Origin of the sequence: Marivita cryptomonadis (assembly GCF_002115725.1) — a bacterium.
Taxonomy (GTDB): domain Bacteria; phylum Pseudomonadota; class Alphaproteobacteria; order Rhodobacterales; family Rhodobacteraceae; genus Marivita; species Marivita cryptomonadis.
This window is the reverse complement of sequence record NZ_JFKD01000010.1, coordinates 57,672-112,442: the sequence shown is the minus strand read 5'-3', so window position 1 is coordinate 112,442 and position 54,771 is coordinate 57,672. Positions and strand designations below refer to the sequence as shown.

Genomic DNA, 54,771 nt, shown 5'->3' with positions numbered 1-54,771 from the left:
GTATCCCCGGTGACAAGACGCTTAAGGATGGAGACATCCTCAACATCGATGTGACGGTGATTGTCGATGGATGGTTCGGAGACACCAGCCGGATGTATGTGGCCGGCAAGCTGAGCCGTAAGGCGGAGCGTCTGATTCAGGTCACCCATGACGCACTGTTCATGGGGATCGAAGCTGCAAAGCCCGGCAACACGTTCGGCGACATCGGCCACGCTATCCAGACCTTTGTCGAGGCGAACCGTATGTCCGTCGTGCGCGACTTCTGCGGCCACGGCTTGGGCCGCGTGTTCCACGCTCCGCCCAACGTGCTGCACTATGGCCGCCCAGGCACCGGACCGCGACTTGAGGAAGGCATGTTCTTCACGATCGAGCCGATGGTAAATCTTGGTCGTCCGGAAACCAAAGTTTTGGCCGACGATTGGACAGCCGTGACGCGGGACAAGTCGTTGTCCGCGCAGTTCGAACACTCCATCGGGATCACATATGATGGGTGCGAGGTTTTCACACCATCTCCATCCGGGCAGTTCCACCCGACGTATTCTGCCTGAGTGATGCTGCCCTTATGGACGCTGACACAACCCGTGTGCTGACCATCGGGTGCAGTTGCATCAATCGGTTTCAATTCGATTTCTTCCAAGACAGGCATCCCGAAACGGCCCCCCACTTCGTGAGGTCCTTGTTCGACTGGAACATCGTTTCGTTGGTCGGCACGGAGTCCATATTGCGTCACGCGGTCGATGGCAGTTTGCAAGACATGCTTGGGGATGCGACCGCGTTTTTCGTAGAATGGGACGTGTTGCTGTTTCACAAACTGCTTCCCGGCGTTTGTTTCTTCCACGAACAAGAGATTGCAAAGACGTTTGACGATCCGGCACAGAAAGACAACCTGATCAGCAAACTTGCGCACCAAGCCGCACCGTTCCTGGCACCGGACTATGGAGGGCGCACACATTTGGTCTGGTCGAATATTCAGCCCAATCTGCCGGACACCGTGAACAACGTCACGCCCTGGGATACATTCCAACTGACGGCTCAACGACATGCCAACGTCACAGCGCTTGGACGCGACCTTTTCGGACCTGAGACCAGCTTTAGTTTCCTTACCGTTGCAAACGATGTCGCGCCAGAGTTGATCGGCGCACCAGACGTGCATGTGATCGACCTGCCGCGTAGCCCGGAATACGAGGGGCCGCCCAAACTCTACGACTCTCTCCTTACGGGTATCGTTGCACGGACACACATCTGAGACAGCCTTGGACTGGGGTGGTTTGTCGCTTTCCCTTGCCCGTTCGCACCGCTAAACCGTTTGGCATAGCGGAGGCTCAGATGACGAAGATCACCCCACAACCCGGGATCATGGATATTGCGCTTTATGTCGGCGGCAAATCGCATGTCGACGGCGTGTCCAACGTGGTGAAACTCAGCTCGAACGAAAACCCGTTCGGGCCAAGCCCCGCCGCGCAGGAAGCGGTGCGGCGTTCGGTGCTCGAGTTGCATCGCTATCCCTCGACCAATCACGCCGCTTTGCGCGCCGCCATCGCCGAAGTTCACAACCTGAACGCAGATCAGATCATCTGTGGTGTCGGCTCTGACGAGATCATCACCTTTTTGTGCCAAGCCTATGCCGGGCCAGGGGATGAGGTGATCCACACGGAACACGGTTTTGCGCTCTACAAGATTTGCGCCCTTGCAGCGGGTGCGACTCCGGTCGAGGTCGCCGAACATGAACGCGTCACCGATGTCGACGCGATCCTTGCGGCCTGCACGGACAAGACGAAATTGGTGTTCATCGCCAACCCGAACAATCCGACCGGCACAATGATCGGTCTGGCCGAGGTTGAACGTCTTGCCGAAAACCTACCCCCCCAGACGTTGCTGGTGTTGGACGGAGCCTATGCCGAATTCGTCGACGGCTACGATGGCGGTGCCGGGCTGGTTCGTGCACGCAACAACGTTGTGATGACGCGCACTTTCTCAAAGATTTACGGCCTGGGCGGGCTGCGGATCGGCTGGGGCTACGGACCGCAGGAAGTGATTGACGTTCTCAATCGCATTCGCGGCCCCTTCAACCTGTCCGGCACTGCACTCGCTGCGGCAGAAGTCGCCGTACGCGACACCGCGTATGTCGAGAAGTGCCGCCTTGAGAACACCCGCCTGCGTGCATGGTTGGCCGAAGCGCTGGCCGAACATGGTGTTCCATCTGACACGTCGATGGCGAATTTCGTTCTTGCCCGGTTCACCGATGAAGCAGAGGCCGAAGCATGTAATGAATACCTGCAGAAACAAGGCCTGATTGTCCGACAGGTTGGGTCCTACAACTTGCCCTTCGCGCTGCGCATCACGGTCGGGGACGAGGCAAGCTGCCGCCGAGTGGCGCATGCGATAGGCCAGTTCAAGGCAGGCGCACGATGACCCCGATCTATGATCGCGTCGCCTTGATCGGACTTGGCCTGATCGCGTCGTCGATGTTCTGGGCGATGAAACGCGGCGGCTTGGCCGGCCACGTCACAGGATACGCCCGCAGCGCGGAAACCCGTGACACTGCGCGCCGGATCGGTTTGTGCGACAAGGTCTGCGATACGCTGGCAGAGGCCGTTGCGGATGCAGACCTTGTGGTTCTGGCCGTACCCGTCGGCGTAATGGGGCAACTGGCACAAGATATCGCGCCCTATCTCAAGCCCAGAGCGACCGTTACCGACGTTGGATCGGTCAAGGGCCATGTGATCAGCGATGTTGCTCCGCACATTCCTGAAGGCGTGCACTTCGTTCCCGCGCACCCGTTGGCGGGAACAGAACACTCCGGACCGGAGTCCGGTTTCGCAACGCTCTTCGACAATCGGTGGTGCCTGATCGTTCCGTCCGAAGGCAGCGACTCCGAGGCCGTCGAAACCCTTTCGCGCTACTGGCGTGGTCTTGGTTCGAACGTCGATGTGATGGAGCCGGACCACCACGACCTCGTTCTGGCGGTCACGTCGCATTGCCCGCACCTGATTGCGTACACGATGGTAGGTGTGGCGGATGACCTGCGGCGCGTCACCGACAGCGAAGTGATCAAGTATTCGGCGGCCGGATTTCGGGATTTCACCCGTATCGCAGCCTCGGATCCGACAATGTGGCGCGATGTTTTCCTTACCAACAAGGACGCGACACTGGAAATCCTTGGGCGTTTCACAGAAGAGTTGTTTGCGCTGCAACGGGCGATCCGGCAGGGTGATGGCCCATTGCTTCATGACTACTTCACGCGAACGCGGGCGATCCGTCGCGGGATCATTGAAGCGGGTCAGGATACAGCAGCCCCAAACTTTGGGCGTTCTGGATAGGGCATCGGATGCGGTTAACGAGTGTTTTTGTTTGTGTGTGGATCGGGATGACTGGGGCGGCACTGGCGGCGCCAGACACATCACTGAGACCAGTCGCCCGAACGGGCCCTACCCTTGAGTTGACCAAACCTTCACTGAAAGACTCACGACCCAACGCGCGACCTATCTTGTTTGAAGCCAGCTTGGTGCGCCAGTTGACACGGGAAATCGAAGGCGAGGCCGATCCCGGCTTCCAACATGCGCTTGCCAGACAGATTGGCCTGACGACACGCGCCTTTGCCGCCCTGTCCCCCCAAGCCACTGGATTGTCAATCCGCCCGAACCTGCGCCCCGACAGCATGGTGCAAAAGGCAATGGCGCAACGGCAAGCCCGCGCGCGAGGTGCTGTCTGCAATGATCCGGACATTCAGGGCGAAACGGTTGGCTTCGTCCCGGGTCGCCTGTCAGCTTGCGGAATTGAGAACGCAGTCAAAGTTCGATCAGTGTCCGGCATTCCCCTAAGCCAAGAGGCCGTGATCGACTGCACAACCGCCAAGGCGCTGAAAACGTGGGTGAACAATGGCGTAAAACCTGCAATCGGCACCACAGGTGGCGGTGTGTCACAAATCAGGGTCGCCGCGCATTATGCCTGCCGAACCCGCAACAATCAGCCCGGCGCGAAGATCAGTGAGCATGGCAAGGGGCGTGCGATCGACATCTCAGGGTTCCGCCTCCGCGATGGGTCTGAGATCACGCTTTTGCAGGATTGGAACCGTCGTGACACCGGCGCCATGCTGCGCAAAATGCATGCGCGGGCCTGCGGTATTTTCGGCACTGTCCTCGGGCCGGACTCCGATCGGTTTCACAAGGATCACTTCCACTTCGATACAGCCCGACATCGCGGTGGATCGTTCTGTCGCTGAACCCAAAGGCTTCATCGGATTACTGGTAGGATCTGACTAGGCTTTCCGCCACCAGCGCCCAGCCATTCGCTACGACGAAAAACGCAAGTTTGAACGGCAGTGACACGATGGCCGGCGGGACCATCATCATACCCATCGACATCAGCACTGCTGCCACAACAAGGTCAATGATCAGGAAAGGCAGGAAGATCAGGAACCCTACCTGAAACGCCCTGGACATCTCGGATAGCAGAAAAGTGGAAACCAACACCGAGAGCGGAGTGTCCGGACTGACCTCCGTCAAGTCAAGATCACTACGGATGCGCGCCATTGTGGCAAAGGTGTCCGGGTCGACCTGCGCCGCCATGAACACACGAAACGGTTCAAAACCACGGTCAAAACCCTCTTCGACCTCGATCTGCTCATCCAGAAGCGGCTTGATTCCCTGCTGCCATGACTCAAGCAGGACAGGCTCCATTACGAAGAACGTGAGAAACAGCGCAATGCTGACGATCAGCATGTTGGGAGGGGATTGCTGTAATCCGATTGCCTGCCGCAAAATGGCAAGTACCGTGATGATAAATGGAAAACAGGTGATCATGATCACAAGGCCCGGCGCGATGCTGAGCACGGTGATCAACGCGATCAGTTGCAGGGTTGTGGCGGTAATGGAACCGCCGTCGCCAAAATCGAACGAAAGGCTTTGCGCTGAAACGTGCGACGCCGTCAGGATGCCTGCCAGAAGAACGATATATCCGACGCGGCCCACCCTTTAACTGCCCGATGGCCCAAGATCGTTGACATCGACCAAGCGCACGCACAGCTGGCCTTGCTGTTCGCCCGTCTCTGCGATTTCGAGAACACCCAAACCGATCAAGCGATCCCCGACATACAGTTCGACCGCGTCTTCGACACGTTTGTCCAGCAGTAAGACAGACCCTTCTTCAAGCTGCAGCAAGTCTCTAACCAAGGGTCGTGCGCGGCCGACGGACACCATGATTTCAATTGGAACATGGGTAAAAGCCGCATCAACCTTACGCGTGTCCGATTGTGTCTTTGTACTATCCATGGGCGCGCATCTCAGTTTGGCCCTGAAGGGCAGCGCGCACAGCTTCAGAAATTTGTACGATCACATCCGAAAGGTCGATAGACACTTCTTTTGCGCCGAGGCGCATATCTGCGCGGCCTTCGGGCACATCTGCGTCTTCGACCACCGCAATCGGAAGTCGGGCTCCCGCTCCGTTGACCAACTGGGATACCTGTTCTGCCGTTCCCGGGGCAACCGCAATCTCGATCTGAACGGTTCCCATGTCACGCGCCATGCTGGCTAATTGGTCCGCGACATGCGCGCCCAAAGTTTCTCGTGCCAAGAGAGGCAACAATTTTTGCAATATTTCTTCGAACAACGGCCCAAGATTGGATAGGATCTGCGCATGTACCTCGTGGTAGGTGAACGACAGGTCCTGAAGGCTCTGCGCAACCCCATCTGCAAATTGCGCCCCTTCGTCCGACTTGGCTTTTATCGCATCGTCCCAACCAGCCCGATAGCCTTTGTCGAAAGACTCCAATCGCTCTGTTTCAAGCATTTCGACAGAAATCACAGCTGCAGTTTGCCCTGAGATTGGCGTCCCGAAGTCTTCCAGATAAAGGGCCAGAGACGTCATCTCGCATCCTCCGGTCGGGGATCATCAAGCCAACTGCGCAAGACTTCGACCGTTTCGCTTCTGCGTTCTTCGATCAGCGTTTTCAGACGGGCAACGGCATCTTCTGCGTTTTGGGGATCTGCGCTCACCACTTGGTCGGTCAAAATGGGAATTCGGTCATCGGTATCGGGCTCGATTGTTCCATTGAGGACCGGGATGTCACTATCCAGTTCCGACGTGCTTGTGGTCGCAGGCAAGGCGAGCACTTGTGTACGCCGCCCCGGCAATAAGAGAGGGCGTAGAACAAAAATGCCTAATATCAGAGCAACAGCGGCAAAGACCGCAAGCTGCAAAAGTTTCATCGTATCGATTTGGCCTGCAAAAAAACCTGTTTCAATAGGCACGGAACCCAACGGTTCATTCGGTTCGAAAGACAATGACTTGAGGGTGATCACATCGCCTCGGGCCTCGTCGAAGCCCACAGCCGAAGCAACCAGATCACGCAAAGCGGACAACTCTTCCTCTGCCACAGGAATGAATGTGTCCTCTCCCTGCGCATTTGTCTGGATTGCCCCATTCACCATGACCGCGACGGTCAACCGTTTGATCGCTCCGGGTACCTTCAGAATTTCGCGGGTCGTTTGAGACACCTCATAATTCAGACGTTCACGCGTTTCGGCAGTTTGCCGCGTTTCGCCTTCAGACGCGGCACCATCGCCATCAGGCAGATTGGACGCGACTGTAACTGCGCCGGAGCCTCCGTTCTCGGACTGATCGGATCGCTCCTCACTGTCGGAACTGATGACAAATCGGCTTTCAGGATCAAAGTGTCGTTCCATGATCGACTCAGTCTCAGTGATGGAATCGATGCTCACCTCAACGACAGCATTTCCCCGTCCGACCCGCGCCTCAACCAACCGCAGGACACGCTCCCTGAGAAGATCTCCCCGTTCCACATCACGCGATGTTCCTAAAACACCCGTATCCTCGTTCAACAGACCCAGCTGCGCGTCAATAAGGGATACGGCCTCCGGGGAAAGCCCTGCCACGGCAGACGCCACGAGATAGCGAATGGCTTGAGCTTGTTGGCGATCGACCGAGCCGGCACGTGCAGTGACATGGACAGATGCACTTGGGGCAAGATCACGTCGGAATGGGTTATCGCTGCCAGTTGCGATATGCACGCGGGCCGACGAGATGTCAGACGATGAGACAATTGTCCGTGCAAGCTCTCCTTCTTTTGCGCGCAGGTATGTTGCATCGAACATCTGAGCAGTTGTTCCAAATCCGGACAGCGTATCCAAAAGTTCGTAACCCTGCCCCGACGTGGCAGGAAGCCCTTCAGTTGCAAGGGTCAGGCGCAGCTGATCCCGGTTTGCTGCAGCAACCAGAATGGATGTACCCTGTACTTCGAATGGCACCGATTTCTGTTGCAACGACTGGATCACTTCACCCGCAGCTGCCGGATCGAGTCCGGAATAAAGCAGTGTCATTCGCGGCTGAGTGACAAGTCGCGACATCCCCAGAACCGCAAGGAAAATTGCGATCGTCGAGCCGATCACAATCACCCTGCGCGTGTTGGAAAGATTTTGCCAAATTGGTAATATTTGCTTCACCTTCGCCTCCGAACCGCGATCATTCCCTGTCTTAACTCAGACCGTTATTGCGCTTTCGCGTTAACAATCGGTTAGTGCCTGATTGGTAAAACACAGCCATGGACGAAGACCTGAGAGATCATAACAATGGCTGAAACACTCGCGACGGAATCTGGTGACACAAAGAAGGCCGCGTCAAAACTGGGGCTGCTGATGTCAGTTGTCTTTTGTCTTGCAGGTGCGGCGATCGGGTATTTTGCAATCTCCAAAAATCTTGTGCCCGCGCGATTAAACGAAGCAGCATCACCAGCGACTGGGGATCTTCCGGATATTTTGCCAGACGTTGCTTTTGTTGAAATCCCCCCCTTGATCGTGACGTTGCCCACGGGAGCACGCAGTGAACACCTCCGCTTTGCCGGACAGATCGAGGTACCGTCTCAATACCGAGGAGATGTGGAATTTCTGATGCCGCGGATACAAGATGCTCTCAACGGCTACCTTCGTGCTTTGACGGTTGAAGACATTGAGGGTCAAGGCGCGTTGTTCAAAATACGCCTGCAAGTCTTTCGTCGGATCGTTATGGTTGTCGGCTTGGGCAAGGCCAACAGTGTACTCGTGACAGAATTCATTCTGAATTAGAGGAATCTGATGGAAATTATAGCTGATATTCTACTGGTCGCCGGGGCACTTGGCGCGGGGCTCTACTGCTTTGTTCTGTCGCGACGACTAACGCGTTTCACAGACCTTGAAAATGGTGTCGGGGCTGCTGTCGCGGTACTCTCTGCGCAGGTTACGGATTTGCAATCCACACTGGACTCTGCCCAACGAACAGCCACCCATTCCAACGACAGCCTCAAAGACCTGACCAGCCGCGCCGAAGATGCCGCCAAGCGGCTGGAATTGATGGTCGCGTCGATGCATGATCTGCCACCAGCCACACCCAAAGCACCGCCGCCTCAGACAGGGCCGATCTTTTCGCGGCACTCCGGTGGGACGGGATGATAAGGCGCATGTCTCGCAACTACGGCACCACCAAGCGCAGCAAGCAGGGAACATTGGCCATCATCGGCACCTTGCTGCTCTTGTCGTCAGGTGTACGCCTTGCAACTGAAGCGGGGCAAGTCATCGCCAGCGAAGAGGCATCCCCTGACAGGATAGAGGCCGAGGTGCTAGACCTGTCGCGGCCAGATGAGCTGACAGTTGCGCTGGAGGCGATTAAGGGTCGCGAAGCACGACTGATCGAACGCGAGGTTGAAATCGAAGCACGCGAAGCGACGCTCATCGCTGCGGAAGCTGCCATTGACGCCGAATTGACAAAGCTAGAACAGGCAGAACAAAGCTTGCGTGACACCATTTCGATTGCGGCCGCCGCCGCTGAGGACGATCTCTCACAGCTTACCGAAGTCTATGCCAACATGAAGCCGAAACAGGCTGCAGCATTGTTCGAACAGATGGAATCGTCATTTGCCGCAGGCTTCCTTGGGCGCATGGCCTCTGACAGAGCAGCCCGAATTATGGCAGGCATGACACCTGAGAAAGCATATCAGATCAGCGTGGAGCTTGCCGGACGAAACGCTGATATCCCAATCGATTGATCAGATGATTTTGATCGCACTAGAAATTGCGGCAAAAAGCGATGGCAGGATGACGCTTCAGTGCGCGCAATTGCGGTCAGGATAATCGCTCGATCGTCGTCTGGAAGAGCAACGGCTGGAACGCTTCGGCTCGGAAAGCGGGAACTTATATCTGGCTACCAATGCTTCGTAGTCAGTGTCTTAGACTTGAAAAAATTGGTGCCGACCGTCGAGCACAGGGATCACGACGAAGGAATAACCACCGCGGGCACATTCGGGCGTTCAATCAGCATTAAAGGCACATTCAGGTGTTTTTGGCGACCCCGGCAGGATTCGAACCTGCAACCTGCCCCTTAGGAGGGGGCTGCTCTATCCAGTTGAGCCACGGGACCACGCGACACAGCCATACTGATCCAATCGAAGATTGTCATCTCTTCAGTCATTTTTTCACAAAGGTCGCAATTGCTTGCTGCAATGTGAAAGATTGCGATAACATCTTAATGACAGAATAGGATGACCCTCTTGGCCAGTGACGATACCCGCCCTCTAACGCTGCGTGATGTTTCAGAAGCATCCGGCGTTTCCGAAATGACTGTCAGCCGCGTCTTGCGCAATCGAGGTGATGTTTCGACAGCAACACGCGAACGCGTTTTGTCGGCGGCGAAATCGCTGGGCTACGTGCCGAACAAGATTGCTGGAGCATTGGCGAGCCAACGGGTCAATCTCGTCTCGGTGATCATTCCCAGCCTGCGCAACATGGTCTTCCCAGAGGTCATGTCGGGCATCAGTGCGGTTTTGGAAGAAACCGAACTGCAACCCGTGGTCGGCGTCACAGACTACCTGCCTGAAAAGGAAGAGCGGGTTCTCTACGAAATGCTGTCTTGGCGACCATCCGGCGTGATCATCGCTGGACTGGAACACACCGACGCCTCGCGGGCCATGCTCAAGGCAAGTGGCATTCCAGTGGTCGAGATCATGGATGTCGATGGCACACCAATCGACGCGATGGTTGGGATCTCGCACCGCCGCGCAGGCCGCAAGATGGCTGAGGCGATTCTGAAGGCAGGGTATCAGCGGATCGGGTTTCTTGGCACGAAGATGCCGCTGGATCACCGCGCACGCAAACGGTTCGAAGGCTTCACCGGAGCGTTGGCCAAAGGTGGGGTCGAAGTGGCGGATCAACAATTCTATTCCGGCGGCTCCGCTCTCGCGAAAGGTCGTGAGATGACCGAAACGATGCTGGCTCGAGAGCCCGATCTCGACTTTCTCTACTACTCCAACGACATGATTGCTGCGGGTGGTTTGCTGTCGCTGTTGGAAAAGGGTGTCGATATTCCAAACCAGATTGGTCTGGCGGGGTTTAACGGCGTGGAGTTGCTCGAAGGCTTGCCACGTCAACTCGCGACAATGGATGCCTGCCGCACAGAAATCGGTCGCAAAGCGGCTGAAATCATCTCGGAGCGAGTGAATTCACCTGAAGCAGATACGCCGAAAGTCGTCGAATTGACCCCAAAGATCAGCTACGGCGATACGTTGCGCAGATAAAAGGAAAGGGCCGTTTCCGGCCCTTTCACTGTGCAAACCTTTTGAAGGCTGTGATCAGTTCAACACGCTCGAAATCGCATGTGTCCATGCCGCATCACCGGGATCGGCGGTGATCACCGGGTCAGAACCACCGGCAAGCAGCGTTGCAACCGTGCGCTGGAAATCCGCCGGGTCCAGAGATCCGTTCGAACCTGCGGTCAGCTTGGCCACTTCACCCATCATCCGCTTTTGATGCGTTTCGGTCTGCGCGCCCGTCTCGTCATAGTCGAGCACGATCATCGCTGCCTCATCCGGGTTTTCCTCAGCCCACTTCCAACCCTTCATAGACGCGTCGACAAAACGTTGCATCTTATCGACAAAGGCCGGGTCGGACAGACGATCTTCCAGCACATAAAGTCCATCTTCAAGCGTCGCCACACCCTGATCTTCATACTTGAAGGTCACGAGGTCATCCGGGCTGACGCCTGCGTCGATCACTTGCCAATATTCGTTGTACGTCATGGTCGAAATGCAATCGGCCTGACGCTGCAGCAGTGGATCGACGTTGAAGCCCTGCTTGAGCACTTCGACACCGTTCTCGCTCTTGCCATCGGTGGAAATGCCCATTGAGCTCATCCACGACATGAACGGAAATTCATTGCCGAAGAACCAAACACCCAGCGTGCGGTTCTTGAGATCATCCGGAGTTGCGATCCCGGCATCTTTCCAGCATGTCAACATCATGCCGGAGCTTTTGAACGGCTGCGCGATATTGACCAGCGGCAGGCCCTTTTCACGGGCCGCCAAGGCGGCGGGCATCCATTCGACGGTCACGTCCGCACCACCACCAGCGATGACCTGAGTGGGCGCGATGTCCGGGCCACCCGGCTTGATGGTGACATTCAGGTCGGCCTCTTCGTAGTAGCCGTTTTCGAGTGCCACATAGTAGCCTGCGAACTGCGCCTGAGTGACCCACTTCAACTGCAACGTGACATCGTCCGCAGCCCAGGCTGGTGCAGCCAGGCCAATTGCTGCCAACGCACCAAGTAACTTCGTTTTCATGTTATTACCTCCATGTTGTCGTTTTTCATTTTAGTGTCCGCGATGTGACGGGTGCCAAAACGTCACTCGCTTTTCGAACCAGGCCACGAGCCCGTAGAACGCTGTGCCGGCCATCGCAGAGACTGCGATCTCGGCCCAGACAAGATCAATCGACAGGCTGCCGACCCCGGTTGAAATACGAAACCCCATCCCGCGCGTGGGGGATCCAAAATACTCAGCAACGATCGCCCCGATCAATGCAAGGGTCGTCGCAATCTTGAGCCCATTGAACACAAATGGCAGCGCTGCAGGCAGGCGCAATTTAAGCAAAGTGTCGAAATAACTCGCAGCATAGGTGCGCATGAGGTCGCGCTGCATCGCATCTGTCTCGCGCAAGCCTTGTACGGTGTTCACGAGGATCGGGAAGAACACCATAACCACGACGACCGCCGCTTTGGAATGCCAGTCGAAGCCGAACCAACTGACCAGAATGGGCGCAATGCCGACAATAGGCAGGGCGGCGACGAAATTGCCGATGGGCAGCAACCCGCGTGTCAGAAAAGCCGAACGGTCAATCAGGATCGCCGCGGCAAACGCGGCCAGTCCACCGATCACGAAGCCGGACAATGCGCCTTTCAGAACCGTCTGCTGAAAATCCTCCCAAAGGATATCGGTCGAGGCCACAAAGGTCTGCGCCACGGTCGAGGGCGCGGGCAGGATCACCGGCGAAACGCCAAACCCTCGCACAATTCCTTCCCAAAGCACGATCAGCGTTACACCAAAAAGCACAGGGATCAGCACCCGCACTGCCAAAGATGTACGCCAAGCCGAATTGGCAAGAAACGCGTTCAGCGCCCAAGCACCAATCCAGAACACAAGCGCAAAGATCAGCCAGCTCATGCCTGCACCCCCATCCGCCTGAGCGTCGCCCGCTGCATCAGGTCCAGCAAGGTAACCAGAATCCCCGCAAGGATCGCCGCCGCGAACAGCGCCGCCCATATCGCAAGTGGCGTGCCGAACTGGTCCCCGATCAGGATGCGCGCACCCAGACCCGAAATCGCCCCAGTGGGCAATTCGCCCACGATGGTCCCAACAAGTGCCGCCGCAATCCCGATCTTGAGCGAGGTGAACAGATACGGCATTGACGCAGGTAGCCGCAGTTTCAAGAAGGCCTGCAAACCAGACGCCGAATAGGTCCGCAGCAGATCAAGCTGCGCCGCGCCCGGCGATCTCAACCCTTTGACCATCCCGACAAGTACCGGGAAATAACACAGATAGGCTGAGATGATTGCCTTTGGCACCGTGCGCCCTTCGATCCCCACCTGACTGGACAACACGATAATCATCGGCGCCAGCGCCACAATCGGCACCGTCTGACTGATGATCGCCCAAGGCATCAGGCTCATATTCACCACCCGGCTGTAGACGATGGCAATTGCCCCCGCCATCCCCAGTACGGTGCCAAGAGCAAATCCCCAAAGCGTCGACTGCAGCGTGATCCAGCCATGATAGATAAGCGACCGCTTAGAAAGCGCCCGACCACGAAGCGCCATCTCACCCGTGGTCTTCCAAAGCTCAGCCCCAACCTGAACCGGGGTCGGCAGGCGTGGCCGGTCAAGACTGTAGCCCAGCGCAATATGCTCCGAATTGTCGGCCATCAAACGCCAGATCGACTGCTCGAACCGCGCGCGGGATTCAGCGGGAACCACGTCTGATCCAGCGCGTTCTGCCACATCCAGAGCACCACGAATGTTCATCGGCGCGACCGCAGCGTACCAAAGCGCAACTATCGCTGCGAGTACAGTCAGGATGGGCACGAGGTTTCTCATGATGCCTCAATCGTCATAGGCATGGCCCGCCCGCAACCCCTCGCGCACCCGATGCGCAATGGCAAGGAATTCAGGCGTGTCGCGAATATCAAGCGGACGCTCCTTGGGCAGAGGGCTGTCGATCACGTCAGTAATCCGTCCCGGACGCGGGCTCATGACAACGATCTTGGTCGACAGATACACCGCTTCCGGGATCGAGTGCGTCACGAATCCGATGGTCTTTTCCGTCCGCGCCCACAGCTCCAATAGCTGTTCATTCAGGTGGTCGCGAACAATCTCGTCCAGTGCACCGAACGGCTCATCCATCAGCAGAATGTCCGCATCAAACGCCAGCGCCCGTGCAATCGACGCCCGCTGCTGCATCCCTCCAGAAAGCTGCCATGGGTATTTCTTGCCGAAATTCGACAGCTCTACGAGGTCGAGCACCCGCGCAATCCGCTCATCCTGTTCAGACTTGGAATAGCCCATGATTTCGAGTGGCAAAGCGATGTTCTTCTCGATCGTCCGCCACGGATAAAGCCCCGCCGCCTGAAACACATAGCCATAGGCCCGCGCCCGTCGCGCCTCATCCGGGGTCATTCCATTGACCGTCAGCGTCCCGCCCGTCGGCGCTTCAAGCGCCGCGATACAGCGCAGAAACGTGGTCTTGCCGCAGCCCGACGGCCCAATGAAACTGACAAATTCTCCTTTACCGATGTCGAGATCAACACCGGACAGCGCATGCACTGGCCCGTCATTGGTCTGAAAGGTGAGGTCCAGCGATTTCGCTGAAATCACGTGTTTTTCTCTATTTAGACCCGACTGAGGACCCTCGTCTAAGTGGTTTGAGTTTAGCATGCAGTTTCTAAGCCTGAGAAGTGGATGGAAACAACAAGGGTGCTTCCTGCTGTGGCATGAAGTCAGGCCAACCGTTCCCAGCATGGAACAACTTGAAGTATATCTCTTGCATGCGCTCTCGAGCTTCTTGAATAGGAGTCCGAGCATCGCGAACTTCCGCTAGAAGTAGTCTTATTGCAGTTTTGCGATTAAGCAGTTGCCGTCCGCCTTCCTTCACTGGCAATGAGTGTTTCGCAAACATGAGTTCAAGACCTTGGTACGTTGAGCGAGCCTCATACAGTCTTCCGTGAACAACCAATTGGCGGCAAGCAAGCGGAGCTTCCAAGTCGACACTTGCGCTTTCGCAGAAGCTAATAATTTCTTTAGGTAGTAAGTCGCCAAACACTTCTGCCAAGACAGGCAATTTCTTCAGCTTTCCGCCAAGATAGGTTGGGTATTGTTTAATTTTTCTCGCCAAACATTTTCTTTGCGAAACACCCATTACAAACACGTCGTCAAGTAAGACCTCTAGATCTGCGAACGCCTGCACCAGCTTGTAGCACTCCGATAATATATCTGCTTGGTGGCTAGAGTTCATTCAAACCCCCGTCGCAGGGATGCCCGTCCGCTGCACGGGACGCGGAGCAGTCAGTTCTTTCCACGTCGACAGCGCGCGGTTCACGGTCCCGTTGCCCGGGCGTTCCACGAACTTGCCATGCCCTTCCTGCGTGCGCATCTCTCCGTCATGCACCGCCACATGCCCGCGCGTCAGCGTGAAGCGCGGCAGGCCTTTAACATGCTGTCCCTCGAACACGTTGTAATCGATTGCCGATTGCTGCGTTTTCGCGGCAATGGTCTTTTCTTTCTCTGGATCCCACACCACCAGATCGGCATCAGCCCCGACCAGAACCGCACCCTTCTTGGGATAGCAATTCAGGATTTTCGCGATATTGGTCGATGTCACCGCAACAAATTCGTTCGGCGTCAGCCGCCCGGTTGCCACGCCATGTGTCCAGAGCATCGGCATGCGATCCTCTAGTCCACCTGTGCCATTGGGGATCTTCGAGAAATCGCCAACACCATACCGTTTCTGCTCGGTGGTGAAGGCGCAATGATCCGTTGCCACCACGGAAAGCGTACCAGATTGCAGCCCCGCCCAAAGACTGTCTTGGTGCTTTTTGTTGCGGAACGGGGGCGACATGACACGCCGTGCAGCGTGATCCCAATCGGTGTTGAAGTATTCGCTTTCATCCAGCGTCAAATGCTGGATCAAAGGCTCCCCCCAAACGCGTTTACCCTGCATCTTGGCACGGCGGATCGCCTCATGTGCTTCCTCACATGACGTGTGCACAACGTACAAAGGCACACCCGCCATATCAGCGATCATAATGGCGCGGTTGGTCGCTTCGCCTTCAACCTGAGAAGGCCGGGAATAGGCATGCCCCTCCGGGCCGGTATTGCCCTCGGCCAGTAGTTTCGCGGTCAGTTCCGCCACCACATCGCCGTTTTCAGCATGGACCATCGCGATACCGCCCAGTTCAGAAAGACGGTTGAACGATGCGAACAGCTCATCGTCATTGACCATGAGCGCGCCTTTATAGGCCATGAAATGCTTGAACGTGTTGATGCCGTGGTCGTTGATCACTGTGGGCATCTCATCGAACACTTTTTCGCCCCACCAGGTCACCGCCATGTGGAACGAGTAATCGCAATTCGCCATCGTCGACTTGTTGTGCCACCCCTTCATCGCATCAACGAGGCCTTGCCCCTGCCCGGGAAGCACGAAATCCACCACCATCGTGGTTCCGCCCGACAAAGCGGCGCGCGTGCCGCTTTCGAAATTGTCTGTGGAATACGTGCCCATGAACGGCATCTCGAGATGCGTATGCGGGTCGATCCCACCCGGCATGACATAGCAACCGGTCGCATCCAGTTCTTCGTCGCCTTTCAGGTTAGGCCCGATCTCCGAAATAACTCCGTTCTCGATCAGGACATCCGCCTCATAGGTCAGGTCCGCTGTGACAACCGTTCCGTTCTTGATGACTGTGGTCATGGTTTACTCCGTGGTCCTGATCTTCTCTATTTCAAAAATAACTCGGGGGAGCCGCGCATCGCGCGACGGCGGCAGCGCCCCCAACCTAGCTGACGATCCCCGCCGTCTCGACAACCGCATGGAAAAGCACATCGGTGCCCGCAGCCGCCCATTCCTTGGAGATCTCCTCCGCCTCATTGTGCGACAGCCCGTCAACGCAAGGACACATCACCATCGCGGTGGGGGCCACATCGTTGATCCAGCAGGCATCATGTCCGGCACCCGATACGATATCCATGTGGCTGTAACCTAGCCGGTCTGCGGCATCTCGGATTGCGCCCACACAGGCCTCGTCGAACGCGGGCGGATCAAACTGCCCGACGATGTGCGATTCGAAACTGACGCCAACGTCTTCGCAAAGCTTCGGCGCACGCGCCATGAACTCGTCAACCATGGTGTTCAGCTTGTCCAACAAGTGCGTGCGCAAATCGACAGTGAACACAACCTTTCCAGGAATGATGTTTCGACTGTTGGGATAGACGTCGATATGGCCGATCGCGCCAACCGCATTGGGTTGGTTCTTCATCGCGATCTCGTGCACCAGTTCTGTGACCAGAGCGAGCCCACGTCCCGCATTCTTGCGCATATGCATAGGCGTCGATCCGGTGTGGCTTTCCTTGCCGGTCACCGTACATTCGATCCAGCGCAAACCCTGCCCATGCGTGACAACACCAATGTCCTTGCCCTCGGCTTCGAGGATCGGACCCTGTTCGATATGCAACTCGAAAAACGCATGCATCTTGCGATCGCCGACTTTTTCGGTGCCTTTCCAGCCAATACGTTCCAGCTCGTCACCAAAACGCTTGCCCTTGGCATCCGTGCGGTCATTTGCCCAATCCAAAGAATGCTTGCCAGCAAATACCCCAGAGGCCAGCATCGCTGGCGCAAAACGGGTCCCCTCTTCGTTGGTCCAGTTCGTCACAACGATCGGGTGCTTGGTCTTGATGCCGAGGTCATTGAGCGACCGCAGAATTTCCAACCCGCCCAGAACACCAAGCACGCCATCGTACTTGCCACCCGTCGGCTGCGTGTCGAGATGCGAGCCAACGTAGACCGGCAGCGCGTCTGGGTCCGTGCCCTCGCGCCGGGCGAACATGTTGCCGATCTCGTCGAGACCCATCGTACAGCCGGCGTCTTGGCACCATTTTTGAAACAGCGCCCGGCCTTCCGCGTCCTCATCAGTGAGGGTTTGGCGGTTGTTACCGCCCGCCACTCCCGGACCAATTTTTGCCATTTCCATGAGTGTGTCCCATAGACGATCACCATTGATCCGCAGATTTTCTCCGGGTGCTGCCATGTTCGTTCCCCTCGCCGCCGGCTTGCTTGCGTGATGGCACAACAGCCCACGCAAGTTTTTTACCATTTGGTAAAGTTACGATTGCAACGCGCCCCCAAGCTGTCAAGGTATGTTCTCGAATGAGTTGGTTTGCACAGCCCCGAACACAGGGGTCGTGCCTGTAAAAGATGCATGAGAGAGACCCCCGTGAGCCCCCCCGAACGAAAGCCAAGCCGCATCCAGACAGAAAACCGCCAACGGATCCGTGATGCGGCGCTAGGCCTTTTCGCGACACAAGGGTTTCGCGGCACGACACTTGATCAGATCGCCGACGCCTGCGGGATGCACAAACCCAATCTCATCTACTACTACGAGAGCAAAGAAGCGATCCATATCGACCTTCTGAACACACTCATGGAGGAATGGCTCAGCCCCCTTGGTGCGATGGATCCTGGCGGCGACCCGCTTGAAGAGATCCTCGGCTACATCCACCGCAAGATGGAGATGAGCCGCCTTTATCCGCGCGAATCCCGGCTTTTCGCAAATGAGATTGTCCAAGGTGCGCCGCGGATGTTGCCGCATCTCGAAAGCACACTGAAACCGCTGTTTGACAGCCAGTGCGGGATCATTGCGAAATGGATTAAGGATGGCAAAATCGCAGATTTGCATCCCGCGCATCTGATCTTTTCAATCTGGGCCGTAACCCAACACTATGCTGATTTTGAAGCGCAGATCGCAGTTCTGTTGCCAGGAGATGATAAGCGTGCGCGCGGTGCAGATCAGTTCGTGGAAGTGATGTTCCGAAAAGTACTCACGCCTTAACGGTATTCATTTTGGATTAACCAAAGCCGTTGCACTGTACCGACATGACACAGCATCTCATGTTCCCCAATTCACCGAAATTGAATGCCCCTTGGCGCGATCAATTGTTCAACACGCGCGCTGCCAAGCAAGGTGGTATCCTGCGACGCAACAAGCACAGCATAGACCGAGAAATTGGCGTATCCTTGCTGGTCGCCGAGGTGCGTGCCCGCGGCTTTCGCCTCTATGAGGTCGGCGATGACTACGTCATCGTTTGTCATCGCCGCCCTATTCGACAGCTCTGCTGAGCGCTCAGAAAATTCGTACGAATTTTCTGCACGTTGAGATTATTCGTACGAATAATCTTACTCGGCCGCCTGTGCCACCGCTGGGTTGTTCGGATGGCTGGTCCAATCACCATGTTCCGCAGCAACCGGTTGACCGGTTCGCGCGTCGATGACCCCGACGTCCAACCGCTCCATGGTGATACACGCCTCGACCGGGCATACATTCACACACAGATTGCAAGCCACGCACTCGTCATCCTTGACCGTGAACACTCGGTCCTCTGACATGGCGATGGCCTGGTGCGAGGTATCCTCGCAGGCTGCAAAACAGCGCCCACACGAGATGCACAGATCCTGATCAATCCGTGCCTTGGTCACGTAATTTAAGTTCAGGTTTTGCCAATCGCTGATGTTCGGCACAGCGCGCCCGACAAGATCAGCGGTCGAATCCAATCCCTTTTCGTCGAGGTACTGTGACAGGCCCGAGATCATCTCCTGCACAATCTTGAACCCATAGGTCATCGCGGCGGTGCAGACCTGAACGTTACCTGCACCCAATGCCATGAACTCGGCGGCATCCTTCCACGTGGTCACCCCACCAATTCCGGAAATCGGCAAGCCGCGCATCTCGGGCGACCGCGCAATCTCGGCCACCATGTTCAGCGCGATCGGCTTCACCGCAGGCCCGCAATACCCGCCATGCGCGCCCTTGCCATCAATCGTAGGTTCCGGCGCAAAGAGATCCAGATCGACCGAGGTGATGGAATTGATCGTGTTGATCAGGCTCACCGCATCGGCGCCACCTGCGTGCGCTGCCATTGCGGGCTTGCGAATATCGGTGATGTTCGGCGTCAGCTTGACGATGCAGGGCATGCGGGTGCTCTGCTTCACCCAGCGCGTGACCATTTCAATGTACTCGGGCACCTGCCCCACGGCACTGCCCATACCCCTTTCGGACATGCCGTGCGGGCAACCAAAGTTGAGCTCGACCCCATCTGCCCCTGTTTCTTCAACCAATGGCAGGATTGCCTTCCAGGCCTCCTCCTCGCAGGGCACCATCAATGACACGACCATAGCGCGGTCGGGGTAGTCACGTTTGACCGCCTTGATCTCGCGCAGGTTCACTTCCAATGGCCTGTCGGTGATCAGTTCGATATTGTTCAGCCCAAGCAAACGCCGATCTGCGCCCCAGATCGCGCCATAGCGTGGACCGTTGACGTTCACGACGGGCGGACCAGCCTCACCAAGTGTTTTCCAGACGACGCCGCCCCACCCTGCCTCAAAGGCACGACGGACGTTGTATTCCTTGTCCGTCGGTGGCGCCGAGGCGAGCCAGAAAGGGTTTGGGCTCTTGATGCCTACGAAATTTGTGGTCAGGTCAGCCATTCTCAATCCTCCCGGATCAGGCGCGCATCAGCGCGGCGTGGATGTCTTCGGCGGCATCTCGCCCTTCGGCGACCGCTGTTACGGTCAGGTCTTCGCCTCCTGCGGCGCAATCCCCGCCCGCCCAGACGCCTTGCACCGAGGTGCGGCCCGGCCCGGAGACTGCAATCTTGCGACCGTCGAGATTGGGCAGGTCCTCACCGCTCAGTGTCTGACCGATGGCCTTGAACACCTGATCGGCGGCAAGGCGGAAGGTCTGACCGGTGGGGGCTAGCTCGTCATCGGTAAACTCGAATTCGATCTCGCGCACAGCGCCATTGCCGTGAACAGCGACAGGTGAGGCGTTCGTGATGATCCGCACACCCTTGGCAGCGGCCAAATCCTGTTCCCAGACCGAGGCGTTCATCCGGTCGCGGCCCCGCCGATAGACGATGGTCACGTTCAGCGCACCCAGCAGTTTGGACTGCACCGCGGCATCGACAGCCGTCATCCCACCACCGATCACAACAACATCGCGTCCAACCGGAAGGGCGCTTAGATCAGTGGCCTGCCGCAGATCAGCGATAAACCCGACCGCATCCAGAACGCCCTCCTTTTCGGCACCCGGAGCTGTCAGTGCGTTGACACCGCCCAACCCCATACCAAGGAACACGGCATCGTATTCACCTTGCAGTGCGGAAAGGGTCACATCCCGGCCCAGCGCCATGTTGTTCCGAATTTGGATCCCTCCGATCTGCAAGAGCCAGTCGACTTCGCGCGCTGCGAAATCCTCGGTGCTTTTGTAGGCGGCGATGCCGTATTCGTTCAGGCCGCCGGCCTTGGACCGTGCATCAAAGACCACAACATCGTGCCCATGCATCGCGAGACGGTGCGCGCAGGCCAGCCCTGCCGGACCGGCCCCAACAACGGCAATACGCTTGCCGGTCGAGGCCGCCCGGGAGAAAGGATGCACGCCTTGTGCCATCAATGTGTCAGTCGCGTAGCGCTGCAACCGACCGATCTGCACCGGCTCGCCTTCGGCGGCTTCGCGCACGCAGGCTTCTTCGCACAAAGTTTCGGTGGGGCAGACGCGGGCGCACATGCCGCCCATGATGTTTTGCGTCAGAATCGTCTTGGCCGCTGCTTCTGGTGTGCCTGTCGCGATTTGGCGGATGAAAAGCGGGATATCGATATCTGTGGGGCAGGCGGTGATGCAGGGTGCGTCATGGCAGAAGTAGCATCGATCCGCCGCGACCAACGCCTCGTGATCTGTCAGCGGGGCATGCAGATCGACGAAACCCGCGTTCAACGCGTCTGCGTCCAAACGTCCGGGAACAACCCCTTCTTTCAATGCTCTGGCGTCCATCTTCATTCTCCGAAGTCAGCTTGAACAGTTGAAGAACGCTCTCACGGGTCAAAAATTTTATCAACTGGTAAAATTTTCAAAGCCATGCTTTTTCACAAATGCTGCACTGCGGCGTTATGCATTCAGAGCGTGGCGGGTATTCCAAAGCAGAGGTACTCAGCACGATTTCAACGACTTAGATGAGAGTGAGTAATCTTTGAGCAATGCAGAGGCATATCATGGCACTGACACAGTCCTACCACGGCCAGAAGCAGGGGTTCTTCTCCAGCCTTCTTGATGGCCTGACTCGCGGTATGAGCCAGGTCGTGGAAGCAAATTCCCGCATCCGTGAAGTCGAGCGCCTTCAGGCGCTGTCCGACGAGGCGCTTGCCGCCAAAGGCATCCGCCGCGACGATATCGTGCGGCACGTCTTCCGGGACCTTTACTGGCTGTAATCAGATCGACCAAAAGACCTGATGGGAAAAAAGGCTGCACAGAATGTGCGGCCTTTTTCTTTTTTTGGAAGAAGCTGTCAGCCAGGCAATGAAAAAAGCCGCCCCATGGGACGGCTTTGAAACGTACGGACCGCAGGTCGAGGCGTACGGCTAGACCGTACGCCTGGCCGGATCAGTTCTGTGCGTAGTATTCGATGACTAGGTTCGGTTCCATCATCACCGGGTACGGCACGTCGCTGAGACCCGGGGTGCGGACGAAGGTCGCCTTCATCTTGGAGTGATCGGCCTCGATGTAGTCGGGCACATCACGCTCAGGCAACTGAGTAGCTTCGAGAACGACTGCAATCTGCTTGGACTTGTCGCGGACCTCGATCACGTCGCCTTCCTTCACGCGGTAGGACGGGATGTTCACGCGCTGGCCGTTGACGGTCACGTGACCGTGGTTGACGAACTGGCGAGCAGCAAAGATCGTCGCAACAAACTTGGCACGGTAAACAACCGCGTCCAGACGACGCTCGAGCAGGCCAATCAGCTGTTCGCCGGTGTCACCGCGCAGACGCTCGGCTTCGGCGAAGATGCGGCGGAACTGCTTTTCCGTCAGATCGCCGTAATAGCCCTTGAGCTTCTGCTTGGCACGAAGCTGCAGACCGAAGTCGGACATCTTGCCTTTGCGGCGCTGACCGTGCTGACCGGGGCCGTATTCACGACGATTGACGGGGGATTTCGGACGACCCCAGATGTTTTCACCCATCCGGCGGTCAATTTTGTACTTGGCAGACGTGCGTTTTGTCACGGCTGATCTCCTTCTAAGAACGACGCCCGCGGGGGCGACTATGAAGGGCGTTGTCCTCTTGGGTTTTGAACCCATGACAGGCTACCCCTTGCGGGGGCCACCAACACCAATGAAGCCGCGCTTATACGGCGGCGCATGACAGAGTCAACAGACGAATGCCTCGCACGCTTTAAGCCTTGTTTAAGGCCTTTCATGGAAACTCTGGCAAGAGAACATAAGGGGGATGCCGTGCCGCATCGGGCCATACGCAGAACACTTGGACCATCGCCGCTTGATACGGCAGCGCAACAACGCGACCAGAACATCCTGCACATTGTCGAAGAGGCGGTGCGCCACCGCGAAGTGCGCCTTGCCTTTCAACCAGTGGTGCAGGCGCAAGAGCAAGGGCATGTCGCCTTTTACGAAGGTTTGATCCGTGTCACCGATCCCACCGGGCGCATAATCCCTGCCGGACAATTCATTGACAGCATCGAAGAACGGGAAAGCGGGCGTCTTCTTGATTGTTTGTCACTGGAACACGGGCTCCGGACCCTGTCGCAGAATCCGGGGCTTCGGCTGGCAATCAATCTGTCAGCGCGATCAATCGGCTATCCAAAATGGCGCAAGGTTTTAGAGCGGGGTCTGTCGCGCGACGGAACTGTAGCGGAACGCCTGATCCTCGAGATTACCGAGGCGTCAGCGATGCTGGTGCCTGAACTTGTGGTGCAAGCGATGCGCGATTTGCAAAAGCTGGGCATCAGCTTTGCACTCGATGACTTCGGTGCAGGCTATACAGCGCTGCGATATTTGAAGGAATTTCAGTTCGACATACTCAAAATCGACGGGCAGTTCATTCGGGGCATCGCGACGGACACGGACAACCAAGTTCTGACTCGTGCGATCATTGCCATCGCGCAGCAGTTCGACATGTTCACCGTCGCCGAATTCGTCGAATCCGCGCCTGACGCGCACATGTTGGGCCAATTGGGCGTCGACTTTCTTCAAGGGTACTATTTTGGTGCGCCCACGGTCGAACCACCATGGCAAACCATCAGAACAAGTAAGGTGGTGCATTGAGCCAATTTGCCCGATGCAATTGCACGCCATGACCCTAGGTCAACTCCGCCATGCACAAATCACCTGAGACACCCTGTCCGGTATGCGAATGTCTACCATTGCTTTAGGAGAGCGCGAGAATGGGTCTAGGGCCGCTGGCGCACTTGCGCGATAATCCCTGCGGAATCACTCTTGGACCATGACTTTGGTGGAGGGACACATGACCAACGTCGTTATCGCATCCGCCGCTCGGACAGCCGTTGGCTCGTTCGGCGGTTCTTTCGCAAACACACCCGCACATGATCTGGGCACTGCCGTTCTGAACGCGCTGATCGAGCGGGCCGGCATCGAGAAAGAGGCCGTTTCAGAGACGATCCTCGGTCAGGTCTTGACCGCGGCGCAGGGCCAGAACCCGGCGCGTCAGGCGCATATCAATGCCGGTCTGCCGCAAGAAAGTTCCGCCTGGAGCCTCAACCAAGTCTGTGGTTCAGGCCTGCGCGCCGTTGCATTGGGTGCACAGCACATCATGCTGGGCGATGCTGATGTCGTCTGCGCCGGTGGTCAGGAAAACATGTCGATGTCGCCCCATGCGGCAAACCTGCGTCAGGGTCACAAGATGGGCGATATGAAATATATCGACACCATGATCCGCGACGGCCTTTGGGATGCATTCAATGGCTACCACATGGGCCAGACCGCTGAAAACGTCGCTGAAAAGTGGCAAATCAGCCGCGAACAACAGGACGAATTCGCTGTTGCTTCGCAAAACAAAGCAGAAGCAGCCCAGAAAGCGGGCAAGTTCGACGACGAGGTGATCGCCTACACCATCAAGACCCGCAAAGGCGACATCGTGGTCGACAAGGACGAATACATCCGTCACGGCGCGACAATGGAAGCGATGCAGAAACTGCGTCCGGCCTTCACCAAGGACGGTTCGGTCACAGCCGCAAATGCCTCTGGCCTGAATGACGGCGCGGCTGGCGTTTTGTTGATGAGCGAAGAAAACGCTCAGAAGCGCGGTATCACGCCGATGGCCCGCATTGCGTCTTATGCGACCGCCGGTCTTGACCCGTCGATCATGGGCGTTGGCCCGATCTACGCATCGCGCAAGGCGCTGGACAAGGCAGGCTGGTCGGTTGGCGATCTGGACCTTGTTGAAGCAAACGAAGCCTTCGCCGCCCAGGCCTGTGCCGTGAACAAGGACATGGGCTGGGATCCGGCAATCGTAAACGTGAACGGCGGCGCTATCGCTATCGGTCACCCGATCGGCGCGTCGGGCGCACGCGTTCTCAACACGTTGCTGTTCGAAATGCAGCGCCGCGATGCCAAGAAGGGTCTTGCGACCCTGTGCATCGGTGGCGGCATGGGCGTGGCCCTCTGCGTCGAACGTCCCTGATCCATCTTATCCGAGGCGACGAACAGGGGCGCCGTGTGCGCCCCTTTTTCGTAGCTTCTTTTCGCAATGAGATTTCTTTGCGCAATAATGTTGCGCATTTCTTACCGCAAGTATAACAACCTTACCAAGTCAGAACACCCAAGAGGAGACAACCATGGCACGTGTAGCACTCGTCACCGGCGGCAGCCGCGGCATCGGCGAAGCCATTTCCAAAGCGCTCAAAGCCGAAGGCTATGAAGTGGCTGCAACCTATGCTGGCAACGATGAGAAGGCCGCTGCCTTCACCGAAGCGACTGGCATCAAGACCTACAAGTGGAACGTGGCAGATTACGACGCGTCCAAGGCGGGTATCGCTCAGGTCGAAGCCGATCTTGGCCCGATCGACGTGGTTGTCGCAAACGCGGGCATCACTCGCGATGCGCCGTTCCACAAGATGACCCCCGAAGCCTGGAAAGAGGTAATCGACACGAACCTGACCGGCGTGTTCAACACCGTTCATCCCGTCTGGCCCGGAATGCGCGAGCGCAAGTTCGGCCGCGTGATCGTCATTTCCTCGATCAACGGTCAGAAAGGCCAGTTTGGTCAGGTGAATTATGCCGCGACCAAAGCGGGCGATCTGGGCATCGTCAAGTCGCTGGCGCAGGAAGGCGCGCGCGCAGGCATCACCGCCAACGCGATCTGCCCCGGCTATATTGCCACCGAAATGGTCATGGCGATCCCCGAAGAGGTGCGCCAGAAGATCGTCGCCGGCATCCCAGCAGGTCGTCTGGGCGAGCCTGACGAAATTGCACGCTGCGTGGTGTTCCTTGCGTCCGAAAACTCGGGCTTCATCAACGGCTCGACCATCTCGGCCAACGGTGCGCAGTTCTTCGTTTAAGCGACGCTTTCAGTTTTCCCGAAGGGCCCGCCTATTGTGCGGGCCTTTTCTTTTTCCACCACTCGGATTAGCGGAGGACATGACCCATGCCACCGCCACCAGTATCGGATTTATCGCCGTCCTTCTTTGGGCGCTTTTGGCACTGTTCACTGCAGGATCAGCCCCTGTGCCGCCGTTTCTGCTGAATGCACTGACCTTTGCGATCGGGGGTGCGGTGGGAATTGTCTGGCTACTGATGCGAGGCCGGGTGTCGGTGCTGCGGTCGATCCCTTGGACAGTCTACACGTTCGGAACCGCGGGCTTGTTCGGCTACCATGCGCTCTATTATTCCGCTCTGCGCCTCGCCCCACCTGCCGAGGCCGGGCTGATCGCTTATCTTTGGCCCTTGTTCATCGTTCTGTTTTCCGGGCTTTTACCCGGAGAACGATTGAGAGCCGGGCATATACTTGGGGCTCTCGTTTCATTTGCAGGGGCCGCGCTGATCGTGTTGCGCAATGGGTTCAGCTTTGAGGCATCTGCGACTCCCGGTCTTATCCTTGCAGGGTTCTGCGCCCTGACATGGAGCAGCTATTCCGTTCTGTCACGGCGCCTTGGCACAACCCCGACCGAAGCGGTGGCGGTGTTTTGCGTGTTCACGGCGCTCTTGTCCGTACCTGCGCATTTGGCTTTCGAAACGACGGTCTGGCCGAACACCGGGTTCGGCTGGGTTTCGGTTGTGGCTCTAGGGCTTGGTCCCGTGGGGCTTGCATTCTACGTTTGGGACATCGGGGTGAAGCGCGGGGACATCCAGCTCTTGGGGGTGGCAAGTTATGCCGCGCCACTGTTGTCGACCGTGGTTCTGATCGTCGCCGGATTTGCACAGGCATCGTGGCAACTCGTGGCCGCAGCGGTGCTGATTACCGTAGGCGCGGGCATTGCCGCATTGGCGTCACGCCGCGCGTAAGTGCGAAAACGCACAAATTTGGCGCGCAAACCGGTATTTATGTGCGTAAAATTACAGCTAGGTAGTATCCCAAGAGAAAACCTGAATTTTTGGGAGACCCGACATGATCAACCAGATCAATGGACTGCATCACGTGACCTCGATCGCAAGCGGGGCGCAATCGAACAATGACTTCTTTACAAAAACGCTCGGACTGCGGCGTATCAAAAAGACCGTCAACTTTGACGCGCCCGAAGTTTATCATCTGTACTACGGCGACGAGGCCGGGACACCCGGCACCGTGATGACCTATTTCCCGTTCCCGAACGCGCGGCGCGGTCGGCCCGGTACGGGTGAGGTGGGGATCACCGGCTTTGCCGTCCCCAAAGGTAGCCTGCCCTATTGGCAGGAACGTCTGGCGACGTTCGATGTAAAGAACATGCAGACAGAGACAACGTTCGGCGAAACCCGCCTGCGCTTTGATGGGCCAGATGGCGATGGGTTCGTTCTGGTGGAAACAGATGGCGATGCCCGTGACCCGTGGACCAACAATGGTGTGCCTGCAGACGCGGCCATCCGTGGATTCCACAGTGCCGATATGCGCCTGCGCGATGCGGCAGCCAGTGCCGAATTGTTGAAATACATGGGATACGAGGAATTGGACCGACAGGACAGCGTGACCCGCTTTCACGTCCCCGGCGGCAATGAGGCCAACGTGATCGACATCACGCAGGTCAACGCGCCCGGCGCGGATCAGGGGGCCGGGTCGGTCCACCATATCGCGTTTTCCGTCGACAATCGGGAAAAGCAGCTTGAAGTGCGCAAGGCGCTGATGGACACGGGCTATCAGGTGACGCCAGTCATCGACCGCGATTATTTCTACGCGATCTACTTCCGCACGCCGGGCGGGGTTCTGTTCGAAGTGGCGACCAACGAGCCGGGTTTTGACCGCGACGAAGACACGGCACATCTGGGTGAAGCGCTCAAGCTGCCGTCGCAACACGAACACCTGCGCGAAGTCCTTGAAGAAAAGTACCTGGAGCCGATCGTTGACTAACTACGTGATCCGCGAAACCAAGAGCACGCAAGGCGCGCCCTTGGTGTTCACCTTCCACGGCACCGGAGGGGACGAAAACCAGTTCCACGAGTTGGCAGAACAGCTTTGGCCGGGGGCGCATGTCGTGTCACCGCGCGGTGATGTGTCGGAACGCGGGATGAATCGGTATTTTCGGCGCACTGGTGAAGGCGTCTATGACATGGACGATCTGGCAAACCGGCGCGCGACAATGGCGCGTTTCATAAGGGCCAAAATCACTGAGACAGCGGCATCGCGCGTGATTGCTTTGGGCTATTCCAACGGTGCAAACATTGCTGCAGCGGTGGCATTCAACGAGCCGGACCTGTTTACAGACGTGATTGCAATGCACCCGCTGATCCCGTGGACCCCAGACCCGCAGCCCGGATTAACCGACACCCGTTGGCTGATCACAGCCGGTGAGCGCGATCCAATCTGTCCGGCGCCGTTGACCCGGTCCCTGACCGACTATCTGCGCGCGCAAAGTGCCGACGTAACCGAGCATTGGCACCCCGGTGGGCATGAATTGGTGCAATCCGAACTTTCGGCCATTCAAGAAAACATGCTCTGAACGATAAACGCCCCCGGCCAAATCTGGTGCGGGGGCGTTCTGTTTTCGAGCTTCAGCACTGTCACCATCAGCGGAACAAAGCCCGCAAAAGGCTACGGACCATATCGCCACGGGCTTCGTGTGCTGCGCGGATTGCGTCGCGGTGACGGGCGTCTTTGGCATGTTCAAACATGTGTTGTTCCTCACATTTGCAAAATTTAACTGTTCTCTATATGGGCGCTTTACAGAATACCCACAAACGAGACTTTTCATCGCTTCAGTTAAGTTATACTTGTGTGAGAATGAGCGACCGCCTGCCTCCTCTTACCGCCCTACGGGCTTTCGAAGCTGCTGCGCGGCACATGTCCTTTGCGCAGGCCGCTGCGGAATTGCATGTTACCCCCGCAGCGCTGTCCTTTCAGATCAAGTCGCTTGAGGAACATTTGGGCGCACCGGTGTTCCGCCGCCTGAACCGAGCTGTTGAACTCACGCCCGAAGGCGTTGCCCTGCAATCAGGTGTGCAAGAGGGGTTCGACCTTATCCTGACGGCGTGGCGATCAGCACGACGGCAAGCGCAGTCAAACATCCTGACCGTGACCGCAGGCCCAGCCTTTACCGCCAAGGTGTTGGCCCCGCGCCTCTTCGAATTCGCACAGGCACACCCGGATATCGACCTGCGGTTCTCGGCCAGTTTGCGACTGGTCGATTTCGTCCGGGACGACATAGATGCCGCTGTGCGGTTCGGTTATGGCCCGGATGAGGGCCTGTATTCCCGCGTGCTGATGCGCGATTGGTTCGCACCGATGATGACACCGGCCTTGGCAAAGGTGTACGACACGCCCGAAAAACTGTGCACCGCGCCACTGATCTTTGACGACAGTGTCGATTTCCTGCGGCCTCGCGCCGACTGGGCGCAATGGCTCCGGGCGAACGGGATTGCCCCACCCAAACTGACCGGATCGCATTTCAGCCATGCCGACCACGCCGTGGATGCGGCGCTGGCGGGCGGGGGCGTGGTCATGGCCCGCAGCACGCTGGCAGCGGGAGCATTGCGCGATGGTCAACTGGTGGCACCGTTCGACATCGCCTTGTCGACCGACGCGCATTTCCGCTTTGTCTGTCCCGTGGGACACGAGAAGAAACCGCAAGTTGCGGCCTTTTCGGATTGGCTCGACAAAAAGATCAGCGCGTTGGTGGCGCAACTGCCAGAGAAGCAGCTAATCCCGGTCGATCAGATATGAAAAAGCCCGGGGGGAGACCCGGGCTTGCACCAATTACGAGAGGCGCTCGATTTCTTCTTTTAGTCGAAGTTTCTGCTTCTTAAGTGACGCGATCATCAGGTCATCCGTTCCTGGTGCGCGTTGGGCCTGTTCGACCTCTTCAGACAGGGTTTGGTGCTTCCGCTTCAGTTCCTGAAGATGTGAAGTCAAGCTCATGAAGTCCTCCTGTGACTGATTGGATCTTTAGTCGATCACAGTTTTACAATTCTGTCACGCTGCACCCGCATGGTTGGTGAATTATGGCCTACCGCGACGTGCCAAATGGCGGTTTTGAACTGGAAACGGCAAAGCACAGGCGGACCGCAGTACTTTCGATACGTTTTCGGTATACGAATCAGCATCTTTTTCGTGGCTTTCGCCGCGGTGCAGCACAAGCGGCGGGTGCGACACAAACGCCGCCCTACGCTCTTTTCGGCCACGCAACAACACAAGCCGGGCGGGCCGTGTGCTGCGCGGGTGAATCGGCCAAAGCTCAAGCGCGCCCAAACAGGCGAAGAATGCGCTCATCAGTTCAGGCAAACGGTCAGCCCGCTGGATGAATGTGGCCACGCCTCCGGGTTTAAGTCGCTTGGACGCAACGCTCACCCATTTCTCAAGCGGCAGCGCGCCCGACCGGGACACCGCCCGTTCCCGCGACCGCGCGGCGACTGCGCGAAAATCCTCAAAATACGGCGGGTTGGCGATCACGTGATCGAAACGCTGGGATTTCACGTCCGCTGGCAGGTTGGAAAGGTCGGCACAGAGAACAGCACCTGCCAATCCATTGTCATCCAGATTGCGCTGCGCAAGTGCGGCATAGGCGGGCTGCATTTCAACACCGGTGCAGATGATGCCGGGTACACGCGTGGCCAGACAGGCCAATGCAGCACCCCCGCCACAGCCCAATTCAAGCACGGTTTCACCCGCCTGCGCCGGGATGGACGCCGCCAGCAGCACGGGATCGACACCCGCGCGATACCCGTCCTTTGGCTGCCATATGCGCACCGCACCGCCCAAAAAATCGTCGCGTGTCAGTTCATCCCCCGCAAAGGGGTCAGTCCTCAAACTTGACACCGTATTCGCGCAAGACACGTCTTGCGTCATCAAGCTCGTCGCTTCGGACCATGAGACGGCGTGGCAAAATGCCAATAGACCCTTCGAGGATGCTCATGTTTACGTCCAATTCAAAGCTGTCTATACCCTCGTCCTCAAGCACGGCTCGGGCGAGCGGTATCAGTGTGATGTCATTGGTGCGCAATAGCTCTTCCATGACCATGATGTAGGAACACCGGGCCCGCTTTGTCGAGCCTTCCTGAAGGAATGGTGATGATGTTGGATAAACAAAGTCAAAAACCGCATGATCGGTTGGCAGAGGTTCTGGCCGAAGACATGGCCCAGGTGAACATCCTGATCCGTACGCGCATGGCATCGGAACACGCGCCGCGCATTCCCGAAGTGACCGCGCATCTGGTTGAGGCCGGGGGCAAACGGTTGCGCCCGATGCTGACGCTGGCGGCGGCGCGGATGTGTGGCTACGAGGGCGACAATCACGTGAAGCTGGCCGCGACGGTGGAGTTCATCCACACCGCGACGCTGCTGCACGACGATGTGGTCGACGAGAGCGAGAAACGGCGGGGGCGGCCCACGGCGAACCTGCTTTGGGACAACAAGTCGAGCGTGCTGGTTGGCGATTATCTTTTCGCACGGTCGTTCCAGTTGATGACAGAAACCAACAACATCCGCGTGTTGCGCATCTTGTCCGACGCGGCGGCGACAATTGCCGAGGGCGAGGTGTTGCAGATGACGGCGGCGCAGGATTTGCGCACGTCGGAAGAGATTTACCTGCAAGTGGTACGCGGAAAGACGGCGGCGCTGTTTTCAGCTGCGACCGAAGTGGGCGGCGTGATCGCCGACATGGACGAGGCGCAGATCAAGGCGTTGTTCGATTATGGTGATGCGCTTGGCATTGCGTTCCAGATTGTCGATGATCTGCTGGATTACTGGGGATCAGACGCGACGGGCAAGAACGTGGGCGATGATTTCCGCGAACGCAAGCTGACGCTGCCTGTGATCAAAGCTGTTGCCCTTGGCGATGACGAAGAGCGCGAATTCTGGAAGCGCACCATCGAAAAGGGTCGTCAGGACGACGGCGATCTTGAACACGCGATAGCGCTATTGAACAAGCACGGCACGCTTGAGGCCACACGGGCCGAGGCGAACGACTGGATCGCCAAAGCGCGCGCGGCTCTGGCGACACTTCCTGCCCACCCGATCCGCGATATGCTGGACGATCTGGCCGATTACGTGGTGGCGCGTGTCAACTGACCTTGGGGAGGGCTGCGTTGAACTGATCGCCCAGAACACAGCCGACAACCCACCAATCGGGATGCGCGTGATAGAGAACGCCAGCAGCGTCTTTCGCCTCGGCTTCGGTTTCAAATAGCCCGAAACAGGTCGCGCCGGACCCTGACATCCGCGCCAGACCACATCCGTCCTGCGCCGCCAGTACCCCGAGCACGTCCGCTATGGCAGGTTGAACCGCCACAGCGGGTGGCTCCAGATCGTTGCGCATTCCGCGAAGCCAGTCGATCAACGCAGCCGCGTCCGCGAACGCCGGGATTTCGTCGGGCATCGGTGGATTGGTCTTGGAGACCAGAGCCTTGAACACGGACGGCGTCGAGACGGGAAGGCGTGGATTGACCAGCACGGCGTACAGCGTCGGAAGTGGCACGACGTCAAGCTGATCACCGATGCCCCTTGCGCGCATGGGTTTGCAGGCAAGACACATCGGCACATCAGCCCCAAGGCTTGAAAGCGCTTCGCGGTGTTGTTTTGCGGTTTCCTCTGGTGCGGATGCCAAGGCATCCATCTGGGCTTCGTCAAGCCAAACCATCCCACGCCACGCCGCTGCCGCATCGGCGGACCCTCCACCAATTCCAGAGGCGGGTGGCAAAAACTTTTCCAACCGCAAGGCCGCGCCATCCTTTTGGACCAAAGCAGCGGCTTGCAGGGCAAGATTGGCCATGTCAGCCGGGACACCCGCAGCTTCGGGGCCTTCGACCGTCAGCGAAAGCGCATTTCCCGATTTGAGTTCCAAACGGTCGCCAACCGACGCAAAGGTGACCAACGAGTCGAGCAGATGATACCCGTCGTCGCGTTGGCCGGTCACATGCAGTGTCAAATTGATCTTGGCAGGCGCAAAGACGTTAACCGTCGTCATTCGCCACCTGCAAAGGCGGCGCGCCTTCCTCGGCCAGCACCTGATCCAGCCCGACATCCAGCTTGGCGCGGATGCGCTCGGCGTCTACCTCTTCGGCAGTGCTGCCATAGACGACAAACGACAACGCCCGACGCCATTGGAACCGCGCTTCGGTCTTGCGGCCTACAGCCCAGTACACATCACCCAGATGGTCGTTGACGATAGGATCAACCGGCATCAGTTCGGCGGCACGCTCCATATGACCAACTGCTTCTTCATAACGGCCAAGGCGGTAGAGCACCCACCCAAGGCTGTCGATGATATAGCCACTGTCAGGTCGCGCCGCAGCCGCGCGCTCGATCATGTCGAGCGCCTCGTCCAGCTTGATCTGTTTCTCAACCAGCGAATAACCAAGGTAGTTCAACACCTGCGGCTGTTCCGGGTTCAGCTCCAAAGCTGCGCGGAAATCAGCCTCGGCCTCGTCCCAGCGGTCCAGCCGTTCATGACAGATGGCACGGGCGTAATGCAGGAACCACTGGCTTTGGGTTTCCACCTCAAACAGATCCAGTGCCTGCGTATAAGCCTCAATCGCTTCCTCGTAGCGTTCGAGTTGGCGCATCGTGTCGCCCAATGTCGAATGCACGATGGGCTGATCGCCGTGGGTTTTTGCCAACCGTTGCAGCACTTCGACCGCCGCATCCACTTTATCGCTGTCGCGCAGTGCGGCGGCACGGCCCAGTTCGGCAGCATGATAGGCAGGGTGGTCTTGGGGCACCTCGGCATAGGCTTTCACGGCAAGCTCTGACTGGCCCATGTCGTCCAGCAGGCTGGCGGTCAGCAGAATGGCGTCGATGTGATCGGGGCGCAGATATTCCGCAACCCGCGTGTAAAGCAGGGTGAATTCATCATTCGCCTCGTTCGCAAGTGCTGCGGCCAGCGTGTAGAACACCTCGGCCAAGCCATCACGCGGGCCTTGAATGTGGGTGAACGGAATTGCCTCACCCGCTTGCAGCGCATCGCGCATCAGGCTGAGGCCCGGGTCTAGCTCGGCACCAAAGGCGGTCTCGATCAATGTCAGCGCATCTTCGTTGCGATCAAGCTGGCTGAGCACTTCGACATGCGCCATCACGCCACGCCGGGTCAGCTGCATTCCACCAGTCCCCGCATCTTCGAGGATCGCCGCAGAGCTTTCGAAGTCGCCAACCGACGCCAAAGCCAAGGCTTTGTGATACATCGCAAAATTACGCAAACCTTGCTGGTTGGAAAGCTCGTCGAACTGCACAAGGGCTGCCGACATATCGCCCGTCCCAAGCTGAGACCATGCCAACAGCAACCCATCGACCAACGGTCCGACACCCCGATCATCATTCACTCGGGCCATCAGCGCGTCGTAATCCTCGGTCGCCCCAAGTTGCGCGACAATCGCCATATGCGCCACTTGGCTGCGATGGCCGTCATTGACCAGCTTGGTCGCAAGGGCCGCAGCACGGTCGACATCGCCCAGCGAAATCTCCGCCAGCGCAGCACGCTCAAGGATCACCGGGTTCTCCGGGTCGAACATCACAGCTTGCCCATAATAGGACGCAGCCGCCTGAATATCGCCATCGAAGCTGGCCTGCCGCCCCGCAAGGTAATCCCCCGCCAGACTGTTGGCGAACGCACCGCCGGGGGCGATCAGGCAAAGCGCCAGCGCTGCTGACCCCAGAAGCCGTTTCATGCTCGATTGCGCCATGTCTTTCTCCTTGAAAAAGGCGAATTTCGCGAAGCGTAGCGCGACGGTCGGACACACGCAACCAACGCAAAAGGCCGGGCGTTGGCCCGGCCTTGTCACATTACATATTCGGGTAGTTCGGACCGTCCCCACCTTGCGGCACCGTCCAGTTGATATTCTGACTTGGGTCCTTGATATCACAGGTTTTACAGTGGACGCAGTTCTGAAAGTTGATCACGAATTTGTCTGATCCGCTTTCGTCTTTCACAAACTCATAGACCCCTGCCGGACAGTACCGCGCCGATGGGCCCGCGTATTTCGGCAAGTTCACAGACACGGGAATCGACGCATCCTTGAGCTTGAGGTGCGCAGGCTGGCTTTCCTCGTGATTTGTCGCCGCGAAAGACACGTTGGTGAGGCGGTCGAAGGACAGTTTGCCATCCGGCTTGGGATAGTCGATCGGCTTGAAGTTCTTCGCCTCACCCGTCGCTTCGGCGTCGGTTTTGCCGTGACCCAGCGTACCAAGCAGCGAAAAGCCCAGCGTGTTGGTCCACATGTCAAACCCGCCCACGGTGAGCGATGCCAGAAGCCCGCGCTTTGACCACAGAGGTTTGACGTTGCGCACCTTCTGCAGATCGGTGCCAATTGCGCCATCGCGGACCTCGGTTTCGTAGTCGCTCAGCTCGTCCGAGGCGCGGCCATCCTGAATGGCCGCGTAGGCGGCTTCAGCCGCGGCCTTGCCCGACAGCATCGCGTTGTGGTTGCCCTTGATACGCGGCACGTTGACCATGCCGACAGAACAACCCAGCAGCGCAACACCCGGTGCCACCATCTTGGGCATCGACTGGTAACCGCCTTCCGAGATGGCGCGCGCGCCATAAGCCACGCGCTTGCCGCCTTTGAGCAGCTCGGCCACCATCGGATGGTGCTTGAAGCGCTGGAATTCCATGTAGGGGTACAGGTGCGGGTTTTCGTAGTTCAGGTGGACCACGAAGCCGACATAGACCTGATTGTTGTCGAGATGATAGATGAACGACCCGCCACCTGCGTTCGACCCCAGCGGCCAGCCCATTGTATGAGTGACAGAACCTTCGCGGTGCTTGTCTGGGTCGATCTCCCAGATTTCCTTCATGCCGAGGCCGAATTTCTGCGGCTCTTTGCCTTTGGACAGATCGTATTTGGCGATCACTTCCTTGGCGAGGCTGCCGCGCACGCCTTCACTCAGGAACACGTATTTGCCGTGCAGCTCCATCCCTGGCTCATAGCCCGGCCCCGGCGTGCCATCGGCGTTTTTGCCGAATTCACCGGCAACCACACCTTTGACTTCGCCATTCTCGCCGTAGACGATCTCGGAACAAGCCATGCCGGGGAAAATCTCGACCCCAAGTTCTTCGGCTTGCTCAGCCATCCAGCGGCACACATTGCCCATCGACACAATGTAATTGCCGTGGTTGTTCATGAGCGGCGGCATCGGCCAGTTCGGGATGCGGATCTGGCCCGCTTCGCCCAGCATGTAGAAATTGTCGTCCTTCACCGGGACATTGAGCGGCGCGCCCTTGTCCTTCCAATCCGGGATCAGCGCATCAAGACCGCAAGGATCAAGAACCGCACCCGACAGGATATGCGCGCCCACCTCAGAGCCCTTTTCCAGCACAACGACGTTCAGTTCTGCATCCAATTGTTTCAACCGGATTGCGGCAGACAGACCCGCCGGGCCTGCGCCGACGATCACAACATCATATTCCATCGCTTCGCGCGCGTGTTCGCTCATGTCGGGCTCTTTCCTGAAAGTCACGTGTCAAAACCTGCAGGGTCACGTAACGTGCAGGTCAAGGTCGGTCAATTGCGACACCGCGTTACAGCCCGCTTTCTAAGGGAAATGCTGCATTTTCATGCGCCACCCCCTGCCTACGTGATGCAAGGCCTCTTGCGTTTCGATGGCGGGTCAGGTCACTGTTGCGCCGACGTAAGTGACATGTTTAGACCGCGCCAATGTAATATGGCGCCAGAGTTTTTCGCTCTGCCGACCAAGAGGGAACCGCCCCATGGAAAAGCTACCGATGACCCGCGCGGGCCATGCCGCGCTGGAAGCCGAATTGAAAACGCTCAAATCAGAAGAGCGTCCCGCTGTGATTCAGGCGATTGCCGAGGCGCGAGAGTTGGGCGACCTCAAGGAAAATGCGGAATACCATTCCGCCCGGGAAAAGCAGGGCTTTATCGAAGGCCGCATCAAGGAACTCGAAGGCGTTCTGAGCCTTGTCGAGGTGATCGACCCGACCAAGCTTTCTGGTCCGATCAAGTTCGGTGCAACCGTGACGCTGGTGGACGAAGACACCGACGAAGAAAAGACTTGGCAGATCGTTGGCGAACACGAGGCCAATATCGAAAAGGGCCTTCTCAACATCAAATCGCCCATCGCCCGCGCCTTGATCGGCAAAGACGAAGGTGACAGCGTCGAGGTGCGCACACCGGGTGGTGACAAATCCTACGAAGTGCTGAAGATCACATATATCTGACGGGTCTCCAGCATGGCACAGAACAAAGACGCCCGCCCCGGCCCGGTCTCCATTCCCAACCGTCAAGCGCAAGCTGGCGGGCTGAGCGGAATCGAACTGACCGCCGCGGCGCTCAGCGTGATTTGGCTGCTGATCTCGGGTGCGTTTTTCCTGTTCTCGGGCAACGATGGCGCTGACGGGGTACGTTTTCTACTCACCCTGATGGTGATTTTCTTTCCCGTCGGCATGATCTGGGTCGCTGCCATCGGCGCACGGTCATCCCGCATTATGCGCGAGGAAAGCGCGCGGCTGCAAACCGCCATTGACGCGATCCGTCACGCGTACATCACGCAAAGCCAGGCCGGCGGGCGCGATCAGGCACCGCATCCGTCCATCGTAAAAAAACTGGAAGAGATCGCAGACGCGCAGAAAAAGGCAGAAACCACGCTGGCGATGTTCACATCGACCCGGGCCGCGCAGATCGCCGTGCAGGCCGGTGCGCCCGACCCGGAGGCTGGCGATCAACCGACACTGGCCTTAGGCACCCCGGCAGAGGCCCTGCATCCGCCACTGTCGAATTCCGATTTCATCCGCGCGCTGCATTTTCCTGAAACCGCAGAAGATCAGGAAGGTTTTGCAGCCCTGCGCCGCGCGCTCAAAGACCGCCCGTCTGCGCAGTTGGTGCAGGCCGCCCAAGACGTGCTGACCCTTCTCAGCCAAGACGGGATCTATATGGACGACCTGCGCCCCGACATGGCGCGCCCGGAGTTGTGGCGGCGGTTTGCCACGGGCGAACGGGGCCGCACAATCGCCGCTCTGGGCGGTGTGCGCGACCGCTCGTCACTGGCGCTCACCGCTGGCCGGATGAAGCAGGATCCGATTTTCCGAGATGCCGCGCATCACTTCCTGCGTTTGTTCGACAAGGGATTTGCCCGGTTCGAAAGCACGGCCACCGATGCCGAGATTTCCGATCTTGCCAGCACCCGCACAGCCCGTGCATTCATGTTGCTGGGCCGGGTGACCGGCACGTTCGATTAACGCTCGTTCGTACAGAATTCACTGTCCTGTTCGAGCACGGGGCTTAGATTTTTCTAAGGGCAAATCTCAGCCACCGTCATATCCAAAGGATGAAAACGGAATATAGCGCACCGGATCACCCGGCTGCACATGGACGGCTCCATCCGGCAATTCCACTAGTCCCTCAGCCCAGCTTAGCCCGCTGATCCGGCCGGAGCCTTCGGATTTGAACACCTCGGCACCGCCGTCACGCATCCGCGCCCGCAAGAATTCCCGCCGCCCCGGTTTCTTGCGCTTCTCAAAAGCTGCAGGCACGGTAAATCCCTGCGGTGCATACCATCTGGCACCGGACAGCACCCCCATCGCAGGCCGCGCAAAGATCAACGTACAGACCAGCGCTGCCACAGGGTTGCCCGGCAATCCGAACACCGGCACGCCCTCCCACATCCCGAGCGCCAAAGGCCGCCCAGGCTTCAATGCGATGCGCCATTCCTGCATCGCGCCGGTTTCACGCAACAGGGCCGAGATATGATCCTCGTCTCCTGCGGACGCACCGCCCGAGGTCAGGATCACATCCGCCTGCGCCGCTGCTGCATCTAACGCTGCACGCACTGCTGTGCGATCGTCCGCAGCGCGCCCCATATCAATCACGTTAAACCCGAAGCCTGCACACAGGCTAAGCAACATCGGGCGATTGGCATCGAAAATCTGACCTTCAGATGCCTGCGACCCCGGTTCAACGATTTCGTCCCCTGTAGACAAGACAGCGACCCGCAGCCGCTTGCGCACCTGCAACGAGCCATGCCCCACCGCTGCGGCCAGAGCCAGATCTGCAGGCGTCAACACGCGCCCAGCCTCCAGAGCTCTGTCACCCTGCATCATGTCCTCCCCCGCTTTGCGCGTGTTGGCTCCATGCTTTAGCGGGCCGTGAAAAGCGACCTGACCGTCGCCCACACGCACATCCTCGTCCAAAACCACCGTATCCACCCCGTCGGGCAAATCTGCGCCGGTCAGAACCCGGATTGCCTGCCCTTCGGGAACAGAACCTGCAAAGGGCGCCCCGGCCGCCGCGCGCCCCTCGACAAGCGGCAACAGCTGCGGCCCTGCACCAATCCCCGCACCAGCAAAACCATACCCATCCACCGCCGTGTTCGGATGTGGCGGATTCGACCGTTTCGCAACAAGATCACCTGCCAGCACACGCCCCGCGGCCTGCATCAAAGGTACGGTTTCGACACCGACAACGACAGTCATCCGGTCACGCAGCAACGCCAATGCGTCATCCACCGGCGTCCAATCCACACCGGCAGGCAACGCGAAACAATCGTTGCGCAGGGGGGGGGGTTCCAGCGCGACCTGACCCCGCGCTGCTGCGATCAGTTCGTCAGCGTGTCCCGTCCCAAGAATCCATGCCTCGTCCCTCGCCTCGGGACCAACAATCTTCAGCAGCGCATTCAACCGCTCGGGCATCAAGCCCGCCAAGGCCCGCGCCAGCAGACGCACCTGCGCTGCATCCCTGATCTCGTCGCTTTGTACCTCCTTTACGGCTGGTTCGATCAAGCCCGGCCAAATCTCAGTCAGGACAGTCTGCGCCTCAGACCAGTCCTGAAACGGCCAAACCGATACACCCGCACGCCGCTGCAAGCGCGCGAGCATCGGTAGACCCATCAGTGCCTGACTTCCCACAGTTGGATTAAAGAAAAGTTGAAAGCAGGAAGATGACGCTTTTGCCGCAAGATCACATGCGCGACGTTCCGCACAAATGTCATAGGAAATCCCGGCCTTGCGATAAGGCACATCCGGCCAGCCGTCTTCGGTGGGCTTGCCCCAGAAAGGCCCCGGCCCGTCGAACATGCGGTTGATCTCCGAGGCGACATCAAACCGATTGTTTTCGCCCGCCTCAGTGTCGGTGATGCGCGCCTCCAGCCAGTCCCAGAACTGCAGCGGGTCGTCCGATCCGATCACATGGCGCACAAATCCACGCGGATAGCCAAAGGGGAAATCAAACCCTATAAGCACGCGCCGCGCTGCCTGCGCCTCTGCCTCGATCAAATCAGTGAGCCAGGCTTCTGCCTCGATCCGGGACCGGCAATAGACCGGTTTCTGCTCTTCGCCGCTGCGCACAACACCGATCCAGATCGCATCTTTTGACGGTCGAACAGGCGCGCGTTTCCCTGCTGACCAATCGACAATCGCAATGGTGTCGAACCCCGTCAAAGCCCAACCTCTGACAGGATGAAATCCGCAATCTCAGTGGTATCGTTCAAGTCGAACACTGGACGGTCGAGATCAAGCGGCGTGTCACTGGCGACCGCCCGGATCGTCGGGTCACCGGGCGCAATCAGGTCATTGCCCGTCTCCGCGCGGAACGCTTCGACCTTGGGGTGCTGGTCGCGCTTGTAGCCTTCGACCAACACCAGATCGACAGGCATCAACTTGGCCAACAGCGCCGCCAATGTCGGTTCGTCCTCATCGCGCAGCTCGTGCATCAGCGCAAAACGGTTGCGTGATGCCAGCAGCACTTCGGTCGCACCCGCAACACGGTGCCGATGGCTATCCTTGCCAGGGTGGTCCACGTCAAAGGTGTGATGCGCGTGTTTGACAGTCGACACTGTGATCCCGCGCCCGGTGATCTCGGTCACCAGCCGTTCCATCAACCCGGTCTTGCCCGCGTTCTTCCACCCGGTGACGCCATAGATTCTCATACCATCGCCTCTGCTGCCATCAGGTCTTCGGGTGTGTTCACGTTGAAAAACGGGTCGCCACTCTCGGTTGGGAAAACCGCCTCGCGCCCTTTGTGGTGCTCCGTCCAGATCACCACTTTTTTGATCCCCTCGTGCAAAGCCCCCCGCAAATCATCGCGCAGCGCGACAGGCCAAAGACCAAATGTTGGGTGGCGGATCAGGCCAGAGCGGCTCATCGACTTGGTCTTTTCTTCTCCGCGCGGGGTGGCCGCAAGCACCAAGGGGTGTGTCATCCCTTGCGCCGTATCCTGCAAGACATCCACCAAATCGACAGGAAAGAACGGAGTGTCAGCAGCAACGGTCACAATCGCTTCCGCGCCCTGTTCCGCCGCCCAGTCGAGACCTGCCAGAACTCCGGCCAACGGACCCGGAAAGCCGTCGATACTGTCGGGTAGAACCGGCAATCCAAACCCGTCAAACCGCGCAGGATCGCCATTTGCATTGAGCGCCATCCCCGCCACCTGTGGCTGCAGCCGGTGGATCACCCGCTGCAACAACGTCTGCCCGCCAATCTGCAAAAGCGCCTTGTCTCCACCGCCCATGCGGGTCGCCAGACCACCGGCCAGGATCACTCCCAAGGGCACACTCATTCCGAGCTCTTCCTGCGGTTTTTCCGGCTTTCTTCGGGCACGTTGTCGGGGTCCATGTCGCGCAGCAGACGGTCTTCGCCAGATAAACAGACAAATCGTTTGCCGCGCATCCGCCCGATACAGGTCAGCCCTACCTGCCGCGCGATTTCGACCCCCCAAGCGGTGAAACCCGACCGCGAGGCCAGAACCGGGATACCCATCAACGCCGTCTTGATCACCATCTCAGACGTCAGCCGCCCGGTGGTATAGAGGATCTTGTCCTCGGGCCCGACGCCTTCCTGAAACATCCAACCCGCGATTTTGTCCACCGCGTTGTGGCGGCCCACATCCTCCATATAAACCAGCGGCCGATCCTGATGGCAAAGCACGGTGCCATGAATGGCGCCCGCTTCAAGGTACAAAGAGGGCGTCGTGTTGATCTTGTGCGCCAGCGCATAGAGCCAAGAGGTGCGAAGTTCTGTGGCAGGCAGCACCACCTTGTCCAACCCTTCCATCATGTCACCGAACACCGTGCCTACGGCACAGCCGCTGGTGCGGGTCTTTTTCTTGACCTTCTCTTCATAGCTGGTCTGCCGTTCGGTGCGCACCACCACGACCTCAAGATCGTCGTCATATTCGACGCGCGTCACCACATCGTCGTCCCGCAGCATGCCTTGATTGCGCAGGAACCCCACAGCCAGATATTCGGGGTAATCGCCAATCGTCATCGCTGTGACAATTTCCTGCGCATTCAGGAATATCGTCAGGGGCCGCTCCTCGACCACGCTGATTTCGGTCTCGGCCCCGGTGTGATCGGTGCCCACCACGCGGCGCGTCAGCCGCACGGCACCCGGATCGGGCGCGATGAGGTAGTCCCGAAGCACATCATCCGGCATAGATTGCATCTCCCCTCGTCCAAGGCTACGTCCGATCCGAACACAGCAGACGAGGCACAGTGATGGCGGCAGGGACCGCAATGTCAAGCTACTGGCGGGGCGTCCGTGACGGGCTGCCCTTTCTGGCCGTCGTCGGGCCCTTTGCCATGCTTTTCGGCGTCTTGGCAACCGAAGCCGGACTGGCCGTTCATGAAACCATGGGGTTTTCCATCGTGGTGATCGCGGGGGCTGCACAGTTCACTGCGCTGCAATTGATCAACGAGAACGCGCCAACGCTGGTGGTGATCGCGTCGGCACTGGCCGTCAATCTGCGCATGGCGATGTATTCCGCGTCGATCACGCCGCATCTGGGTCCGCTGCCCCTGTGGAAACGCGGGATCGCGGCGTATTTTCTGGTCGACCAGACCTATGCGCAATCCATCCTCGACTATGAAAAGAACCCTGACCAAACCACATCCGAGAAATTCGCCTATTTCCTTGGCGTGATGACCCCGATCTGCCCGCCCTGGTATCTGTTCACCTTCCTCGGCGCGGTTCTGGGCGAAAGCATCCCACCCAGCCTTGGGCTCGACTTTGCCTTGCCCATCGCGTTCCTTGCCATGGTCGGCCCGATGCTGCGCACACCGGCGCACCGGATCGCCGCATTGGCTGCGGTCCTCCTCGCACTGGCATTCGCATGGCTGCCCTACAACATGGGCCTGCTGGTGGCAGGTCTGGGCGGCATGATGGCTGGCGCACAAGCCGAGGTGCGGCTGGGGATCAAACTATGACCGACACAACCGAACTTTGGCTGATCATCGTCGCACTTGGGCTGGGAAGCTTTGGACTGCGCTTTGCCTTTCTCGGACTGGTCGGCGACCGCGCGATGCCGGAATGGGTGCTGCGACACCTGCGCTATACAGCCGTAGCAGTGATCCCGGCTCTGGTCGCACCACTGGTCCTCTGGCCCACCGCAACGGGCGGAGAACCTGACGCGACTCGCCTTGCTGCCGCTGCTGCGACCTTTGCTGTCGGGTATCTGACGAAAAACGTCTTTGCTGCGATGGGCGTTGGCGCAACGGTACTGGTGTCACTCAGCCTGCTGCTTTGACCTAGGTCACTGACCCACGAGCACCTGTTCGAACTGAGCGATGGCAACCGCTTTGTCATCGCTGTCATTTTCGAAGATCTTGGTGGTTTGCACGCCGGGCAATTCCGCAAAATCGTCCATCAGGCGTTTCGGAAACCATGTAGAGCCGATCGACTGGAACCCCGGAAGCTGACGCAGGATCGCAGCCGTGCTCATCGCACACTGCGCCGATGCGACAGGACCGTTGGTCACCGCAAGACGCAAGGCACGTTCCGCCACCTCTGGTGACACTTCGATGGTCTGAATCACCACGTGATAGGTTTCGCGGGCATGCGCGCGGGCATAGAAATCCGCCACGCCGGGCGTGATGCCGTAAAGCACGTCGCCCCGTTCAGGCACCGCGCTCAACCGTACGGTTCCCGCAGGATCGAAGATTACCCTTTGCGATCCGTTGATCATCAGGCTGGTATGTGCCCCAGCCCCAGACCGGTTGTTGATCATCGTATATAGCGTCAACGCGGTCGGGCCAGAATGGCGATAGGACGCGCTGCTGATCACCTCGGGCGAGGCATCCGGGCGCATATCCGCGCCCGCGCCACAGCCCACCAAAGCGAACATGGCCAGCCCGGCAAAAATCCGTGACATCATGGTCATGTCAGCCTCTGGTCAAATCTCAGGAATTGAAGATCGCGAGGAAAATCAGAACCCCGATCGAGAAGACCGCAACCCGGACAGACCAGCGGACGAACCCGTCAAAGGTCTTTTCCTGTGTGGTTGTGTCCATCGTACCGTGCTTGTGTTCAGCCATTTGAGACATCCCTTACAAATGTTTTCGAGTCGGTACCCGATTTGCCTGACCCTGTCACCCATGCCAAGCGCGCAGTGTGTCGCGGCTCAGGTATCCTGTTCCAATTCTGCCGCAAGCTGAAACCCGATACGGCGCGGCTCCACATCATCGCGCAGGATCGGCATCGCCCGCAGCGCCACGTTGAGCTGTGAGACATGCTGTATCAACTGCATCCGGCCCCCTTCGGCATCAGTGCCATAAAAGGTGACAATATCCGGGTCGAAATAGCCCAACCCTTCAATCCGCAGCACGCCGGTCTCGTTGCCGGCAAACCCCATCGCGACCTCATGTTCATTGTCGAGCTGTTCTTCGAAGTTCTGGATATAGAGGATCAGCCGTTCATAGGCCCATTCGGCGGCGCTTTTCTGTTTCACCGGTTTGCGGGTGAGCGCGTCCGGCAGACGCTTATGTCCGGTTTCGCCACAACCCTTGGCATGGCTTTCAACCTTGCGGGGCAGCGCATCGCCTTCAACCGCTTCAGCGGTGGTGTGAATGTCCTGGCTCATGGTCACGTGCCCCTGTCTTCAGCGGTTCAAATCGGAAGCGCAGTGGTTTCCTTGATCTCTTCCATAACGAAACTGGCCGAAATGTCCGAGAGCGGAATCCGCGCAATCACACGTTTGTAGAACGAATCGTAGGCAGGAACGTCGGCAACCCGCACCCTCAGCAGGTAATCCAAATCACCCGTCATACGGTAGGCGCCCACCACCTCGGGCATGGTGCGCATTGCCTTGTGAAAGCTGTCAAGCCAATCCGCGTCATGGCGCCCCGCACGTATCATCACCATAACTTCGAGGGGACAACCCAGCTTGGCTGGATCGGCCAGCGCAACGCGGCCCGTGATAATCCCAGCCTGTTCCATTACTTTGATCCGCCGCCAACAAGCGTTGCGGGACAGAGCCACCTGATCGGCAATGGTTTCGACACTCAGACTGGCATCCCGTTGCAGGATACGGAGGATAGCCTTGTCAAATTGGTCCAGTTCAATCGCGCTCATGAGAATTTATCCCAATCCAATCGCATTTTGACAATAGCGGTGTAACGCTGAGCCCGTTTCCGCCAAAGCAAACGCGCGATGCGACGACGCATTGGCTGCAGCGCAGATGGTTAACAAAGGGTTAAAGGGTCCGATGCGGTCCCATTGTTTCGCGCGCGAAACAATGGGGTGCACCTGTTGACCTATTACCTATTCCCCCGGCGGTTTTGCCAGCCGCACAACAGGCGATGGATCGTCCTTGGCCAGTTCCTCGAAATCGAAATTATCGAGCCGCCGCGCCCTGCGCCCAGCCTTGTCCGCACTGATCTTGATATCAGCGATGTCCTTGGCCGCCTGCCCGAAATGCCGGTCGAGGTTTTCCACCCGGCTGCCCAGACGGTCCACATCGGCGTAAAGCAGGCCCAATTCCTTGCGGATCGCGCCCGCCTGTTCCTGCATCCGCGCATCCTTGAGGATCGCCCGCATCGTATTCAGCGTCGCCATGCAGGTGGTCGGTGACACGATCCAGACCCGCGCCGCGAACCCGTCGCGCACCACTTCAGGGAAGTTGGCGTGCAGTTCCGCGTAAACGGCCTCGGAGGGCAGGAACATCAACGCGCCATCGGCGGTTTCGCCTTCGATGATGTAGCGTTCGGAAATATCCTTGATGTGCTTTCGCAGCGAAAGCCGAAGCTGCTGCGCCGCGCGGTTCAACTGCTCCTGCGTCTCGGCGCGGCGCAGTTGTTCATAGGCTTCCAGCGGAAATTTGCTGTCGATGGCAATCGGTCCCGGCGGGTTTGGCAGGTGGATCAGGCAATCTGCCCGTTTGCCGTTCGAAAGGGTCGCCTGCAGCGTGTAGCTGTCCTTGGGTAGCGCCTTTCCGACGATATCCGTCAACTGGATTTCCCCAAACGCCCCACGCGTCTGCTTGTTCGACAGGATGTCCTGAAGCGAAAGCACATCGCCCGACAGCTTGGTGATATTCTCCTGCGCCTTGTCGATGCTTTGCAAACGTTGCTGCAGATCCCCAAGGCTTTGCGCCGTGCGCCGGGCAGAGCCGTGCAGGTTCTCGTTCATCTGCTCCTGCACCTGCGCCAACCGCCGCTCCATGAGTTGCAGCATCGCGGTTTGGCTTTGCGCCTGCGCCTCGGAGACATGGGTCAGGCCACCGGACAGCCGTTCCTGCCCATCACTCAGGTTTTGCACCCGCTGGCCGACTTGCGCCAGTTGGTAGACCAGAGGTTCGGAAAGTTTCGCAGCGCGACGGGCCGACAGAAGCGACATGATAAGCAGCACAAAAACCAGCCCACCCAATGCCAAAGCCAGCAGGATGACCGGATCGCTCAGGTCAAGGGCAAGATCACCGATCTGAATCATGTGCGGCCAAACAGTCTTTCGATGTCGCTGAGTTTCAATTCGACATAGGTGGGTCGGCCATGGTTGCACTGGCCGGAATAAGGGGTCTCTTCCATTTCCCTTAACAGAGCGTTCATCTCTTCCGCCCGCATCTGGCGGCCTGAGCGGATGGAGCCATGACACGCCACACGAGACAGGATCGCCTCGATCCGGTCCTGCACGGCGCGGGCTTCCCCTTGATCATCAAGTTCATCCAAAATGTCGCGAAGCAAAGCGTCCGCGTTGACTTCGGCGAGGATCGCAGGGGTTTCGCGGACCACCACGGCACCATTGCCGAAGGGTTCGATGGTCAACCCCATGCGGGTCAATTCGTCCGCGATGTCCAGAAGGCGGGCGCTGTCGCCCTCGCTCATCTCGACCACATCCGGGATCAAGAGCGCCTGCGCAGGCACGCCGTTCTGCGCCATCTGGGTCTTGAGCTTTTCATAAACCAGACGTTCATGCGCCGCGTGTTGATCGACGATAACGATGCCGTCTTCGGTCTGGGCGATGATGTAATTCTCATGCACCTGCCCCCGCGCGGCCCCCAATGGAAGGTGTTCGCGTAAGGTCTGTTCCGCCTCTGGCGCGCGATCTTCCACCTCGACCACGCGACCGGAATAGATGGTCTGCATATCAGCAAAACCCGGTGCCTGCGCTTGGTAGGCGGTCTGTTTCGCAGCGAAACTCGGGCGGTCCATCTGGTAGATACGCGGCTGCCCCTGTGGTGTCTCGGGGCGCATTGCCCCAAGCGTTGCCCCGGCGACGGTAGTCGACGCGCGATGGCCCGCTTCTGCCAGTGCATGACGCAGGGCTGACACGATCAAACCGCGCACAAGTCCCGGTTCACGGAACCGCACTTCGGATTTCGCCGGATGCACGTTCACGTCCACCTTGTGCGGATCGCAGTCGATGAAGAGCGCCACCGCCGGGTGACGGTCGCGGCTCAGGAAATCGGCATAGGCCCCGCGCAACGCACCGATCAGCAGCTTGTCACGGACCGGGCGACCGTTGACGAAGAGAAACTGCGCCACGGCGGCACCCCGTGAATAGGTCGGCAAACCTGCCAACCCGGTGAGGCGGATGCCTTCGCGGTCCGCATCTATGGAAACTGCGTTGTCGACGAACTCGCGGCCCATGACCTGCCCCAATCGCCCACGCAGAGCGTCGAACAGATCGCCGCTCACCGCGTCGGCGCGGAAGGTCACCCGGCCCTCGCCCCCGCCCGACACATCGCGCAGAGTGAAGCTGACCGAGGGTTCGGCCATCGCAAGACGTTTGAGCACATCCGAGATCGCCTGCATCTCGGCCCGATCGGAGCGGAGGAATTTAAGGCGTGCCGGGGTGGCAAAGAACAGGTTGCGCAGGGTGACCACAGTACCACGCGACAGGGCGGCGGGTTTGATCGGGTCGATCTTGCCACCGGTCACCGACAGTTCGGCGGCATCATGTCCCTCGGCTCGGCTGGTCAGGGTTAAGCGGCCGACCGCGCCCAAAGAGGCCAGCGCTTCGCCGCGAAACCCGAAGCTGTGGATGTTGAGCAGGTCCGAGCCGTCGATCTTGGACGTTGCATGTCGGGCGATGGCGAGAGGGAGTTCCTCGGGTGGGATACCGCAGCCATCATCGGTGACACGGATCAGGGTCTTGCCACCATCGGCGATGGCCACGTCAATACGTGTTGCCCCAGCGTCGACAGCGTTTTCAACGAGTTCCTTGACGGCAGAGGCCGGGCGCTCCACCACCTCACCCGCTGCAATGCGGTTGATAGCGCTTTCCTCAAGGGGTTGAATTGAGGCGCGTATATTGGGGGTGTGGGAGTTCATGCCACGAGATGTAGCATGCAGCGCGCGATTCTTCTATGGGGTTTTGGGATGTCTTGCGGTCAGAAAAACTTGAAGAGGACGCCCATGGCGCTGACATAGGCCGCCATCAAAACCCAGAACCGATACTTCATGTTTTGCTGAATCTCAGCAGTTTCTGCGGTGATCTTGGCAGTTTCTGAGATCAGACGCGCGATTTCCGCGCGCATCTTGTCGTCGGCAATGGATTGTTCTTGTAGTGTCATCGAAGCGTCCTGAACAGAAATACACGCCTACCCTAAATATAGGTGGTTAACAGAACCCTGTCGAGATTGACCCCACCCGCCTGCATGATAACACAACACGTATGCTGGCCATCTTTCTTCAGACCCTGCCGTTTTTTGCCCTGATCGCCGTAGGTTACGGCGCAGGCAAGACTGGTTTTTTTACCGAGGAAGCGACAGCCTACCTGACCAAGTTCGTATTCTACTTTGCCCTGTCCGCGATGCTGTTCCGGTTCTCGGCGAACCTGTCGATTGCCGAGATCTTTGATTGGCGCATCGCCGCAGGATATTTGTGGGGTACGGCCTTTGTCTACGGCGTCGGCATGGCTGTGGGTTTTTTGCGTGGCATGAACACGGAGACGGCCGCGTTCGAAGGTCAGGTGGCAGCCATTGGGAACACTGGATTTCTAGGTGTGCCGATGCTGGCGCTGCTGATGGGACAAGAGGCCGTCGGGCCAATCATCCTTGTTCTGACCATCGACCTTGTCGTGTTTTCCTCGCTGATCGTGATCCTTGTGGTCGGTTCTCGCGAAGGACGCATGTCTCTGCGCATCTTCAGAACCGTTGGCATCGGGCTTCTCAAGAACCCGATGATCGTGGCAATTGTAGCAGGCTTTATGGTGTCGTCGACGGGCGTGCCGATCCCGGAGCCAGTCAATCAATTCCTGTCTATTCTTGGGGCGGCGGCCACGCCCGGTGCCTTGTTCGCGATTGGTGCATCCTTGGCGAGCAAATCCGCCGAGCGGTTGAACATCGCGGGCTGGTTGAGCTTTTGCAAGCTGGTGATCCACCCGGCGGCGGTTGCGCTTGGGGTGTATTTTTTGTTCCCAGCAGACCCGTACAAAGCGGGTGTTGTGGTGGCCGCAGCGTCCTTGCCAGTCGCGGGCAACGTGTTCATCCTTGCGCAACATTACAAAGTCGCCCCTCAGCGGGTGTCGGCTGCCATTTTGATTTCGACCGCGCTGAGCATTGTGACAGTGTCGTTCGTGATCTCACAAGTTTTGATCTAGGAAAGGGAGCGCCATGCAAACCGTATCGGAAAATGCCTGTTTCGGAGGGGTGCAGGGCGTCTATTCTCATACTTCGGACGCCTGTGGATGTGACATGACCTTTGGGCTGTATCTACCACCAGCGGCCAAGGACGGCCCGGTGCCGGTGCTGTGGTATCTGTCAGGACTGACCTGCACACATGAGAACGCGATGACCAAGGCAGCCGCGCAGGGCTTTGCCGCTGAGGCGGGCATGGCGGTTGTGTTCCCGGACACATCACCGCGCGGGGACACCGTGGCGGATGACGAGGCCTATGATCTGGGCAAAGGGGCCGCGTTTTACGTGAACGCGACGCAGGACCCTTGGGCACCGCATTTCAAGATGTGGGATTATGTGGCTGAGGAACTGCCCGCTTTGTTGGGCGCAGAGTTCGCTGTCGATCTGGATCGGCAAGCGATCACCGGGCATTCGATGGGCGGGCACGGCGCTTTGACGCTGGCGATGGCGCATCAGGGGCGGTTTGCCTCTGTTTCGGCTCTTGCGCCGATTGCCAATCCGAGCCAGAGCAACTGGGGCCGCAAGCAGTTGGGCGCCTATCTGGGCGACGATGAAACCACTTGGGCCAAGCATGATGCGACGGTGCAGATGCAAGCGGTTGGATTTGACGGGCCAGTGCTTGTGGATCAGGGCGGGTCGGATCAGTTCCTGGATCTGCTGAAGCCCGAGGCGTTGAGCCACGCGATGGCGGCCCGGCGTCAGGACGGGGTGTTCCGGATGCAAAAGGGCTACGACCATTCGTATTTCTTTGTCTCGACCTTTATTCCCGATCACATCGCGTTTCATGCAGACGCGCTGGGGCTGTGACCCGGCTTTTCGTTGATGCGGATGCCTGCCCGGTCAAGGGTGAGGCCGAACGTGTCGCGACGCGGCACAAGGCGCAGATGTATCTGGTATCGAATGGCGGGTTGCGGATGTCCGACAATCCGTTCGTCGAGGTGGTTGTCGTGCCCGACGGTCCAGACGTGGCCGATATGTGGATCGCAGATCGCGCCAGAGCGGGCGATGTGGTGATCACCGGGGATATTCCGCTGGCTGCGCGCTGTGTCGAGAACGGGGCGCGGGTGCTCAAGCACAATGGCGAACGGCTTGATGCGCGCAATATCGGTCAGGTGCTTGCGACGCGCGACCTGATGACGGATCTGCGCGCCGCCGATCCTTTTCGGCAGGGTGGTGGCAAGCCGTTTTCCAAGGCGGACCGGTCCCGGTTTCTGGATGCGCTGGAGCGCGAAATGCGGGCAGCGGCCAGTGACGTGCCGCGCTAGGACTTGATGGGAAAGGCAGCAATGACGACACCCGAGATTATCCCTTTTGCAGAGGGTGAAGCGCAGCTGGACTGGATCGGTCTGACTGATGCGCTTGCGGCAGGGCATGACTTGCCACGCGCCGAGATTGCGGACAGTTTCTTGTATCGCGGCGGAGACACTCTACTGAACCGGGCGGCTTGGATCGACGGGCTGGGGCTGGCGGTGAAATCCGCGACGATCTTTCCGGGCAATGCCAGTGTCGGGAAACCTGCGGTGAACGGTGGTGTGTCGGTGTATTCCGATGACGATGGCACGCTGGCGGCGATTGTGGATTTCCACCTCGTGACCAAGTGGAAGACCGCTGGGGACAGTTTGCTTGCCGCGCGGCGGTTGGCGCGGGCGGATAGCAAAGTGATCCTGATCGTCGGCGCAGGAACGGTCGCGCGGTCACTGGTCGAAGCATATTCAACGGCATTTCCCGAGGCGCGCTTTGAGATCTGGAACCGGACGGGGGCCAAAGCGCAGGAACTGGCCGATCAGTTTGCGCATGTGACAGCGGTGGACGATCTGGCCGGTGCAGTCGAACAGGCCGATATCGTCAGTTGCGCCACCATGTCGACCGAGCCGGTGCTGCGGGGCAAGTGGTTGCGACCCGGCACCCATGTGGACCTGATCGGCGCGTACCGGCCCGATATGCGCGAGGCGGATGATGACGTGCTGACGCGGGGACGGTTGTTTGTGGACTCGCTGGATACGACAGTTGGGCATATCGGGGAAATCAAAGATCCGATCGCGCGAGGGGTGATCTCGGACGCTGACATCGTGGCGGATTACTACGGTCTGGATGCGTTTGCGCGCCAGGCTGATGATGAAATCACGGTCTTCAAGAATGGGGGCGGGGCGCATCTGGACCTGATGGTCAGCCGCTACATTCTGGACCGCTGGCGCACCCGGTAGAGCCGGGAAACGATGCGCCAACGCACGCACTTTTCCGTCGACGGAAACGCGCCCCTGTCAGGCCGCCAGAGGGACAGGCTGGCGTTTCTCCCGGATTGGCAGATGGACTATGGCGCTGAAGGCACCGACGCCGACACCGATCCACCAGACCAGCGTGTAATCGCCGTGGATGTCGTACATCCTGCCCCCCAGCCACACGCCCATGAAACTGCCCAACTGATGGCTGAAGAACACGATGCCGTAGAGCGTGCCCATGTAACGCAGCCCGTAGATATGCGCGATCAGGCCCGAGGTGAGCGGCACCGTGGCAAGCCAGAGCGAGCCCATCGCAGCGGAAAACAGGATCACCGATGTGGGTGTGATCGGGAACATGATGAAGAGGGCCGCGATGATCGTGCGGCCCGTGTAGATGCCTGCGAGCAGGTATTTCTTGGACCAGCGGTTGCCAGCCCACCCGGCAGTCAGCGTGCCGACGATGTTCATTAAACCGATCAGCGAAATAGACACCGCCCCAAGCGCCGACGTGGTGGTGATGCCAATGGAATGGAGCACCCCTCCCGGTTGGATCGGACCGCACAGTTCGGTCACGAAGGCCGGGAAATGTGCGGTGACGAAGGCAAGCTGGTAGCCGCAGCTGAAGAAGCCAAGAAAGATCAGCGTGTAGGATGGATCGCGGAACGCACGGATCAGGATCGTGCCCATGCTTTCCTCAAGCTCGGCCCGGTTGGCCGGTGGCGTGGGCGAGCGCATGAAGGGCAGAACCAGTGTCACCGACAGGATGATCACGGCGAACCAGAGAAACACCATTTGCCAGCTCATCACAGTCAGCATCCATTCCGCCACTGGCGCACCGAACACCTGCCCAGCGCTGCCCGCTGAGGTCACGATAGCGAGGCTCATTGAGCGGTTCGCGTCGGAACTGGCGCGGCCCACCACGGCAAGGATCACGCCAAAGCCTGTACCCGCCACGCCAAAGCCCACGAGAATTTCGTAAAACTGATGAGCGGTGGGTGTGACCGCGAAAGATGAGAGCACCAGACCTGCGGCATAGGTCAATGCCCCCAGAATGATTGCCTTCCGGTCGCCAATCTTTTCCGCCAGCGCACCGAAGAGCGGCTGGCCGATCCCCCAGGCCAGGTTCTGGATCGCGAGGGCGAGCGAGAACTCAGCCCGCAGCCAACCGAATTCCTCGGCAATCGGGATCTGGAACACACCAAAGCTGGCGCGGATCGCGAAGGACACGAGGATGATGATGCAGCCGCCGATGAGAACCGGCGTAAAAATGGAGGCGCGGGCTTGCATGGGATTGCTCCGAAAGACGCCGCGATGTGCGCCGATTTCAGGAGGAGGTCAAGCGGGCGTGTCGAAGAACCGGATCACCCTGTGCTGCGATCCGGTCGATTGCGGATTGAAGTGGTTCATAGGCCACTGACATGGAATATGCATTGGCGTGCAACAGTGTGTCCGGGTTTGCCACCCAGCCGACATGGCCCTTCCAAAACAGAAGATCTCCGCGTTCTGGCGACGCGCGGGGATCAAGCGTTTCACCAAGCTGCGCCATTTGCTGATCGCTGTCACCGGGGCACGGGATGCCACAGGCGCGGCAGGCGATTTGCACAAGGCCGGAACAGTCGATGCCGAAGGTGGAATTGCCGCCCCAAACATAGGGTGTGCCAAGCAGGCGGTCCGCGACTGCCACAGGATCAGGCTCTTTCGTGTCCAGCGGGGTCAGGTGGCTTATGGGTATATGAAGGTCGTGGAGTGCACCCAAGATCGTTGCCCATTTGGCATCGGTGACTGTGACGTGGACCTCTGATCCTAAGCTGAGCGGGACCTGCTCGACCTTGGTGTTTTTGAAATCGGGCGCAGCCAGGGCCATCGTCTGCCGCACAGAGACCCGATGCGTTGCGGGTTCGACCATCGGGGTCAACATCCTAGCCTCGATATAGCCGGTGTAACCGTCGTGGATTGCGTATCCAAAGGCCCATGCCATGTCTTTTTCGAGCACGTTGAACGCCTGCCCCCAAAGGAGTTCGCGGTCACGGTCCCCAAATGGAGCAGAGCACAGCGCAGCAAAGGGTGCCCATGTGACGCGATGCACCTGTCCGTCGGTAAAGCGGTCTGCCGCGGCCTGCCCTTTCAGCGAGGTGTGTGCCACCGTGCCGTTGGACCAGAGCGCGCGCCTGTCCGTCATAGGTCCATCATATCCGGAAACGCCGCAAACAACGCGCGTGCGCCTTGCAACGCACCACCTTTGGGCCGGCCCGGCGCAGCGGTGGGTTGCCAGCCATAGATGTCGAAATGGATATAGCGGTCTTCGGCGCTGACGAAACGGCGCAGGAACAGGGCGGCGGTGATGGAGCCTGCAAACCCGCCTTTGGGCGCATTGTCGAGATCGGCGATGCCCGGTTCGATCATCGTCTCGTAAGGATCGTGGAACGGCATACGCCAGACCGGATCGGCCATACGCCGTGCCGCAAGGTCAAGCGAGGTCGCCACCACATCGTTATCGGTGTAGTAGGGCGCGAGGTCCGGGCCAACGGCAACACGGGCGGCCCCAGTCAGAGTAGCCATCGACACTATCAGATCGGGGTGATCTTCGGACGCGTAAGTCAGCGCATCCGCCAGCACCAGACGGCCTTCGGCATCGGTGTTATTGATCTCGACCGTAAGCCCTTTGCGCGACGTCAGGATATCCTGCGGGCGGAAGCTATTGGAGCTGACGGAATTTTCCACCGCCGGGATCAGCACACGCAAGCGGACATCCAGAC

62 protein-coding genes and 1 tRNA gene (2 of these 63 running past the window's edge) are annotated in these 54,771 nt (G+C 58.6%); 28 read left to right on the top strand and 35 right to left on the bottom strand.

Going from position 1 to position 54,771, the window contains the following annotated elements; translation table 11 throughout:
- From map to MCRY_RS12690, 5 genes are all read left to right on the top strand, one after another.
- Positions 1-548: the 3' portion of a type I methionyl aminopeptidase gene (map, locus tag MCRY_RS12710; protein ID WP_085630427.1), read on the top strand. The gene continues 244 nt to the left of window position 1, outside the view; the window shows 548 of its 792 coding nt (coding positions 245-792); its start codon lies off the left edge, out of view; it ends in the stop codon at positions 546-548.
- A 14-nt stretch (positions 549-562) separates the two neighbouring features.
- Positions 563-1,246 (top strand): hypothetical protein, encoded by a 684-nt coding sequence (locus tag MCRY_RS12705; RefSeq protein ID WP_085630425.1) that lies wholly within the window; start codon positions 563-565, stop codon positions 1,244-1,246.
- 80 nt (positions 1,247-1,326) lie between these two features.
- Positions 1,327-2,412 (top strand): histidinol-phosphate transaminase, encoded by a 1,086-nt coding sequence (gene hisC, locus MCRY_RS12700; protein WP_085630423.1) that lies wholly within the window; start codon positions 1,327-1,329, stop codon positions 2,410-2,412.
- A complete protein-coding gene (locus MCRY_RS12695; RefSeq protein WP_085630421.1) occupies positions 2,409-3,320 on the top strand; it encodes a prephenate/arogenate dehydrogenase family protein in 912 nt (303 codons plus the stop codon). Before hisC ends, MCRY_RS12695 begins: the two co-directional genes overlap by 4 nt.
- Positions 3,321-3,505: 185 nt before the next feature.
- Positions 3,506-4,222, top strand: coding sequence for an extensin-like domain-containing protein (locus MCRY_RS12690; RefSeq protein WP_338087196.1), 717 nt, complete (start codon positions 3,506-3,508; stop codon positions 4,220-4,222).
- Between the two features lie 19 nt (positions 4,223-4,241).
- Here MCRY_RS12690 and fliP read toward each other — a convergent pair whose 3' ends face one another.
- Genes fliP through fliF form a run of 4 tightly spaced genes read right to left on the bottom strand, consistent with a single transcriptional unit; the run spans position 4,242 to position 7,460 of the window.
- Entirely contained in the window at positions 4,242-4,970 is a 729-nt protein-coding gene (fliP, locus tag MCRY_RS12685; protein WP_085630417.1) for a flagellar type III secretion system pore protein FliP, read from the bottom strand.
- 3 nt (positions 4,971-4,973) lie between these two features.
- The gene (locus tag MCRY_RS12680) at positions 4,974-5,270 is read right to left on the bottom strand and encodes a FliM/FliN family flagellar motor switch protein (RefSeq protein ID WP_085630415.1); all 297 of its coding nucleotides are present in this window, start codon (positions 5,268-5,270) and stop codon (positions 4,974-4,976) included.
- On the bottom strand, positions 5,263-5,865 hold the full coding sequence (locus MCRY_RS12675) for a FliH/SctL family protein (protein ID WP_085630413.1): 603 nt from the start codon (positions 5,863-5,865) through the stop codon (positions 5,263-5,265). Before MCRY_RS12675 ends, MCRY_RS12680 begins: the two co-directional genes overlap by 8 nt.
- Entirely contained in the window at positions 5,862-7,460 is a 1,599-nt protein-coding gene (gene fliF, locus MCRY_RS12670; RefSeq protein ID WP_085630411.1) for a flagellar basal-body MS-ring/collar protein FliF, read from the bottom strand. Before fliF ends, MCRY_RS12675 begins: the two co-directional genes overlap by 4 nt.
- A gap of 126 nt (positions 7,461-7,586) precedes the next feature.
- Here fliF and MCRY_RS12665 point away from each other — a divergent pair, with 126 nt between their 5' ends.
- The 3 genes from MCRY_RS12665 to MCRY_RS12655 are packed head-to-tail and all read left to right on the top strand — an operon-like array spanning position 7,587 to position 9,034.
- A complete protein-coding gene (locus MCRY_RS12665; RefSeq protein ID WP_085630409.1) occupies positions 7,587-8,078 on the top strand; it encodes a flagellar basal body-associated FliL family protein in 492 nt (163 codons plus the stop codon).
- A 9-nt stretch (positions 8,079-8,087) separates the two neighbouring features.
- A complete protein-coding gene (locus MCRY_RS12660) occupies positions 8,088-8,441 on the top strand; it encodes a hypothetical protein (protein WP_085630407.1) in 354 nt (117 codons plus the stop codon).
- Positions 8,442-8,449: 8 nt separating this feature from the next.
- Positions 8,450-9,034 carry a MotE family protein gene (locus MCRY_RS12655; RefSeq protein ID WP_238939682.1) on the top strand — a complete coding sequence of 195 codons (585 nt, stop codon included), beginning with the start codon at positions 8,450-8,452 and terminating at the stop codon, positions 9,032-9,034.
- Between the two features lie 294 nt (positions 9,035-9,328).
- Here MCRY_RS12655 and MCRY_RS12650 read toward each other — a convergent pair.
- Positions 9,329-9,405, bottom strand: a tRNA-Arg gene (locus MCRY_RS12650).
- 121 nt (positions 9,406-9,526) lie between these two features.
- Here MCRY_RS12650 and MCRY_RS12645 point away from each other — a divergent pair.
- Positions 9,527-10,558, top strand: coding sequence for a LacI family DNA-binding transcriptional regulator (locus MCRY_RS12645; RefSeq protein ID WP_085630403.1), 1,032 nt, complete (start codon positions 9,527-9,529; stop codon positions 10,556-10,558).
- Positions 10,559-10,612: 54 nt separating this feature from the next.
- Here the strand turns inward: MCRY_RS12645 and MCRY_RS12640 are convergent, their stop codons facing one another.
- From MCRY_RS12640 to MCRY_RS12610, 7 genes are all read right to left on the bottom strand, one after another.
- Complete coding sequence (locus MCRY_RS12640) at positions 10,613-11,599, bottom strand: ABC transporter substrate-binding protein (RefSeq protein WP_085630401.1); 987 nt, start codon at positions 11,597-11,599, stop codon at positions 10,613-10,615.
- Positions 11,600-11,629: 30 nt separating this feature from the next.
- Positions 11,630-12,478: an ABC transporter permease gene (locus MCRY_RS12635; RefSeq protein WP_085630399.1), complete on the bottom strand. Its 849-nt coding sequence runs from the start codon at positions 12,476-12,478 to the stop codon at positions 11,630-11,632.
- Positions 12,475-13,407 carry an ABC transporter permease gene (locus tag MCRY_RS12630; protein ID WP_085630397.1) on the bottom strand — a complete coding sequence of 311 codons (933 nt, stop codon included), beginning with the start codon at positions 13,405-13,407 and terminating at the stop codon, positions 12,475-12,477. Before MCRY_RS12630 ends, MCRY_RS12635 begins: the two co-directional genes overlap by 4 nt.
- 6 nt (positions 13,408-13,413) lie before the next feature.
- Positions 13,414-14,244, bottom strand: a complete 831-nt coding sequence (locus tag MCRY_RS12625; RefSeq protein WP_085630395.1) for an ABC transporter ATP-binding protein — start codon at positions 14,242-14,244, stop codon at positions 13,414-13,416.
- Positions 14,245-14,251: 7 nt separating this feature from the next.
- Positions 14,252-14,821, bottom strand: coding sequence for a hypothetical protein (locus MCRY_RS12620; protein WP_085630393.1), 570 nt, complete (start codon positions 14,819-14,821; stop codon positions 14,252-14,254).
- A complete protein-coding gene (hydA, locus tag MCRY_RS12615) occupies positions 14,822-16,276 on the bottom strand; it encodes a dihydropyrimidinase (RefSeq protein ID WP_085630391.1) in 1,455 nt (484 codons plus the stop codon).
- An 85-nt stretch (positions 16,277-16,361) separates the two neighbouring features.
- Positions 16,362-17,612 (bottom strand): Zn-dependent hydrolase, encoded by a 1,251-nt coding sequence (locus MCRY_RS12610; protein ID WP_085630389.1) that lies wholly within the window; start codon positions 17,610-17,612, stop codon positions 16,362-16,364.
- A 171-nt stretch (positions 17,613-17,783) separates the two neighbouring features.
- Here MCRY_RS12610 and MCRY_RS12605 point away from each other — a divergent pair, with 171 nt between their 5' ends.
- Both MCRY_RS12605 and MCRY_RS23235 read left to right on the top strand, forming a co-directional pair.
- Positions 17,784-18,413, top strand: a complete 630-nt coding sequence (locus MCRY_RS12605; RefSeq protein ID WP_085630387.1) for a TetR family transcriptional regulator C-terminal domain-containing protein — start codon at positions 17,784-17,786, stop codon at positions 18,411-18,413.
- 44 nt (positions 18,414-18,457) lie between these two features.
- A complete protein-coding gene (locus MCRY_RS23235) occupies positions 18,458-18,700 on the top strand; it encodes a hypothetical protein (RefSeq protein WP_138488254.1) in 243 nt (80 codons plus the stop codon).
- A 57-nt stretch (positions 18,701-18,757) separates the two neighbouring features.
- Here the strand turns inward: MCRY_RS23235 and preA are convergent, their stop codons facing one another.
- Together preA and MCRY_RS12590 are read right to left on the bottom strand one after the other, a co-directional pair.
- A complete protein-coding gene (gene preA / locus MCRY_RS12595; protein WP_085630384.1) occupies positions 18,758-20,065 on the bottom strand; it encodes an NAD-dependent dihydropyrimidine dehydrogenase subunit PreA in 1,308 nt (435 codons plus the stop codon).
- Between the two features lie 16 nt (positions 20,066-20,081).
- On the bottom strand, positions 20,082-21,407 hold the full coding sequence (locus MCRY_RS12590) for an NAD(P)-dependent oxidoreductase (RefSeq protein ID WP_085630570.1): 1,326 nt from the start codon (positions 21,405-21,407) through the stop codon (positions 20,082-20,084).
- 218 nt (positions 21,408-21,625) lie between these two features.
- On the opposite strand from MCRY_RS12590, the gene MCRY_RS12585 reads away from it, so the two are divergent.
- The gene (locus tag MCRY_RS12585) at positions 21,626-21,841 is read left to right on the top strand and encodes a hypothetical protein (RefSeq protein WP_085630568.1); all 216 of its coding nucleotides are present in this window, start codon (positions 21,626-21,628) and stop codon (positions 21,839-21,841) included.
- A gap of 172 nt (positions 21,842-22,013) precedes the next feature.
- On the opposite strand, the gene rpsD is transcribed toward MCRY_RS12585, so the two are convergent.
- A complete protein-coding gene (gene rpsD, locus MCRY_RS12580; protein WP_085630382.1) occupies positions 22,014-22,634 on the bottom strand; it encodes a 30S ribosomal protein S4 in 621 nt (206 codons plus the stop codon).
- A gap of 228 nt (positions 22,635-22,862) precedes the next feature.
- Between rpsD and MCRY_RS12575 the strand changes: the two genes are divergently transcribed.
- From MCRY_RS12575 to gcvA, 7 genes are all read left to right on the top strand, one after another.
- Positions 22,863-23,690 carry an EAL domain-containing protein gene (locus tag MCRY_RS12575; RefSeq protein ID WP_244897908.1) on the top strand — a complete coding sequence of 276 codons (828 nt, stop codon included), beginning with the start codon at positions 22,863-22,865 and terminating at the stop codon, positions 23,688-23,690.
- A gap of 199 nt (positions 23,691-23,889) precedes the next feature.
- Positions 23,890-25,065: an acetyl-CoA C-acetyltransferase gene (locus tag MCRY_RS12570; protein ID WP_085630566.1), complete on the top strand. Its 1,176-nt coding sequence runs from the start codon at positions 23,890-23,892 to the stop codon at positions 25,063-25,065.
- A 154-nt stretch (positions 25,066-25,219) separates the two neighbouring features.
- Positions 25,220-25,942, top strand: a complete 723-nt coding sequence (phbB, locus tag MCRY_RS12565) for an acetoacetyl-CoA reductase (protein WP_085630378.1) — start codon at positions 25,220-25,222, stop codon at positions 25,940-25,942.
- A gap of 79 nt (positions 25,943-26,021) precedes the next feature.
- Positions 26,022-26,885: an aromatic amino acid exporter YddG gene (gene yddG / locus MCRY_RS12560; RefSeq protein WP_085630376.1), complete on the top strand. Its 864-nt coding sequence runs from the start codon at positions 26,022-26,024 to the stop codon at positions 26,883-26,885.
- A gap of 103 nt (positions 26,886-26,988) precedes the next feature.
- Complete coding sequence (locus tag MCRY_RS12555; RefSeq protein WP_085630374.1) at positions 26,989-27,921, top strand: VOC family protein; 933 nt, start codon at positions 26,989-26,991, stop codon at positions 27,919-27,921.
- Positions 27,914-28,510, top strand: coding sequence for an alpha/beta hydrolase (locus MCRY_RS12550; protein WP_085630372.1), 597 nt, complete (start codon positions 27,914-27,916; stop codon positions 28,508-28,510). Before MCRY_RS12555 ends, MCRY_RS12550 begins: the two co-directional genes overlap by 8 nt.
- Before the next feature lie 281 nt (positions 28,511-28,791).
- Positions 28,792-29,730 carry a transcriptional regulator GcvA gene (gcvA, locus tag MCRY_RS12545; RefSeq protein WP_085630370.1) on the top strand — a complete coding sequence of 313 codons (939 nt, stop codon included), beginning with the start codon at positions 28,792-28,794 and terminating at the stop codon, positions 29,728-29,730.
- 33 nt (positions 29,731-29,763) lie between these two features.
- Here the strand turns inward: gcvA and MCRY_RS12540 are convergent, their stop codons facing one another.
- The 3 genes from MCRY_RS12540 to MCRY_RS12530 form a co-directional block, all read right to left on the bottom strand.
- A complete protein-coding gene (locus MCRY_RS12540; RefSeq protein ID WP_085630368.1) occupies positions 29,764-29,925 on the bottom strand; it encodes a YdcH family protein in 162 nt (53 codons plus the stop codon).
- 81 nt (positions 29,926-30,006) lie between these two features.
- The gene (locus MCRY_RS12535) at positions 30,007-30,813 is read right to left on the bottom strand and encodes a tRNA1(Val) (adenine(37)-N6)-methyltransferase (RefSeq protein WP_238939681.1); all 807 of its coding nucleotides are present in this window, start codon (positions 30,811-30,813) and stop codon (positions 30,007-30,009) included.
- Positions 30,803-31,018, bottom strand: coding sequence for a putative signal transducing protein (locus MCRY_RS12530; RefSeq protein ID WP_085630564.1), 216 nt, complete (start codon positions 31,016-31,018; stop codon positions 30,803-30,805). The genes MCRY_RS12535 and MCRY_RS12530 overlap by 11 nt, the downstream gene beginning before the upstream one ends.
- 56 nt (positions 31,019-31,074) lie before the next feature.
- On the opposite strand from MCRY_RS12530, the gene MCRY_RS12525 reads away from it, so the two are divergent.
- The gene (locus tag MCRY_RS12525; protein WP_409644682.1) at positions 31,075-32,073 is read left to right on the top strand and encodes a polyprenyl synthetase family protein; all 999 of its coding nucleotides are present in this window, start codon (positions 31,075-31,077) and stop codon (positions 32,071-32,073) included.
- Here the strand turns inward: MCRY_RS12525 and MCRY_RS12520 are convergent.
- The 3 genes from MCRY_RS12520 to MCRY_RS12510 all read right to left on the bottom strand — a co-directional run bounded on the left by MCRY_RS12520 (position 32,066) and on the right by MCRY_RS12510 (position 36,429).
- Positions 32,066-32,968, bottom strand: coding sequence for a 4-(cytidine 5'-diphospho)-2-C-methyl-D-erythritol kinase (locus tag MCRY_RS12520; RefSeq protein WP_085630364.1), 903 nt, complete (start codon positions 32,966-32,968; stop codon positions 32,066-32,068). The two genes, MCRY_RS12525 and MCRY_RS12520, sit on opposite strands and share 8 nt — an antisense overlap.
- Positions 32,955-34,679, bottom strand: a complete 1,725-nt coding sequence (locus MCRY_RS12515; RefSeq protein WP_085630362.1) for a tetratricopeptide repeat protein — start codon at positions 34,677-34,679, stop codon at positions 32,955-32,957. Before MCRY_RS12515 ends, MCRY_RS12520 begins: the two co-directional genes overlap by 14 nt.
- 100 nt (positions 34,680-34,779) lie before the next feature.
- On the bottom strand, positions 34,780-36,429 hold the full coding sequence (locus tag MCRY_RS12510) for an electron transfer flavoprotein-ubiquinone oxidoreductase (RefSeq protein WP_085630360.1): 1,650 nt from the start codon (positions 36,427-36,429) through the stop codon (positions 34,780-34,782).
- A 274-nt stretch (positions 36,430-36,703) separates the two neighbouring features.
- On the opposite strand from MCRY_RS12510, the gene greA reads away from it, so the two are divergent.
- Together greA and MCRY_RS12500 are read left to right on the top strand one after the other, a co-directional pair.
- Entirely contained in the window at positions 36,704-37,174 is a 471-nt protein-coding gene (gene greA, locus MCRY_RS12505) for a transcription elongation factor GreA (RefSeq protein WP_085630358.1), read from the top strand.
- 12 nt (positions 37,175-37,186) lie between these two features.
- Positions 37,187-38,191, top strand: coding sequence for a hypothetical protein (locus MCRY_RS12500; protein ID WP_085630356.1), 1,005 nt, complete (start codon positions 37,187-37,189; stop codon positions 38,189-38,191).
- Between the two features lie 66 nt (positions 38,192-38,257).
- Here MCRY_RS12500 and MCRY_RS12495 read toward each other — a convergent pair whose 3' ends face one another.
- The 4 genes from MCRY_RS12495 to MCRY_RS12480 are packed head-to-tail and all read right to left on the bottom strand — an operon-like array spanning position 38,258 to position 42,379.
- Positions 38,258-40,387, bottom strand: coding sequence for a molybdopterin-binding protein (locus MCRY_RS12495; RefSeq protein WP_085630354.1), 2,130 nt, complete (start codon positions 40,385-40,387; stop codon positions 38,258-38,260).
- Positions 40,384-40,875 (bottom strand): molybdopterin-guanine dinucleotide biosynthesis protein B, encoded by a 492-nt coding sequence (gene mobB, locus MCRY_RS12490; protein ID WP_085630352.1) that lies wholly within the window; start codon positions 40,873-40,875, stop codon positions 40,384-40,386. Before mobB ends, MCRY_RS12495 begins: the two co-directional genes overlap by 4 nt.
- A complete protein-coding gene (gene mobA, locus MCRY_RS12485) occupies positions 40,872-41,504 on the bottom strand; it encodes a molybdenum cofactor guanylyltransferase MobA (protein WP_085630350.1) in 633 nt (210 codons plus the stop codon). Before mobA ends, mobB begins: the two co-directional genes overlap by 4 nt.
- Positions 41,501-42,379 carry a formate dehydrogenase accessory sulfurtransferase FdhD gene (locus MCRY_RS12480; protein ID WP_409644679.1) on the bottom strand — a complete coding sequence of 293 codons (879 nt, stop codon included), beginning with the start codon at positions 42,377-42,379 and terminating at the stop codon, positions 41,501-41,503. The genes mobA and MCRY_RS12480 overlap by 4 nt, the downstream gene beginning before the upstream one ends.
- A 62-nt stretch (positions 42,380-42,441) precedes the next feature.
- Between MCRY_RS12480 and MCRY_RS12475 the strand changes: the two genes are divergently transcribed.
- Positions 42,442-43,149, top strand: coding sequence for an AzlC family ABC transporter permease (locus tag MCRY_RS12475; protein WP_085630346.1), 708 nt, complete (start codon positions 42,442-42,444; stop codon positions 43,147-43,149).
- Entirely contained in the window at positions 43,146-43,469 is a 324-nt protein-coding gene (locus MCRY_RS12470) for an AzlD domain-containing protein (RefSeq protein ID WP_085630344.1), read from the top strand. The genes MCRY_RS12475 and MCRY_RS12470 overlap by 4 nt, the downstream gene beginning before the upstream one ends.
- A gap of 6 nt (positions 43,470-43,475) precedes the next feature.
- Here MCRY_RS12470 and MCRY_RS12465 read toward each other — a convergent pair whose 3' ends face one another.
- The 7 genes from MCRY_RS12465 to MCRY_RS12435 form a co-directional block, all read right to left on the bottom strand.
- Positions 43,476-44,102: a hypothetical protein gene (locus MCRY_RS12465; RefSeq protein ID WP_238939680.1), complete on the bottom strand. Its 627-nt coding sequence runs from the start codon at positions 44,100-44,102 to the stop codon at positions 43,476-43,478.
- A gap of 19 nt (positions 44,103-44,121) precedes the next feature.
- A complete protein-coding gene (locus tag MCRY_RS12460; RefSeq protein ID WP_085630342.1) occupies positions 44,122-44,256 on the bottom strand; it encodes an aa3-type cytochrome c oxidase subunit IV in 135 nt (44 codons plus the stop codon).
- A gap of 86 nt (positions 44,257-44,342) precedes the next feature.
- Complete coding sequence (locus MCRY_RS12455) at positions 44,343-44,801, bottom strand: DUF6173 family protein (protein ID WP_085630340.1); 459 nt, start codon at positions 44,799-44,801, stop codon at positions 44,343-44,345.
- Positions 44,802-44,827: 26 nt separating this feature from the next.
- Positions 44,828-45,292, bottom strand: coding sequence for an Lrp/AsnC family transcriptional regulator (locus MCRY_RS12450; protein ID WP_085630338.1), 465 nt, complete (start codon positions 45,290-45,292; stop codon positions 44,828-44,830).
- A 189-nt stretch (positions 45,293-45,481) separates the two neighbouring features.
- Positions 45,482-46,648 carry a DNA recombination protein RmuC gene (locus tag MCRY_RS12445; RefSeq protein WP_085630336.1) on the bottom strand — a complete coding sequence of 389 codons (1,167 nt, stop codon included), beginning with the start codon at positions 46,646-46,648 and terminating at the stop codon, positions 45,482-45,484.
- Positions 46,645-48,489: a DNA mismatch repair endonuclease MutL gene (gene mutL, locus MCRY_RS12440; RefSeq protein WP_085630334.1), complete on the bottom strand. Its 1,845-nt coding sequence runs from the start codon at positions 48,487-48,489 to the stop codon at positions 46,645-46,647. Before mutL ends, MCRY_RS12445 begins: the two co-directional genes overlap by 4 nt.
- A 59-nt stretch (positions 48,490-48,548) precedes the next feature.
- Positions 48,549-48,731, bottom strand: a complete 183-nt coding sequence (locus MCRY_RS12435) for a hypothetical protein (protein WP_085630333.1) — start codon at positions 48,729-48,731, stop codon at positions 48,549-48,551.
- A gap of 101 nt (positions 48,732-48,832) precedes the next feature.
- Between MCRY_RS12435 and MCRY_RS12430 the strand changes: the two genes are divergently transcribed.
- Genes MCRY_RS12430 through MCRY_RS12415 form a run of 4 tightly spaced genes read left to right on the top strand, consistent with a single transcriptional unit; the run spans position 48,833 to position 52,000 of the window.
- Entirely contained in the window at positions 48,833-49,759 is a 927-nt protein-coding gene (locus tag MCRY_RS12430; protein ID WP_085630331.1) for an AEC family transporter, read from the top strand.
- 13 nt (positions 49,760-49,772) lie between these two features.
- Positions 49,773-50,603, top strand: a complete 831-nt coding sequence (gene fghA / locus MCRY_RS12425) for an S-formylglutathione hydrolase (protein WP_085630329.1) — start codon at positions 49,773-49,775, stop codon at positions 50,601-50,603.
- Positions 50,600-51,061, top strand: a complete 462-nt coding sequence (locus MCRY_RS12420; RefSeq protein WP_085630327.1) for a YaiI/YqxD family protein — start codon at positions 50,600-50,602, stop codon at positions 51,059-51,061. Before fghA ends, MCRY_RS12420 begins: the two co-directional genes overlap by 4 nt.
- A gap of 21 nt (positions 51,062-51,082) precedes the next feature.
- Positions 51,083-52,000 carry an ornithine cyclodeaminase family protein gene (locus MCRY_RS12415; protein ID WP_085630325.1) on the top strand — a complete coding sequence of 306 codons (918 nt, stop codon included), beginning with the start codon at positions 51,083-51,085 and terminating at the stop codon, positions 51,998-52,000.
- Between the two features lie 57 nt (positions 52,001-52,057).
- Here MCRY_RS12415 and MCRY_RS12410 read toward each other — a convergent pair whose 3' ends face one another.
- The 3 genes in view from MCRY_RS12410 to MCRY_RS12400 are tightly spaced (at most 37 nt apart) and all read right to left on the bottom strand, a layout consistent with a single transcriptional unit that may run on beyond the window.
- Complete coding sequence (locus tag MCRY_RS12410) at positions 52,058-53,302, bottom strand: MFS transporter (protein ID WP_085630323.1); 1,245 nt, start codon at positions 53,300-53,302, stop codon at positions 52,058-52,060.
- Positions 53,303-53,339: 37 nt separating this feature from the next.
- Positions 53,340-54,194 (bottom strand): C40 family peptidase, encoded by an 855-nt coding sequence (locus MCRY_RS12405; protein ID WP_085630321.1) that lies wholly within the window; start codon positions 54,192-54,194, stop codon positions 53,340-53,342.
- Positions 54,191-54,771: the end of a leucyl aminopeptidase family protein gene (locus tag MCRY_RS12400; protein WP_085630319.1), read on the bottom strand. It continues 805 nt past the right edge of the window; 581 of the gene's 1,386 nt are visible here — the last part of the coding sequence; its start codon lies off the right edge, out of view; the stop codon is at positions 54,191-54,193. Before MCRY_RS12400 ends, MCRY_RS12405 begins: the two co-directional genes overlap by 4 nt.

Excerpts from the sequence above, each read along its gene's own strand:
- MCRY_RS12705 (WP_085630425.1), top strand. The coding sequence starts at position 563 with ATGGACGCTGACACAACCCGTGTGCTGACCATCGGGTGCAGTTGCATC.
- hisC (WP_085630423.1), top strand. The coding sequence starts at position 1,327 with ATGACGAAGATCACCCCACAACCCGGGATCATGGATATTGCGCTTTAT.
- MCRY_RS12695 (WP_085630421.1), top strand. The coding sequence starts at position 2,409 with ATGACCCCGATCTATGATCGCGTCGCCTTGATCGGACTTGGCCTGATC.
- MCRY_RS12680 (WP_085630415.1), bottom strand. The coding sequence starts at position 5,270 with ATGGATAGTACAAAGACACAATCGGACACGCGTAAGGTTGATGCGGCT.
- MCRY_RS12675 (WP_085630413.1), bottom strand. The coding sequence starts at position 5,865 with ATGACGTCTCTGGCCCTTTATCTGGAAGACTTCGGGACGCCAATCTCA.
- MCRY_RS12665 (WP_085630409.1), top strand. The coding sequence starts at position 7,587 with ATGGCTGAAACACTCGCGACGGAATCTGGTGACACAAAGAAGGCCGCG.
- MCRY_RS12660 (WP_085630407.1), top strand. The coding sequence starts at position 8,088 with ATGGAAATTATAGCTGATATTCTACTGGTCGCCGGGGCACTTGGCGCG.
- MCRY_RS12655 (WP_238939682.1), top strand. The coding sequence starts at position 8,450 with ATGTCTCGCAACTACGGCACCACCAAGCGCAGCAAGCAGGGAACATTG.
- MCRY_RS12645 (WP_085630403.1), top strand. The coding sequence starts at position 9,527 with ATGACCCTCTTGGCCAGTGACGATACCCGCCCTCTAACGCTGCGTGAT.
- MCRY_RS12640 (WP_085630401.1), bottom strand. The coding sequence starts at position 11,599 with ATGAAAACGAAGTTACTTGGTGCGTTGGCAGCAATTGGCCTGGCTGCA.
- MCRY_RS12635 (WP_085630399.1), bottom strand. The coding sequence starts at position 12,478 with ATGAGCTGGCTGATCTTTGCGCTTGTGTTCTGGATTGGTGCTTGGGCG.
- MCRY_RS12630 (WP_085630397.1), bottom strand. The coding sequence starts at position 13,407 with ATGAGAAACCTCGTGCCCATCCTGACTGTACTCGCAGCGATAGTTGCG.
- MCRY_RS12625 (WP_085630395.1), bottom strand. The coding sequence starts at position 14,244 with ATGCTAAACTCAAACCACTTAGACGAGGGTCCTCAGTCGGGTCTAAAT.
- MCRY_RS12620 (WP_085630393.1), bottom strand. The coding sequence starts at position 14,821 with ATGAACTCTAGCCACCAAGCAGATATATTATCGGAGTGCTACAAGCTG.
- hydA (WP_085630391.1), bottom strand. The coding sequence starts at position 16,276 with ATGACCACAGTCATCAAGAACGGAACGGTTGTCACAGCGGACCTGACC.
- MCRY_RS12610 (WP_085630389.1), bottom strand. The coding sequence starts at position 17,612 with ATGGCAGCACCCGGAGAAAATCTGCGGATCAATGGTGATCGTCTATGG.
- MCRY_RS12605 (WP_085630387.1), top strand. The coding sequence starts at position 17,784 with ATGAGAGAGACCCCCGTGAGCCCCCCCGAACGAAAGCCAAGCCGCATC.
- MCRY_RS23235 (WP_138488254.1), top strand. The coding sequence starts at position 18,458 with ATGACACAGCATCTCATGTTCCCCAATTCACCGAAATTGAATGCCCCT.
- preA (WP_085630384.1), bottom strand. The coding sequence starts at position 20,065 with ATGGCTGACCTGACCACAAATTTCGTAGGCATCAAGAGCCCAAACCCT.
- MCRY_RS12590 (WP_085630570.1), bottom strand. The coding sequence starts at position 21,407 with ATGGACGCCAGAGCATTGAAAGAAGGGGTTGTTCCCGGACGTTTGGAC.
- MCRY_RS12585 (WP_085630568.1), top strand. The coding sequence starts at position 21,626 with ATGGCACTGACACAGTCCTACCACGGCCAGAAGCAGGGGTTCTTCTCC.
- MCRY_RS12570 (WP_085630566.1), top strand. The coding sequence starts at position 23,890 with ATGACCAACGTCGTTATCGCATCCGCCGCTCGGACAGCCGTTGGCTCG.
- phbB (WP_085630378.1), top strand. The coding sequence starts at position 25,220 with ATGGCACGTGTAGCACTCGTCACCGGCGGCAGCCGCGGCATCGGCGAA.
- yddG (WP_085630376.1), top strand. The coding sequence starts at position 26,022 with ATGACCCATGCCACCGCCACCAGTATCGGATTTATCGCCGTCCTTCTT.
- MCRY_RS12555 (WP_085630374.1), top strand. The coding sequence starts at position 26,989 with ATGATCAACCAGATCAATGGACTGCATCACGTGACCTCGATCGCAAGC.
- gcvA (WP_085630370.1), top strand. The coding sequence starts at position 28,792 with ATGAGCGACCGCCTGCCTCCTCTTACCGCCCTACGGGCTTTCGAAGCT.
- MCRY_RS12540 (WP_085630368.1), bottom strand. The coding sequence starts at position 29,925 with ATGAGCTTGACTTCACATCTTCAGGAACTGAAGCGGAAGCACCAAACC.
- MCRY_RS12530 (WP_085630564.1), bottom strand. The coding sequence starts at position 31,018 with ATGGAAGAGCTATTGCGCACCAATGACATCACACTGATACCGCTCGCC.
- MCRY_RS12525 (WP_409644682.1), top strand. The coding sequence starts at position 31,075 with ATGATGTTGGATAAACAAAGTCAAAAACCGCATGATCGGTTGGCAGAG.
- MCRY_RS12520 (WP_085630364.1), bottom strand. The coding sequence starts at position 32,968 with ATGACGACGGTTAACGTCTTTGCGCCTGCCAAGATCAATTTGACACTG.
- MCRY_RS12515 (WP_085630362.1), bottom strand. The coding sequence starts at position 34,679 with ATGGCGCAATCGAGCATGAAACGGCTTCTGGGGTCAGCAGCGCTGGCG.
- MCRY_RS12510 (WP_085630360.1), bottom strand. The coding sequence starts at position 36,429 with ATGAGCGAACACGCGCGCGAAGCGATGGAATATGATGTTGTGATCGTC.
- greA (WP_085630358.1), top strand. The coding sequence starts at position 36,704 with ATGGAAAAGCTACCGATGACCCGCGCGGGCCATGCCGCGCTGGAAGCC.
- MCRY_RS12500 (WP_085630356.1), top strand. The coding sequence starts at position 37,187 with ATGGCACAGAACAAAGACGCCCGCCCCGGCCCGGTCTCCATTCCCAAC.
- mobB (WP_085630352.1), bottom strand. The coding sequence starts at position 40,875 with ATGAGAATCTATGGCGTCACCGGGTGGAAGAACGCGGGCAAGACCGGG.
- mobA (WP_085630350.1), bottom strand. The coding sequence starts at position 41,504 with ATGAGTGTGCCCTTGGGAGTGATCCTGGCCGGTGGTCTGGCGACCCGC.
- MCRY_RS12480 (WP_409644679.1), bottom strand. The coding sequence starts at position 42,379 with ATGCCGGATGATGTGCTTCGGGACTACCTCATCGCGCCCGATCCGGGT.
- MCRY_RS12475 (WP_085630346.1), top strand. The coding sequence starts at position 42,442 with ATGGCGGCAGGGACCGCAATGTCAAGCTACTGGCGGGGCGTCCGTGAC.
- MCRY_RS12470 (WP_085630344.1), top strand. The coding sequence starts at position 43,146 with ATGACCGACACAACCGAACTTTGGCTGATCATCGTCGCACTTGGGCTG.
- MCRY_RS12465 (WP_238939680.1), bottom strand. The coding sequence starts at position 44,102 with ATGACCATGATGTCACGGATTTTTGCCGGGCTGGCCATGTTCGCTTTG.
- MCRY_RS12460 (WP_085630342.1), bottom strand. The coding sequence starts at position 44,256 with ATGGCTGAACACAAGCACGGTACGATGGACACAACCACACAGGAAAAG.
- MCRY_RS12455 (WP_085630340.1), bottom strand. The coding sequence starts at position 44,801 with ATGAGCCAGGACATTCACACCACCGCTGAAGCGGTTGAAGGCGATGCG.
- MCRY_RS12450 (WP_085630338.1), bottom strand. The coding sequence starts at position 45,292 with ATGAGCGCGATTGAACTGGACCAATTTGACAAGGCTATCCTCCGTATC.
- MCRY_RS12445 (WP_085630336.1), bottom strand. The coding sequence starts at position 46,648 with ATGATTCAGATCGGTGATCTTGCCCTTGACCTGAGCGATCCGGTCATC.
- mutL (WP_085630334.1), bottom strand. The coding sequence starts at position 48,489 with ATGAACTCCCACACCCCCAATATACGCGCCTCAATTCAACCCCTTGAG.
- MCRY_RS12435 (WP_085630333.1), bottom strand. The coding sequence starts at position 48,731 with ATGACACTACAAGAACAATCCATTGCCGACGACAAGATGCGCGCGGAA.
- MCRY_RS12430 (WP_085630331.1), top strand. The coding sequence starts at position 48,833 with ATGCTGGCCATCTTTCTTCAGACCCTGCCGTTTTTTGCCCTGATCGCC.
- fghA (WP_085630329.1), top strand. The coding sequence starts at position 49,773 with ATGCAAACCGTATCGGAAAATGCCTGTTTCGGAGGGGTGCAGGGCGTC.
- MCRY_RS12415 (WP_085630325.1), top strand. The coding sequence starts at position 51,083 with ATGACGACACCCGAGATTATCCCTTTTGCAGAGGGTGAAGCGCAGCTG.
- MCRY_RS12410 (WP_085630323.1), bottom strand. The coding sequence starts at position 53,302 with ATGCAAGCCCGCGCCTCCATTTTTACGCCGGTTCTCATCGGCGGCTGC.
- MCRY_RS12405 (WP_085630321.1), bottom strand. The coding sequence starts at position 54,194 with ATGACGGACAGGCGCGCGCTCTGGTCCAACGGCACGGTGGCACACACC.